Below are 55,469 nucleotides of genomic sequence, written 5' to 3'. Positions count from 1 at the left end.
TTCTATGCTGATGTGCAGAGCATGGGCGGACGGCGCTGGGACACCTCCAGCCTGATCAAGAGGCTGAAGTGATCAGTCCTTGGAGGACTTCGGCGTCATCCGCGCCAGCTCTTCCTCGCTGATCAGCTCGAACATCTTCACCACCTTTTTCACGCCGCCCACACTGCTGGCGATCTCGGCCGCGCGATTGGCTTCGCGTTCGGTGACACGCCCCAGCAGGTAGACATTGCCGCGCTCGACCACGACGTAGAAGGCATTGGCCAGCAGGTCCTTGGACTCGACTAGGCGGGCCTTGACCTTGGTGGCGAGCAGGCTGTCGTTGGCGCGGCTGGTCATCGAGCTGGTGAAGGTGACCTCAAGCTCGTTGATCACGCCCCGCACGTTCTCGATCTTGCTGACCACGGTCTCGGCCTTGGCCTTGTCGGCATCGGTCGCCACCTCGCCGGTCAGGAGCACCATGCGGTTGTAGCTGTTGGCGTTCACATGGGCGCGGTCGGGCAGGTGGTGGCGCATGTTCTGGCCGACCTTGAGCTCGATGCTCTCGTCCTCCAGCTGCATGCCCGAGGTGCGGCGATCAGTGGCCACCAGGGCGCCGCCCACCATGGCACCGCCGACGAACAGCGGCGCGCAGGCCGTGCCGCTCAGCGCGGCGGCAAGAACGGTGGCCAGAAGCGTGACGCGACGTGCTTGGCTTTGGAAGTTCATGTGGGGATTCGTCCCTTGAAAGGTGGGTGGTTCGTTACTCGCCGCTGCCCAGCAGCTGCAGGTCGATGGCATCGCACAGGCAATGGGCGAGCAGGCGCTGGCCCTCGGCCACGCGGGCGACGCGGCTGTGGGGCAGGCGGATCTGCACGTCGGTGTCGAGCAGGGCGCTGCGCCATTCTTCATCCTGGCTGCCGCTGAGGGTGATGACGGTCATGTCCTGCGCATGGGCAGCCTCCAGCAGCGGTGCCAGCTGGGCTCGCGAGGCGCCCTGTGATTCGAACAGCAGCAGCAGGTCGCCGGGATGGCCCAGCACCTGGATCTGGCGGGCCAGCGCGCTGCTGACGTCGGCGGCCGCGCCGGTCTGGACCTGGCCGTCGAGGCACAGGGCCGCGAGCCCGGGGCGCTCCTGCTCGAAGCGGCCGCTCAGCAGCGCGGCCATGTAGCGGGCATCGAGGGCCGACAGACCGAGGCCGCAGCACAGCACGCGATTGCCGGCCGTGATGCCGTCCACCAGCAACTGGGCCGCGTCGGCCACCGGCCGCGAGAGGCTTTCGGCCACCTGGTAGAGCAGGTCGGCGCTCTCGAAAAACTGTTGTTGGATTCGTTGCTCAAGCATTGGCGTGCATCATAACGAGGCATCAAACGCGGCCTGCAACCACTCCAGCTGCTCGCCTTCCAGGGCCAGCACGTCGAAGCGGCAAGGCGGCGGCGAGGCCATGCGCAGCAGGTAGTGGCGCGCCGCCAGGATGATGCGGCGCTGCTTGCTGGCGCCAATGCTGGCTGCCGCGCCACCATGTGAGCCGTCGGCCCGGGCCCGCACCTCGACGAAGACCAGGCAGCCATCGGGTGCCCGCATGATCAGGTCGATCTCGCCGCCGCGCGCTTGCGGCCCGCGCGCGACCCGATAATTGCGCTCCACGAGCCGCAGCCCCTGCTGCTGCAAATAGCGCAAGGCGCGGTCTTCGGCCGCATCGCCCCGCCCCTTCGGAGAGCCCCACTTGAGCATTGCCCCTGCCTCCCTGTTGCTGCAGGCCGCCCAGGCTGCGGCCGGCGGCCAGCAGTATCCCGCCGCCTGCCTCTACCTGGTGGCCACACCCATAGGCAACTTGGCGGATATCAGCCTGCGTGCGATCCAGGTGCTGAGCCTGGTCGATGCGGTGGCCTGCGAGGACACGCGGGTGACGGGCGGCCTCTTGCGCCATCTGGGCCTGCACAAGCCCTTGCTGAGCCTGCATCAGCACAACGAGCATGAGGCCGCCGCCGGCCTGGTGGCGCGGCTGCAAGCCGGGGAGCGGATCGCCTATGTCAGCGATGCTGGCACGCCAGCCGTCTCTGACCCTGGCGCAGCACTCGTGGCGGCCGTGCAGGCCGCCGGCTTGCGTTGCCTGCCGCTGCCAGGCGCCAGCAGCGCCACGACCTTGATGAGCGTGGCTGGTGATGCGCAGGCCAGTGGTTTCCGTTTCGTGGGCTTCCTGCCGCCCAAGGGGCAGGAACGGCGCCGGCGGCTGCAGGCGCTGGTGGGTGCCGACCACAGCCAAGTGCTGTTCGAGGCGCCTCATCGCATTGCTGATCTGCTGGCGCTGCTCGCTGAGCTGGCGCCGCAGCAGCGGGTCACGCTGGGGCGTGAATTGACCAAGCAGTTCGAGACCGTGCACACGGCGTTCGCCGCCGAACTGCCGGCCTGGCTGGCGGCCGATGCCCAGCGTGAGCGGGGTGAATTCGTCTTGGTGCTGCATGCGGCGGAGGCCGCGGAGGCAGGTGAGGATGAGCTGCCGGCGCTGGCACGACGCGCGCTCGAGCTGCTGTCGGCCGAATTGCCCTTGAAGCAGGCCGTGGCCCTGGCCGCCGAGATCAGCGGCGCGCCGCGCAACCAGCTCTACGACCTGGGCCTCGCCATGAAGAAGGCCCGCGAGGCCTGAAGAGGCGTTCGCGGGCCTGCTGGCCTGGATCATTGACCCGTGGCGCTGGCCGGCTTGGCGTTGTGCTTGGCGTGATGGATGTCTTTGCTGGCGCCATCCTGCATCTTGTGCAGGCGGCGGCGCTCATGCTTCGTGACCGTGCCATCGGCCTTGGCCTTGTCTTCGGCCTTGTTGATCGCGGCCTGCTCCTTCTCGAGGCGCTGGGTCTCGCGGGCCGTCAGCGTGCCGGACGCGGCACCCTGGGCGATGCGGGCCTGCTGGTTGGCTTCGCGCTGATCGACGCGCGGCGTGGCAGGTGTGGCGGGAGCGGGAGTCTGGGCTTGGCTCAGGGCGCTCAGGCCAGCGAAAGCGAACAGGGCGATCAGGCGGATTTGGCGGTTCATGAGGGCTCCTTGGTCGGTGGCAGCGACGCTGAATTGCGTGCTTGGCGATACAACGCCGACCTGCCGGCGCCGCCGACGCGAGGGGTGTAAAGAATCGTGAAACTCAGGCGGGCTGCGGCCCGGCTTCACGCCGCCCTGGCGCCATCCCCAGCGCGGCGAGGCTTTCGCTCAAGGCGACAGGCAACGGCGTGTGGGCGGGTTCGCCGATCAGCTTTCGCAAGGCCTCTTCCTCGAGGCGATGCGGCCTCTCCCACAGGTAGCGCATCTCCGCGATGGCCTTCCAGCTGGGCATCAGCGGTGCGGCTAGCCGTATCAGGGGCCAGGGCAGGCTGGCGGCCCGGAGCGGTTTGTCCAGCAGCGCCTGCAGCGCCTTCAGCAAGACCTGACCCTCGACCGCATGGCCGGCGAAGTGCAGTCGATGGTGGCCCCGCAGCCGTTCACGCTGCTCGGCAAGCTTGACAAAGGCCTGAGCCAGGTCGGGCAGATAGGCCCAGGCGTGCATGCGATCCAAGGGGCGGGGATAGACCACGCGGCCCTTGTCCAGGCGGCTGGCCACGACGAGATCGAACCAGCTGCCACGCCCGCTGCCGCCGAAGAAGTCGCCAGCGCGCAGCACCACGGAATCCAGCCCTGGCGCCTCGGCCATGCGCTGCTCAATCTCGATACGGATGCGCGCCTTGCTGGTGTCGCCGACTTCCGGGGTGTCCGGCGTCAAGCGCACCGGCAGTTTCGAGCCGTAGTTGTAGACATTGCCGGGCAGCATCAGGAGCGCGCCGAGCCCATGCGCCAGCACCTGCGCGGCCTGGGCGAGCGGCAGGGCCTGGCGCTCCCATTGGTGATAGGGCGGGTTGAGTGCGTTGATGACTACGCTCGCGCCGCGCGCGCCGGCGTGCAGCGGTGCACGGTCCAGCGCATCGCAGGCCAGTTGTTGCACGCCGCTCAGCCGAGACAGCTCAGCGGGCAAAGGCTTGCGGCTTTGCGCCAACACGCGCCAGCCGGCAGCGGCAAAGGCCGGCACCAGCACCTGCCCCAGCCGACCAGCGGCCCCCAAGATGACGACGGTGGGCATGGCAGCTGCTTTCAGCGAGAAGGGTTTGATTCGAAAGCCACGCGCCAGCCGCCGGCCAGCGCAAAGCGCGGGAAGGCCAGCCATTGCTCGGCGAGCATGCGGGCGACGAAGTTCCACGGGCCGGTGAAGGGCTCGGGGGGCACCGCTTCGTCGCGATGCCCCCGGCCCTGCGCCGCCAGCGCCGCCATGCAGGCCCCGATGCCGGCGGCTGCTGCTACCAGCCCGCCCAACCACGGGCTGAACAGCAAGGCCAGGCTGCCCAGCTGGAACAGCGGCACCGTCAACAGGTGCAGGCGCACATTGCGGGCGCTTCGGTGGAAGCGCGGGTAGTGCTGCTGCTGGTAGCGGATCAGTGCGGGCATCTGCATGGGTGTCTCCTCTTCCCTTGGCCGATGGCGGCAGTTTCAAGTCATGGGCATCAATCCGGAAGTGGATAGACTGTATGGCAGGTATCCAAAAATGAATTGATATGGATGAGCAAGCCGACTGGTCGTCCCTGCAACTGTTCCTGGTGCTGGCTGAGGCGGGCTCCTTGGGCCGGGCGGTGCACCAGCTGGGCCAGAGCCAGCCGACGCTGAGCCGCCAGCTGGCCCTGCTGGAAGAGCGGCTGGGCCAGGTGCTGTTCGAGCGTCATGCCCGCGGCCTGCGCCTGACGGCGGCCGGCGAGCACTTGCTACCGGCGGCCCGCCGCATGCGCGAAGCGGCGCGGGAGTTCGCCATGAGCCTGGCCGCGCGCGAGCAGACGCTGGCCGGCACCGTGCGGCTGACGGCCAGCGAAATCTTCTGCGCCCACTTCCTGCTGCCGGCTTTACGGGCGTTGCGCGAGCGGCATCCGGAGATCCAGGTCGAGCTGGTGGCGAGCAACGAGATCGAGAACCTGCAGGAGCGCAGTGCCGACATCGCGCTGCGCATGGTGAGGCCCGAGCAACCGACCCTGGTGGCGCGGCGCCTGACCGATTTCCCACTGGGGCTCTATGCCCATCGTGACTACCTGGCACAGGCCGGCCTCCCGACGCTGGCGACCATGGCCTCGCACCAATGGCTCGGGTTTGATCGTTCGGACCAGATGCTGCGCGGCTTTGCCCAGGCCGGTTTCAAGGTGGGCCGCGAGTACTTCGGCCTGCGCTGCGACAACCAGCTCGTGGTCTGGGAGGCCGTGCGCGCCGGCCTGGGCATAGGCGTTGGCCCGGAGGCGCTGGCGGCGCGTGATCCGGCCCTGGTGCGGGTGCTGCCCGAGATCGCCATCCCGCCGCTGCCGCTGTGGCTGACCGCCCACCGCGAGCTGCGCGACACACCGCGATTGCGCCTGGTGTTCGACCATCTGGCAGGGGCATTCGCCGCTCCTACAATGCCCCGATGATTGCCCGCGAACCCACCCTGGCCCGTCTCGTCACGGCCCGCAGCAAGCTGCTGGAACCCTTCGGCCTCAGCGACGCTTCGCTGGCCAAGGCCCTGCGCCTGATCACGGAGCACAAGGTCGACGATGCCGACCTGTACTTCCAGACCACGCGCGCCGAGGGCTGGAGCCTGGAAGAGGGCATCGTCAAGAGCGGCAGTTTCTCCATTGATCAGGGCGTGGGCGTGCGTGCCGTGGCTGGCGAGAAGACGGCCTTCGCCTATTCCGACGACATCTCCGAAGCCGCCTTGCTCGACGCGGCGCGCACCGTGCGCAGCATTGCCGCCGCCGGCCAGAGCAAGCGCGTGAAGGTGCCGAGCACGCCGACCATTCCCGGCAGCCGCACGCTTTACGGAGAGGCGGACCCGATCGCCAGCCTGGACAGCACCGAGAAGGTCGCTCTCTTGGAGCGCGCCGAGCGCATGGCCCGCGCCAAGGACCCGCGCGTGGCGCAAGTGATGGCGGGCCTCGCCGCCGAACATGAGGTTGTGCTGATCGCCCGTGCCGATGGCACGCTGGCCGCCGACGTGCGGCCGTTGGTGCGGCTCTCGGTCACCGTGATCGCCGAGCAGGGCGAGCGACGCGAAGTCGGCAGTGGAGGTGGCGGCGGCCGTTTTGGCCTCGCCTATTTCACCGACGAAATGATCGCCAGCTACGTCGATCAGGCCGTCAATGCCGCCCTGACCAACCTCGAATCCCGCCCGGCCCCGGCCGGCGAGATGACCGTCGTCCTCGGCCCCGGCTGGCCCGGCGTGCTGCTGCATGAGGCGGTGGGTCATGGCCTGGAAGGCGACTTCAACCGCAAGGGCTCGTCCACCTTCGCCGGCCGCATCGGCCAGCGCGTGGCCGCCAAGGGCGTGACCGTGCTGGACGACGGCACCATCCCCGACCGCCGCGGCTCGCTCAACATCGACGACGAGGGCTGTGCCTCGCAGCGCAATGTGCTGATCGAGGACGGCATCCTGAAGGGCTACATCCAGGACGCGATGAACGCGCGCCTGATGAAGGTGGCGCCGACCGGCAATGGCCGCCGCGAAAGCTATGCCCATACGCCGATGCCGCGCATGACCAACACCTACATGCTGGGCGGTGACAAAGACCCGCAAGAGATCATCGCCAGCATCAAGAAGGGCCTCTACGCCACCAACTTCGGCGGCGGCCAGGTCGACATCACCAGCGGCAAGTTCGTGTTCTCGGCGAGCGAGGCTTTCTGGGTGGAGAACGGCAAGATCCAGTACCCGGTCAAGGGCGCGACCATCATCGGCAACGGGCCGGACGCGTTGACGCGCGTCAGCATGATCGGCAACGACATGTCGCTCGACACCGGCGTGGGCGTCTGCGGCAAGGAAGGCCAGAGCGTGCCGGTTGGCGTGGGCCAGCCGACGCTGCGCATCGACGCCTTGACCGTTGGCGGCACGGCTTGATGCGGCGCAAGCTGCAAGCCAGGCTTGCCCAGGCGTGAAGGCTGATTCCTCAAACCCGCGTGCTACATTCAGCTCCATGCTTTCGCTGAAGTCCTACTTTTTTGCGTTCTTTTGGTTCTCGCACCGCACCGGCGGCGGAGAGGCAAGCGCGTAAGCAGGCAAAGCGAACAAGCAAACCGAATCTCCCAAAACCGCCGGGCTCAACCCCCGGCGGTTTTTTTTCGCCGTGACAGCCCGACAAGTTCCCAGTCTCACCACGGAAAGAACCGAGTCCATGAACGCCAAGACCTCGACCCAGGCCGATCGCTGGTACTCCCCGCAGGACAAGACCAGCCAGACCGACGACCAGCGCATCCGCGACGTGACGCCGCTGCCGCCGCCGGAGCACCTGATCCGCTTCTTCCCGATCAGCGGCACGCCGATGGAGCAGCTGATCACGGGCACGCGCCAGAAGATCCGCGACATCATGGAACGCAAGGACGACCGCCTGCTCGTGGTCATCGGCCCCTGCTCCATCCATGACCCGGCCGCCGCGCTGGAGTACGCCAAGCGGCTGATGGTCGAGCGCGAGAAGCACAAGGGCACGCTCGAGATCGTGATGCGCGTCTACTTCGAGAAGCCGCGCACCACGGTGGGCTGGAAGGGCCTGATCAACGACCCCTACCTGGACGAGAGCTACCGCATCGACGAAGGCCTGCGCATCGCCCGCCAACTGCTACTGGAGATCAACCGCCTCGGCATGCCGGCCGGCAGCGAGTTCCTCGATGTGATCTCGCCGCAGTACATCGGCGACCTGATCGCCTGGGGCGCCATCGGCGCGCGCACGACCGAGAGCCAGGTGCACCGCGAGCTGGCTTCCGGCCTGTCGGCCCCCATCGGCTTCAAGAACGGCACCGACGGCAACATCAAGATCGCCACCGATGCGATCCAGGCGGCCGCCCGGCCGCACCACTTCCTGTCGGTGCACAAGAACGGCCAGGTCGCCATCGTCGAGACCAAGGGCAACAAGGACTGTCACGTCATTCTGCGCGGCGGCAAGACGCCCAACTACGACGCCGAGAGCGTGGACGCTGCCTGCAAGGACCTGCTCGCCGCCAAGCTCGATTGCGCGCTGATGGTGGACTGCTCGCATGCCAACAGCAGCAAGCAGCACACGCGCCAGATCGACGTGGCACGCGACATCGCCTCGCAGCTGAAGGCCGGCCGCCAGCAGATCTTCGGCGTGATGGTCGAGAGCCATCTGAACGACGGCGCGCAGAAGTTCAGCCCGGGCAAGGACGACCCGGCCCAGCTCGAGTACGGCAAAAGCATCACCGATGCCTGCCTGGGCTGGGACGATTCGCTGCAGGTGCTGGACATCCTGAGCGAGGCCGTGAAGGCGCGCCGCGCGGCCTGACACAATGGCCCTCAGGCCCGGCAGCAGGAGTGAGGCATGCACAAGCAGGTGAAGATCGTGTTCGGCCCCGGCAAGGAGTTCGACCTGGCCGTTGACGCCGAGGAGGTCCTGTCCTTCGAGGCTTCGCGGCAATGGCTGGACGAACAGTTCGTCCGCCTGGGCTGCGAGCCCATGCGCGGCTCCGGCAAGGTGCTGGTGGCCGACAAGATCCTCGGCGTGGCAGCCGCACTTGGCCCTGAGGGTTTCAAGGACGCTGCGGTGGCGCTGGACTATGCCCGCGCCGCCAGCGGTGCGCTGAGCAAGGCACTGCTCAAGGTCGACGTGCCCAAGCAGACGCTGTCGTACTGAGAGAATCCGCCCCTCTTGAAAGGCGCCGCAGCGCCCCCAGTTGCCTGGGCGCTGGCGGCGCTGCTGCCGTTCTCGAACCTACTGCACCATGAACAAGCAAACCCATTCCTTCCAGGCCGAGGTCAAGCAGATCCTGCACCTCGTCACGCACTCGCTCTATTCCAACAAGGAAATCTTCCTGCGCGAGCTGGTGTCGAACGCCTCGGACGCCTGCGACAAGCTGCGCTTTGAAGCGCTGGACAACGCCGGGCTGTTCGAAGATCAGCCGAACCTGGAAGTGCGTGTCAGCTTCGACGCCGAGGCGCGCACCATCACCATCAGCGACAACGGCATCGGCATGAGCGCCGACGAGGCGATCGCCCACCTGGGCACCATCGCCAAGAGCGGCACGCGCGAATTCATGGCCAAGCTGGAAGGCGACCAGAAGAAGGACGCCAACCTGATCGGCCAGTTCGGCGTGGGCTTCTATTCCGGCTTCATCGTGGCCGAGCGCATCACGGTCGAAACGCGCCGCGCCGGCCTCGCGGCCTCAGAAGGCGTGCGCTGGACCTCCGAGGGCACGGGCGACTACGAGGTCGAGACCATTGCCAAGCCTGGCCGCGGCACCGACGTGATCCTGCATCTGCGCGAAGGCGAGGACGAGTTCCTGAAGACCTGGCGCCTCAAGTCCATCATCAGCAAGTACTCCGACCACATCTCCCTGCCCATCCTGATGCGCAAGGAAAAGTGGGATCCGGAGAAGAGCGAACAGGAAATCACCGACGAATGGGAAAGCGTCAACAAGGCCTCGGCCCTGTGGTCGCGCTCCAAGAGCGAGGTGACGCAGGAGCAGTACGAGGAGTTCTACAAGCAGATCAGCTACGACAGCGACGCACCGCTGGCCTACACGCACAACCGCGTGGAAGGTCGCAGCGAGTACACGCAGCTGCTCTACATCCCGGCCAAGGCCCCGATGGACCTGTGGAACCGCGACAAGCGCGGCGGCGTGAAGCTCTACGTGAAGCGCGTCTTCATCATGGACGACGCCGAGGCGCTGATGCCGGTCTACCTGCGCTTCGTCAAGGGCGTGATCGACTCGGCCGACCTGCCGCTGAACGTCTCGCGCGAGCTGCTGCAGGAAAGCCGCGACGTGAAGGCGATCCGCGAAGGCTCGACCAAGCGCGTGCTCGGCATGCTGGAGTCGCTGGCCGACAGCGAAGAGCAGGCCGAGAAGGACAAGTACGCCGCCTTCTGGAAGGACTTCGGCTCGGTGCTGAAAGAAGGCATCGGCGAAGACCATCAGAACCAGGAGCGCCTGGCCAAGCTGTTCCGCTTTGCCTCCACGCATGCCGATGCCGGCGTCTCGTTCGCTGACTACGTTTCTCGCATGAAGGAAGGCCAGGAGACGATCTACTACATCACGGCTGACTCGCTGGCCGCCGCCAAGAACAGCCCGCAGCTGGAGATCTTCCGCAAGAAGGGCATCGAAGTGCTGCTGCTGGTCGACCGCGTGGACGAGTGGATGCTCTCCCACCTCTACGAGTTCGAAGGCAAGACGCTGCAGTCGGTGGCCAAGGGTGCCGTGGACCTGGGCAAGCTGCAGGACGAGGAAGAGAAGAAGAAGGCCGAGGAAGTGGCCGAGAGCTTCAAGCCGGTGCTGGAGCAGCTGAAGGACGCACTGAAGGACCGTGCCAAGGACGTGCGCGTGACCACGCGTCTGGTGGACTCACCAGCCTGCATCGTGGTCGAGGAGGGCGACATGTCCGGTCACCTGGCACGCCTGTTGAAGCAGGCCGGCCAGCAGGCGCCCACCTCGCTGCCGACGCTGGAGATCAATGCCGAACATGCGCTGGTCAAGAAGCTCGAGGGCTCGGCGCATTTCGATGATCTGGCCCATGTGCTGTTCGACCAGGCCGTGCTGGCCGAGGGCGGCAACCTGGAAGATCCAGCCGCCTATGTCCGCCGGGTCAATGCGATGCTGCTCGGCTGATGCCGTCGGGTGACGGCTTCAAGCGAAGCCGTCACCATCGAAGTTCACTTCATCATCCGGCCGCGCCAGCTCTGCAAAGGGCTCGCGCGGCCGCATTGCTTCCAGCTGCTCGCGCAGCTTGGCGATCTGGTCGTTCCAGTAGTTGGGCGTGCCGAACCAGGGGAAGGCCAACGGAAAGGCCGGGTCGCCCCAGCGTCGGGCGAGCCAGCCGCTGTGGTGGATCATGCGGAGCGTGCGCAGCGGCTCGATCAGGGCGAGCTCGCGGCGGTCGAACTCGGCCACCGTCTCGTAGCCTTCCAGCACGCAGGCCAGTTGCTGGCGCATGCTGAGCTCGTCGCCGGAGAGCAGCATCCACAGGTCCTGGATGCCCGGGCCCATCACCGCGTCGTCGAGGTCGACGAAATGCGGGCCTTTGTCGGGTGTCCAAAGGATATTGCCTGGGTGGCAGTCGCCGTGCAGGCGCAGGATCTTCAGATCGGGAATCGTTTCGAAGGCCAGGTCGATGGCGCTCAGGCAGCGCTGCACCACGTCTTCCCAGGCCGGGCGGATTTCGGGTGCCAGCATTCCGCTGTTCAAGAGCCAGTCGCGCGCGACACGGCCGGGTTCGGCGCTGGCCCAGTGAAGGCGGTGCTCGAACGGCCGGCGCTGGCCGACCAGGTGAAAGCGGCCGAGCAGGCGGCCAATCCAGGTGAGCACCTCGGGGTCGTCCAGCTCAGGCGCCCGGCCGCCCTGGCGCGGCGTGACGGCGAAGCGCTGGCCCCGGTAATGGCGCAGGGTCGAGTCGCCGAGCAACCAGGGCGCGGCCACCGGCACTTCGGCCTCGGCCAGCTCGGTGGCAAAGCTGTGTTCCTCGAGGATCTGCGCGTCGCTCCAGCGGCCGGCGCGGTAGAACTTGGCCACTGCGATGCGGCCATCTTCAAGGTGGACCTGCAGGACCCGGTTCTCGTAGGAATTCAGTTGTAGCAGCCGGCCATCGCCGTAGAGGCCGGCCTGCTCCAGCGCATCCAGCATGAATTCCGGCGTCAGGGTTCCGAAGCTGGTGTCGGGGTCTTGGCTCATCGTGCCTCAAATGCAAACGGCGCCCGACTGGGCGCCGTGCGGCGATTATGGTTGCTGGACTCTGCGCTACCTTTAGCGCGGCGTGGAGGCGCCGTAGCGGGGCGAATCGACGACCACGCCGACGATGTCATTCGGCGCTTCATCCGGGAACTGGGCATTCCCTCCCAGCGGTTCGGCGAACGGCGTGGTGTTGCGAAAGCCCGTGGCGGCCTGTGGTTCGGGTCGGGAGAGCGGTGGGCTGCCGGTCAGCGAATCGAAACGGCTGTCGGGCGCGAAGAAGGAATCGCCGAACAGGGCCGAGTCCTGCCAGAGGCTTTGGTCGCGGCCGCTGCGGCGAGCTTCGGCCACGCCAGCCATGCCGGGTCGGGCGGCGGGGCGCAGCGTGGGTGCCGCCTGCGGGCCGCGGGCGTTGTTACTGCTGCTGAACGGCACCAGCAACTGCAGCTCCGCAGCGCTGGGGAGGTTGTCGATCGGGCAGCGCAGATAGCGCACGCGGCAGGCGCTCAAGACGGACTGCTTGATCTGCAGGCTGCGGCCGGAGACGCTGCGCTCGTTGTCGAGGTCGATGGCGGCCAGCACGCGGCCATTCGGGCTGCAGATCGCGAAGGTGACGTGGATGGCGCCCAGCAGGTCGAACCAGTAGCGCACCTCCTTGGCTTCGGTGGGCTGGCAAAAACGCACCAGGGGCAGCTTGGAGAGGATCACGTGGTGAGGCAGGGCCTCCTTGAGCAGGCGGTAGACGCGGCGCTCATCGGTGCTGAAGACCGGGCGGGCCGTGAGCGACCATTCGGTGGGCAGCGGCTTGGCGCCGCGGCTCGGCCGGCGCAATGCCCACAGCAGAGCAAGGGCCAGCAAGCCGCAGCTTGATACCAGCGCAATGATCCACGGAGTGTTTGCCGACATATCCCTCGCACTCGCGACGGGCCATAAAAGGCCGAATTGCACCGGTGTGGCGGTGCTTATCGGGCGAATGTAGCGGATATTTGCAACAAATCACTACGGGCCTACCCGCTCAATACGGGGGTGAGCGCCCCCTCGGGCGCGGGGCGTCGGAGGCGTGCGCAGCGTGTCCACTCGGTGCGCTGGGCGGGGGCGATCCGCTCAGCGAAGGCTCAAGGCTTGGGGCCCTTGCCGCCGTCGCCGAGGTGCTGGGTGACCTCGGCCACGCCGTCGATGATGGCGTGCAAGGTACGGACATGGCGCTTCAGCGTGAAATCGACCTCGGCCAGGTGGCGCTCCAGCGCTTCGCCAACATGCGAGGCCACGGTGTCGGGTGGCAGGCGCAGCCAGGCCTCGGACTCCGAGCCATCGCGCTCGACGGTGGCGCCAGCGCTGCGGGCGATCCGGAGCATGGGCGCGTTCTCACTCAGCGCGTGGATAAAAAGGGTCTCGATGCCCCGGTTGCGGGCATGAAGGGCGGCGTGTTCGAACAGTCGGGCACCAAAGCCGCGGCCGCGTGCCTTGTCAGCGACCGACACACCGAACTCCGCCATCGCCGGCTTGCCCACCCGCTGTGGCAGCGGCTCGTAGGCCAGGTGAGCCATGGCCACCAACTCCAGCTTGCGGTTGAAGATGCCCAGCACCTCGTCACGCTCGAAATCCAGGCTCAGCGCGTACTTGCTGACCTGCTCGTCAGTGGCCGGGTAGCCGAAGCGCAGGTAGCGGTCGCGCTCGCTCAGGGCCAACAGGTGGTTCTTGATGCGCTGCCGGTGCCGCCGGGCCAGTGAGCGTATCGGCACCCAGTCTGACCAGCGGCGAAGCACCGCCTTGTGCCAGGGCGGGCTGTCTTCGCCGTCTTGCGGTGGGAGCGGGGTCATGGGGATGGGTCTCCAGCAGCAGTTGATGCTAACCGCGGCCCGGGTCTTGGGCCGCCTTTCGTTGACTGTTTGGGGATTTCCCGAGGCTCTGATACACTCGCGGGCTTTCCTCGACTTGGTTGCGGGGAAGAAGCTCGTTGCCTCGGCATGAGAGGTCGCGCTGGTGGGAGAAATCTCGCCAAAAAAGCGGCACCGATTCAAGGGCATCGCAGCTGTAGTTCAACCAATTAATCCTCCGCCGGTTCATTCCTGAGCTGGGCGGAACTTGAAAGAATCTCATGAAGACCTTCAGCGCCAAGCCGGCCGAAGTGACGCACGAGTGGTTTGTGATTGACGCCACCGACAAGGTGCTCGGACGTGTTGCCAGCGAAGTGGCACTCCGTTTGCGCGGCAAGCACAAGGCCATCTACACGCCTCACGTCGACACCGGTGACTTCATCGTCATCATCAACGCAGACAAGCTGCGTGTCACTGGCAACAAGGCCAATGACAAGGTGTACTACCGTCACTCGGGCTTCCCTGGCGGCATCTACGCCACAAAGTTCAAGGACATGCAAGCCAAGCATCCGGGCCGCGCCCTGGAAAAGGCCGTCAAGGGCATGCTGCCCAAGGGCCCGCTGGGTTATGCCATGGTGAAGAAGCTGAAGGTGTATGCCGGTGGTTCCCACCCGCACGCCGCCCAGCAGCCCAAGGCTCTGGAAATCTAAGGAACGGCAATGATCGGAAACTGGAACTACGGTACCGGCCGCCGCAAGTCGTCGGTCGCTCGCGTCTTCATCAAGAAGGGCACGGGCCAAATCATCATCAATGGCAAGGCCATCGTTGAGTATTTCGGCCGTCAGACTTCCATCATGATCGCCAAGCAGCCCCTGCTGCTGACGAACAATGGTGAAGCCTTCGACATCAAGATCAACGTCCATGGCGGCGGTGAGTCGGGTCAAGCCGGTGCCGTGCGCCACGGCATCACCCGTGCGCTGATCGACTACGACGCAGCCCTGAAGCCCGAACTGAGCCGCGCCGGCTTCGTGACGCGTGATGCGCGTGAAGTCGAGCGTAAGAAGGTCGGTCTGCACGGTGCACGTCGCCGGAAGCAGTTCAGCAAGCGCTGATCGACTTTCCCAGCTTGGCTCACTTTCTTCGGAAGGGGCCAGTCTTTCAACAAAGGCCGCTGTTCAGTGGCCTTTGTTGTTTCTGGAATCGCCCCCAAATGCCCATGGTCAAGAGCGGGCCGGCATTTCAGACGACAATCCAGCCCATCGATGGTTTTTGCCAGGAACAGCAATCATGAGCGCAGTGCTTGAATCCACCACCTCCAGCGACATGCCGCCCGCACCGCTGGTCTTCACCGACAGTGCCGCAGACAAGGTGCGTGACCTGGTGGCTGAAGAGGGCAACCCGGAGCTGAAGCTGCGCGTCTTCGTGCAGGGCGGCGGCTGCTCGGGCTTCCAGTACGGCTTCACCTTCGACGAGGTGGCCAATGAAGACGACACGCAGATGAACAAGAACGGCGTGACGCTCTTGATCGACGCGATGAGCCTGCAGTACCTGATGGGCGCCGAGATCGACTACAAGGAAGACCTGCAAGGCGCCCAGTTCGTGATCAAGAACCCGAACGCCAGCACCACCTGCGGTTGCGGCTCGAGCTTCTCGGTCTGAGCTTCAAGACTCCGCATGAAAGCCGCCTTTGGGCGGCTTTTGCATTTCTGCCTTGCCAGCGGCGACTTCGCTCATTCAGCGTGGATAGAGTGCGCCCAGGATGCGCGGCCCGGCCGCACCGGTCACGGCCTGCAGATTGCCCGGCTCGCGCTGCACGAAGCGCAGGGCCAGCCAGGCGAAGGCGGCGGCCTCGACCTGCATGGGCGGCAGGCCACGCGCGGCGCTGCTGAGCACCTGGCTGGCTGGCAGTCGTTGCTGCAGGCGCTGCATCAGGCGGCCATTCAAGGCACCGCCGCCGCAAACCAGCAGCTCGCTGGCCGCGCCCACATGCGGCGCGATGGTCTCGACGGTCAATTCAAGCAGTGTGGCCTGCACGTCCTCTGCCTTTGCGTCGGCTGCATGGGCCCGCACATGGCCGAGCAACCAGTCGAGGCTGAACAAATCGCGGCCCGTGCTGCGCGGTGGCGCCAGGGCAAACCAGGGTTCGGCCAGCATGGCTTTCAACAGCGCCGGCAGCACCGAGCCGCTGGCCGACCAGGCGCCATCGGCGTCATAGGCCAGGCCGCGCTGGCCGGCGATCCACAAATCCATCAGGCAATTGCCCGGGCCGCAGTCGAAGCCTGTGGTCGTGCCGTCGTGGGCCAGCAGGCTGAGATTGCTGAAACCACCGATGTTGAGCACGGCCACCTCGGCATCGGTGCGGCCGAACAGTGCGCGATGAAAGGCGGGCACCAGTGGTGCGCCCTGGCCGCCAGCCGCGAGATCGCGGCTGCGGAAATCACAGACCACGTCGATGCAGCTCAGCTCGGCGAGCAGGCTGCCGTTCAGCAGCTGCAGGCTGTAGCCGCAGCCGTCGAAGGCCAGCGGTTGATGACGGATGGTCTGGCCATGGGCGCCGATGGCCTGGATGGGCTCGGCGATGCCCTCGCACGCCAGGGCGGCGACAGCGGCATAGCTGCGCGACACGCCATTGGCGGCCAAGGCCATGCGGTGAGCCTCGTTGTCGCCGGGAGCGTTCAAGGCCAGCAATTCGCTGCGCAGCGCGTCCGGGAAGGGCCGATGGCAATGCGCCAGCACTTCGATTTCAGTGGAGGAAGGGAAGCGGGCCAGTACCGCATCGACACCGTCCAGCGAGGTGCCAGACATCAGGCCCAGGAAGAGCCCTGCGGAACTTGCCATCGGTCAGTCGGCGCTGCTCACGCCGTTGCTGATGCTGGCGGCGACCTGCAGCTGAGTCTGTGCGCTGGCGACCTGCTGATTGAACTGGGCGCGGGCCGTGGCCGGCAGCGGCACGGACTCGGAGGCGCGGGCGATCAGGCGCGGGTCTTGATGGCGGCCGCCGACTCGGAATTCGAAATGCAGGTGCGGGCCGGTGGCCCAGCCGGTGGCGCCGACCGCGCCCACGCGCTGACCCTGCTCGACGCGCTGGCCCTTCTTGACGTCGATCTTGCTCAGGTGGGCGTAGACCGTTGTGCGGTCGCCGGCATGGCGCAGGTGCACGACATTGCCGAAGCCGTTCTGCCAGCCGGCGAACTCCACCGTGCCATCGCCGACGCTGCGCACGGCCGTGCCGGTGGGGGCGCCGTAGTCGGTGCCCAGGTGCTGGCGCCAGGTCTGCAGGATGGGATGGAATCGCATCGCGAAGCCGGAGGTCACGCGCGAGAACTCCATCGGGCTGGCCAGGAAGGCGCGGCGCTTGTTCTGGCCGTCAAAGCCATAGTAGCTGCCCTTGCCGGTGCCGCTGTCGCGGTACCAGACGGCCGAATGGCTGCGGCCGTTGTTGACGAACTCCGCGGCCACCACGCGGCCGGCGGCGCCGTCCCAGTTGATGGGCTCGCCATCAGCGGTCAGGCTTTCATAGACGACCGAGAAGCGGTCGCCCTTGCGCAGTTCGCGATGGAAATCGATGTCGCCCGAGAACATGTCGGCCAGTTGCGAGGCCACGCCATCGGGGATGCGGGCGTCGTCTGTGGCGGCGAACAGCGAGGTCTGGACCGTGCCGCTGCCCAGGCGGACCTGCGACTGCATAGGTACCGTCTCAAGCCGGGAAACGAAGCCCTGGCCCTGGCGTTCGACCGTCAGGCGGCTGAAGTGCGTGGCCTGCTGCTCGGCTTTCTCTGCCGGGAAGCGGGCGATCAGGCGGTCCACCGTGCCGGAGGCGTCGGCCGAGACTTGCACCATCTTGCCAACACGGCCTTGAAGTACGCGGCGGGCCAGCGGATCGCTGCGCAGGAAGGCGGCGGCGGCGACGTCGAAGGCACCCATGCGGCGCAGCAGAGAGTCGGCCGTGTCGCTCGAGCGGGTGAAATCGTTGCGGGTCAGCGAAAGCTTGTTGGCGGCCAGGGCGGCCAGTTGCTCTTCGAGGCTTTCGGTAGTGACCGTCTCGCTGACCTGGCGCTGTGGCAGGTCCTGCGCATCGGGGGCCAGCGGCGCGATACCGAAAGCGGTGATCGCAAAGCAGCTCAGGACGCCGACCACACTGCCGGTGAGTGCGCGCGGATGCTTGGCTGCAAAGGCTTCGGCCTGGCGGCCCGCCTTCTGCAGCTCTTCAATCCAATCGTTCACTCGGCCAGTAAATCCCACGGGGCTCGTCGTTCTTTTCGTGTCTGCGTCAGGAAGGGCGCTGGGGCCGCGTCCACTAGAATTTGCGTGCCCTGGGCAGCCCGCAGGCGCCAAAAGCGAGCCGCGAGTATACCGAGCCCCCACCTCGGTCAATTCCTAGGAAACCCGAGAAATCAAGACCTTAGCGCAGGCTAGGGGAAACTTTACACAGCCCATGTCCGAATCGCGAACAAGCCCCGCAGCTCCCGCCCATCCGGTGACCGATCGTGTGCGCGAGGCCCTGGCGCAGTCGCTGCGTGGTGCCGACGAGTTGCTGCCCGAGGCCGATTGGCTCAAGAAGCTGGCCAAGAGCGAGGCCACCGGCGTGCCGCTGCGCATCAAGCTGGGCCTGGATCCGACGGCGCCCGACATCCACATCGGCCACACCGTCGTGCTGAACAAGATGCGCCAGCTGCAGGACCTCGGGCATCAGGTGATCTTCCTGATCGGCGACTTCACCTCGATGATCGGTGACCCGTCCGGCCGCAACAGCACCCGCCCGCCGCTGACCAAGGAACAGATCCTGGCCAATGCGGAGACCTACTACAAGCAGGCCAGTTTGGTGCTGGATCCGGCGCGTACGGAGATTCGCTACAACTCCGAGTGGAGCGACCCGCTGGGCGCGGCCGGCATGATCCAGCTGGCCAGCAAGTACACGGTCGCCCGCATGATGGAGCGCGACGATTTCACCAAGCGCTTCGCAGCGCAGACCCCGATCTCGGTGCACGAGTTCCTGTACCCGCTGATGCAGGGCTATGACTCGGTCGCCCTGAAGAGCGACCTCGAGCTCGGCGGCACGGACCAGAAGTTCAACCTCCTGATGGGCCGCCACCTGCAGCAGGAATACGGCCAGGAGCCACAGTGCATCCTGACCATGCCGCTGCTCGAGGGCCTGGATGGCGTGGACAAGATGTCCAAGTCCAAGAACAACTACATCGGCATCACTGAAGCGCCCAACACCATGTTCGCCAAGGTGCTGTCGATCAGCGACGTGCTGATGTGGAAGTGGTTCACGCTCCTGAGCTTCAAGAGCCTGGCCGAGATCGCCAGCCTGCGCGCAGAGGTCGAGGCTGGTCGCAACCCGAAGGACGCCAAGGTCATGCTGGCCAAGGAGATCACGGCGCGCTTCCACAGTGCTGAAGCTGCCGAAGCGGCCGAGGCCGACTTCAACAACCGCGCCAAGGGCGGCATTCCGGATGAGATTCCCGAGGTGAGCCTCGCCGGTGCGCCGCTGCTGATCGGCAAGCTGCTGCTCGGCGCCGGCCTAGTGGCCTCCGGTGGCGAGGCCACGCGGATGATCGAGCAGGGCGGCGTCAAGATCGACGGCGTGACCATCAGCGACAAGGGCCTCAAGCTGGAGGCGGGCAGGTTCGTCGCCCAGGTCGGCAAGCGCAAGTTCGCGCGTGTCACGCTCGCTGCCTGAACCCCGCTCGAAGCAACACGCAACAACAAAAAGGGCCCGGCCCCTTGCGGGAGCCGGGCCTTCTCATTGCTGAGTTGGCTCAGGGGTAGCTGACCGTCAGCGTGTAGGCCTTGGTGGCACTCGATCCGCTGTAGGACTGCACCTTGATGTAGACCGTGCGGGCGGCCGTGCCATTGGTGTAGGTCATGGACTCGCTGGAAGTGGCGGTTTCCGAGCGTGCCAGGCCGGCGCCGGTGCTGGTCACCAGGTAGAGGTCGTAGTCGATGCCCGCCGGGCCAACCATGTCGACACGCAGGCGCTGGTTGGGTGCTAGGTTGACGCTGAAGTAGTCCTTGTCCGAGGCGGACGAAACAAAGCCGGTGATGGTGGTGCGGTTGCCAACGGCGTTGGCGGTCGTCACCGTGTTGTTGGTCTCGGTCTCCGTCATGCCGGCGCTGACGTTGCTGACGTCAAAGCTCAGTGGCGCCGAGGCGGTGCTGTTTCCGGCGGCGTCGAAGGCCTTGGCCACCAGGCTGTGCGTGCCGTTGGCCAGCAGCGCGGAGTCGATGTCCAGCTGGTAGGGAGCGCTGGTCAGCGTGGCCTTCAGGCCACCATCCAGCCACAACTCGACCTTGGCAACGCCGACATTGTCGGAGGCCGTGGCGCCGATGCTGATCATGCCGGTGCTGCCGGTGACACTGGCGTTGACCGTCGGCGGCGTGGTGTCAGCACCGCTCACGGTCTGGTTGACCCACAGCGGAGCGGACCACAGCACCTTGCCATCGTCCTGCGTGAGCTTGGCGTAATAGAAGTGCTGACCCAGGCTGGGCGTGATCGACAGGGCCGGGCTGTTGCTCAGCACGGTCACCGTGCCATTGCGGCCTGGCACGCCTTCGTAGATCTCGGTCAGCGCGACCGTGCGGCCATTCGAGTTGGCGAAGCCGACATTCAGGTTCAGCGCGCCGGTGTTGTCGAAGCGCTCGCCCATGATGTGGCCATTGGCGCTCAGCACCACCTGCGAGAACTTGTCCATCGTGGCGAAAACGCGGCGTGCGCGCAGGGCCTCGACCATGCTGGCCTTGCTCAGCGCCGTGCCGTTGGGGATCAAGACGGCCGTGCGGTTGGTGTAGGAGGCTCCCCAGTTGGCGCAGTGGTTGTCCTGATTGGTCGCGGGGGCCACGTGGAAGCCGCGCTCCAGCAACTTCTTGTAGGTGGGTTCGTAGCTGCTGCGCGAGGTCTCGGTTTCGGTCGTGTTGTTCGAGAAGGCCGAGGTGTTCATGATCTCGGCCATCACCATCACTTCGTCACCGTCTGCCGTGTAGCCGAGGTCTTGGCCGTTGGCGAGGAACTGGCCGGTGCTGTCCGGATGGTTGAACTGCCCGACCAGTCCCAGCGAGCGCATCGTCGTGTACAGCGCGGCGTAGTCCGTCTTGGAGGTGTAGCGGTCGCCGAACAGCTCGCCCGCGCTGTTGTACTCCCACGAGAACAGCTCGTTGCTGTTGAAGATGTTCAGGTGCCCACCGTTGTTGATGACGCCCCATTCCATGCCGTACAGCGCCAGGAAACTGGGGTTGGCGGCCGAGTAGTTGCTGGCGATCGTCAGGCCAGCTTGGTAGCGGGCCCGCGCTGCGGTGGCGCTGCCAGCCGTGTTGGTGCTGGAGGAGCCGTCGAAGTAATGGTTGTGATCGGTGTTGGCCAGGAAGTCCAGACCGGCATTCTTGGCATAGGGGAACGCCGCGTCAGGGCCGTACTGACCACTTTGCGCAGCTTGCGAAGAACTGCAGGTGGCGATGGCGCCGCCGCCGTCCGAGTCGTTGGTCTGGCCGTGGAAGGTGCCGTAGTAGATCGTGTAGGGCCAACCGCCACTGGTGGCGGCGGCCGAGGCGCGGCGCTTTTCGGCGTCGGTGGCGCTGCCCAGGGGCAGTGCCTTGAACGTGGGCATGGCCACGCGCGGCGCCTTGCCCAGAGACAGGGGCCAGCTTTGCGTGATGGGCGCGTGTTCGGCGCCGGACGCGTTACGCAAGGCTTCAAACTGGGCGGCCGCGCTGCCTGCCTTGGGTGCTTGGTCCGCGTCCGCGCTCAGCGCCGTCATGCGGACTGTGTAGATGCCGTCGGCCAGCTTGGCCTGCTCGCCGCTGCGACCAGCCCAGGTCAGGCGCACGGCCTGCGACTTGCCGGTGTAGCTCTCCACGCCGTCCCATTGCTGGACCAACTGGCCGTCGGCGCCCAGCAGCTCGACCCGGTAGGCCAGCAATTGGCCCACGGGCGCACCGGGGTAGTCCATCAGCACGGACAGGACGCGAGCGCCCTTGCTGTCGCTGCTGATGAAAGGCACGTCCAGCGCGGCCTCGAATTCGTAGTGGTCGGGGTACTTGGTGCTGGGGTGGGCGGACTGCGCGGTGGCGCGCGTCTCGCCGGCCGTGCTGGCCTGGGCTTGCGACTTGGCGGTTTCACCGCCGCCGCAGGCCGAGAGCGCCAGGGTCAGCGCGGTGACGCTGGCCAGACGCAGCCCATGGGCTGTCATGAAGATGCTGAGGGGAGAAGATGTTGTGCTCACGTTTGCTCGCTTTGCGTGCGCCGAAGGCGCATTGATGCGACGCATCCGCTCGGATGCGACACGGTTCACTCGATGAAAGTTGGGTGGGCGGCGGCTCAGTTCGAGCGGCGGCGGCGCGACACCACGCCGATGCCTCCGAGGCCGGCCATCAGAAGGGCCAGGCTGCCGGGTTCGGGCACGTCGATGATCACTTCAGGGATCTCGGTGCCGGACAGGGTGACCATGTCGTAGCGGATCGTGCCGCCCGAGCCGTAGGTGCCGCTGGTGCCCACATAGTTGCTGGTCCCGGGCGCGAACATGGCCACCAACTGGATGCCGAAGAACGGGTTGTTGTCCGCGCCGTCGATGTCGGCAAAGCTGAAGCCGCGGTTGTTGACGAAGTTCGTGCCGGTCATCTGGAACTGCTGGGCCTTGGTCCAGGTTTCGCCGTCGTCCAAGGTGTAGAGCAGGGCGGTCCATGCCGAGGCCGTGCCGCTGTTGCGCTGATCGAAACTGAAGATCAGGTCTTGGTAGCCGCTGGTGTCGATCATGAACTGCACGCCGCGGGTCATGTTGCCGGTCGTTGCGGTGCCATAGGTCAAGGTGTTCAGCGCGTTGTTGGGCGAGCCCTTGTCGGTCGAACCGGAGCCCGTGACGAAGGCGGTGCTGATGTTCCCCAGCGTGGCGAACGAAGCGCCGTTCATGCTGAACGTGTGCTTGGTGCTGCTGTTGTTGAAGTCCCATTGCGCAATCGGGGTGGCGAAGGCGCTGGAGGCGGCCAGAGCCGAGGCGATGAGGAAAAGGGCAGGCTTGAACTGCATGGTGTTGATCCAAAACTGAGGTCAAACGAACCGCAAACGTTTGCTAACGCAATCGTTAAAACGTCAGCGGGCAAGTCCTCGTCGCGCGGTCCGTGCTCGATCAAGGACGGGTGCAGCGTAGGCCTTGTTTGTGACAACTTTGCACGGGGAAGCCCGAGGATGCGTTGGTGTTTTGCATCGGCCCCCACTGGCTTGAGGGGGTTGACGGATTGACGGCCGCCAACGTTTGCCATTCGGCTGCCATCAATAGCTCATTTCGCCGTCCCGGCGCGGTGCGCGATGCACCTGGAATGGCAACAGGCCCTGCCCCAGGGTGGGGCAGGGCCTGTGCTTCAGAGGCCGAGGGTCAGGGCTTGACCGGGCGCGGGTAGGCGCCCGGCTTGGGCGTCAGCAGTGGCTTGTCGATCATGGCCTTCTTCAGCTGGGCGATGGCGGCTTCGAGCTGGGCGTCGCGCCCCTGGAAGCTGGCGCGCGGCAGGTTGTCCACCTCGATGTCGGGCTTCACGCCCACGCCTTCGATGATGAAGCGGCCTTCCGCTGTCATCTGGCCGGTCTCGGCGGCACGCATGATGCCGTTGTCCACCAGGCGGTTGCCGTCCGACAGCCAGACGCCGGCGCCCGAGGTCTGCTTGCCGATCACCGGGCCGAGGCCCAGGCGCTTGAAACCTTCGGCAAAGGTCTCGCCATCCGAGTAGGTGTCTTCGTTGACCAGCACCGTCACATGGCCTCGGAACACATGCTGCATGTTCGGGTAGACGGCCGCACCCTCGGGTGCGCGCGGCTGCCAGAAGGCCCAGGCACGGCGCAGCAGCTTCTCGAGGATCCAGCTGTCGATGTTGCCGCCGTTGTTGTAGCGGACGTCGATGATCAGCCCCTCGCGGTCGCTGTAGGCATAGAACTCGCGCGCGAAGTCGGCGATGTCGTCGGGCCCCATGGCGCGCAGGTGCAGGTAGCCGATGCGGCCCTGGCTGGCCTGCGCCACGGCGCGGGCATTGCCATAGCGCCAGTCGTTGTAGCGCAGCGCGGCGTCACGGCGCAGGGCCACCGGCGTGACGATGCGCTGCACCGTCTTGCCGTCGGCCGCCGTTTTCACGTCGATCAGCACCTGCTTGCCGGCCTGGCCGCGCAGCAGCTCGGCGATGTGCGGCGCTTCAAGCGACTTGCGGTTGTTGACTGCCGTGATCACGTCACCAGCCTTCAGGCCGAGGCCCGGCGCGCCCAGGGGGCCGGCCTCGCTCGGCAGCTCGGGGTCGCTCAGGTAGATCTGCTCGATCTTCCAGCCCTCGGCCACCTTGGACAGCCGTGCGCCCAGCCCTGCAAGGCCAGGCTCGTCCGGCGTGGCGCGCAGATCGCCGGCATTCACCTGGCTGTGCAGGGCACCGAGCTCGCTGACCATCTGGGCCATCAGCTCAGCCAGTTCGGCACGGTCGGTGACGCGGTCCACCAGCGGCTCGTACTTGGCGCGCACGGCCTTCCAGTCCACGCCGTGCATGGCCTTGTCGTAGAAGTGCTCGCGGTGCATCAGCCAGGCGTCTGCAAACATCTGCTTCCACTCGGCCTTGGGGTTGGTGGCGATCTGCCAGTCGCTCCAGCGCACCTGGAACTTGCCCATCTCGCCGGGCAGCTTGGCGCCGGCGTCGATGATGTGGATGTCGGGCGCCGACATGGGGCCGCTGCCACGCACCAGCATCAGCTTCTTGCCGTCGCCGCTGAGCTCGTAGCCGCGCACTTCGCTGGCCAGGGTCTCGAGGCTGCCGCCCTGGTTGTCGATGGCCAGGCTCTTCAACTGGTTGCGGCGCTCACCGTCGCCGTCCAGCATCCACAGGCGCTTGCCGTCGGTGCGCAGGGCCGCGTAATTGCCGCTGCCCACCGGCAGCTCGTACAGGCGCTCAGCCAGGCCGTCGAACTGGATGGCCGGCTTGCTGTCAGCCTTGGGCTTGGCGTCGGTCTTGCCATCAGCCTTGGCATCTGGCTTGTTCTCAGCCTTCGCCTCGGCCTTGACATCTGGCTTCGCATCTGCCTTCACCTCGGCCGCCTCCAGCTCATCCTTGGCCGCGAAGGGGAAGCGCGTGCCGGCCTGCAGCGCCAGCGCGTAGAGCTTGGCACGGCGGTCGAAATTGGGGCCCGTGTTGCGATCACCCCAGGGGCTGCCGTTGCCGCTGATGGCGATCTGGCGGTTGGAGACGAAATAGAGCCAGCGGCCGTCCGGGCTGAAGGCCGGCGAATCGCTGTCGTAGCGGTCGCTGGTCAGCAGGTGCAGCTTGTCGTCGGCCACGCTGTAGAGCATCAGCTGGCCGCGGTCCACGTTGCGCTGCGCCTGGATGAAGGCGAGGCTGCGGCTGTCGCTGGCCCAGGCCACTTCGCCGATGCTGGACTCGAGCTTGGACTTGACGATGACCCGCGTGGCCGGCTTGGGCTGGGCCTTCAGGTCGGTCAGGAAAAGGCGGCCTTCCTTGTCCACATGCGAGAGGTAGCGGCCGTCCGGCGAGACCTTGAGGTCGCGGCGCAGCGTGCTGCCGTCGTGGGTGATCTGCTCGGGCTTGCCGAGGCCATTGGTGGCAAAGCGCCAGATCTCGTGTTCGCCGCTGAAATCGCAGATCGCGTAGACCTGCTTGCTGTCGGCGCTGAACTCGCCCTTCTTGCAGCGGCCGTCGTTCGGCGTCGGCAACTCGGCACGGCGCAGTGCGCCCACGCCCTGCGTGGCCAGGTGGCCCCGGCTGGCCAGCAGCACGCGCTCGCCATTGGGCGAGAGCGAGGTGTCGGTGAGGAAGTCCTGCGGCTTCTTGATCCAGCGCTCGCGCTGCTGGTCGAAGTCGCCGCCGAGGCTCACCGAGAGCTTGCGTGCTTCCGCACCGCCAGCGAGATCGAGCAGGTAGAGATCGGCGCCGAGCGCGTAAAGCACGCGGCTGCCGTCGATGGACGCATGGCGGATGTCCCAGCCCTTGTGGCGGCTGTGCTGGCGCAGGTCCTGGCCTTGCGCGTTGATCGACCAGACATTGACCGTGCCATCGCGGTCCGACAGGAAGGCGACGCGCTCTTCATTGCCCGCGCGGTAGGGCATGGCGCGGCGGTCGTTGTTGCCCTCGGCCAGCAGGGGCTTGGCTTCGGCCGTGCCGGTGAGATCGAGCGTCCACAGGCGCGAGATCGCGCCACCGCGGTACTGGCGCGCGTTGTCGCTGCGCAGGCCGGCGCGCGTGAAGTAGAGCGTCTTGCCGTCGGCGCTGAGCGCCGCATCGCTGGCCTGGCCCACTGGCAGCTGGCGACGCGTGAGCGTCTTCGGATCGACGGCAAACAGCTGGCTGCCCGGCTTGCCATCAACGCCGGTGTAGAGCACCTCGCCCTGGGCCGTGAAGCCCCAGACCCGCATGCCGCCACCTTCCCAGGTCAGGCGCTTGGGCACGCCGCCCGACACCGGCATCACATAGACCTCGCTGCCCCCTTCGTACTGCGCGGTGAAGGCCAGCCACTGGCCATCGGGCGACACGGCGGGCTGGGTCTCGCTGCCCGGGTGCGTGGTCAGGCGCTGGGCTTCGCCGCCCTGGGCCGACACCCGCCACAGATCGCTTTCGGCGACCAGGTAGACGTTGTCGCCGCGCAGCGCGGGCTGGCGGTAGAAACCGTTCTGGCCGGCTTGGGCCGTCATGGCTACAAGGGCTGCGGCCAGAGCCAGCGGGGCGCGCTTCAGGATCGGATGGGACATGGGTCTCCTCGGCTGATTTTTGCAGCCGGCGATTGTGGCCCAGTCCCGCGCTTCAGCGGTTGGTCACGCCCGCGGCCACATGGCCGGCCGGCACATGGGCGCTGGCGCTCTCTATGTGGCCGGCCTGGTCGTCGAAGAAGAAGTCGGGCTCGAACTCACGCAGAAACTCGCCCTTGGCCAGGCCGCCGAGGAACATGGCCTCGTCCACCTCGACCTGCCAGTCCATCAGCGTGCGCAGGGCGCGCTCGTGGGCCGGCGCGCTGCGCGCGGTGACCAGCGCTGTGCGCACGCGCATCGCGCCAGCCGGCGCCTGCTGCAGCCGCTGCAAGGCCTGCAGCATGGGCTTGAACGGCCCAGCGCCCAGCGGCTGCTGCGCGCGCGAAACCTCGTGCTGCTGGAAGGCGGCGAGGCCCTCACGCTGAAAGACCTGCTCGGCCTCGTCGGAGAACAGCACGGCGTCACCGTCGAAGGCGATGCGAAGCTCGTGCGGATGGGCGGCCGAGGCATGGGCCGATTGCGGGAACACCCGCGCCGCCGGCACGCCGGCCGCCAGGGCCGAGCGCACATCCTCCTCGTTGGCCGAGAGAAAGAGCTGGGCCTGCAGCGGCTTCAGGTAGCGCCATGGGCTCTGGCCTCGCGTGAACACGCCGCGCTGGATGTCGAGCCCGAGGGCCTTGGCCGAGCGGAACACGCGCATGCCCGAGACCGGGTCATTGCGCGACAGCATCACCACCTCGACCCGTTGAGCCTCGCCCGGCTGGTTGAAGGCGAGCAGCTTGCGCGCCAGCGAGAAGGCCACGCCGGGCTTGGCCGGCTCGTCCAGGCGCTGCTGCTGCAGGGCCATGTAGGCATGGTCGTCGCCGGCCTCGAAGACCTGGTTCTCCTCCTCGAAATCGAAGAGGGCGCGGGAGGAGAGGGCAACGACCAGTTGGCCGTCGAGCGTGGCGGGCATGGCTGGATGATAGGTTTCTTCAGCGCCCCGCCATCGAGTTCATCTCGATGATGGGCAGCAGCACGGCCAGCACGATCAGCATCACCACAGCGCCCATGCCGACGATGAGCAGCGGCTCCAGCAGCGTGGCCATGGCCATCGCACGGCGCTGCACCTCAATGCCAAGCTGGCGCGCGGCGCGGTCCAGCATCTGGGGCAGGGCGCCGGTCTGTTCGCCGAGCCGCGCAAACATGGCCAGCAGGCCGGGGAAGCGCTTCTTGCTCGCCATCGCAGCGCCCAGCGGCGCGCCTTCGCGCACCTGCACCAGGGCCTCCATTGCATCGCGGCGCATCGCGGCGTTGGACAGCGTCTCGGCCGCCGCCTGCAAGGCCTTCAGGATGGGCACGCCGGCGCCGGCCAGCATGGCCAGTGTGCCGGCAAAGCGCGCCGCGTTGTAGCCGCGGGCCAGGCGCCCGATCAGGGGCAGGCGCAGAAGCAGCGCATCGAAGCGTTCGCGGAACGCGGCCTGGCGCAGGGCAAGCACCAGGGCCGTTAGGCCCAGTACCAGCAGGATCAGCACCAGCCAGCCCCAGCTGCGCACAAAGGCCGAGATGTTGAGCATCACCGTGGTCAGCAGCGGCAGGCTGCGCTTGCTCTGAACGAACACGCCGGCCACTTGCGGCACCACATAGGTGACCAGGAAGGTGATGATGACCAGGGCGAAGAAGCTGACGATGGCCGGGTAGGCGATGGCACCCATCAGCTTGGAGCGCAGCTCCTGGCGTTGCTCCAGGTCGTCGGCCAGGCGCTCCAGCACCGGGCCCAAGGCGCCGCTCTGCTCGCCGGCGGCGACCACGGCGCGGTAGACGTCGTTGAACTCGCGCGGCGCGGTGGCCAGCGCGCGGGCAAAGCTGGAGCCGGCATTGACCTCGGCCTTCAGCTGCGCGAGCAGCTCGGCCTGGCGCTGGTCTTCGCTTTCATCGGCCAGGGCCGTGAGCGCGCGCTCGATGGGCAGGCCGGAGGAAACCAGGCCGGCCAGTTGGCGCGTCCAGACCGCCAGGCTGGTGGCATTGAAAACACGACGCTGCCAGCGGCTGCCGCCGTTTTCGCCGCTGCTTTGTTGCACGGCCAGCACTTGCAGGGGTACCAGGCCCTGGGCGCGCAACTGGGCACGCGCGGCACGCGGCGTGTCGGCCTCGATCAGGCCGCTCGCGTTGCGGCCTTTGTCGTCCAGGGCTTCGTACTTGAATGCGGGCATGGGCTAGTCGCGCGTCACGCGCAGCACTTCTTCCAGCGAGGTCGTGCCGTCTGTCACCAGGCGCTCACCGTCCTCGCGCATCGAACGCAGGCCGGCGCTGCGGGCGGCGGCGGTCAGCTCGCTCTCGGCCGCGCGGTTGTGGATTAGCGACTGCACCTGCGCATCCGCCACCATCAGCTCGTAGACGCCGGTGCGGCCCTTGTAGCCGGTCATGCTGCAGGCGGTGCAGCCGACCGGATGCCAGCGGCCCTCGCCATCCTGGCGGCGGCAGGCCGGGCACAGCTTGCGCACCAGGCGCTGGGCCAGCACACCCAGCAGGCTGGAGCTGAGCAGGAAGGGCTCGACGCCCATGTCGGTCAAGCGCGTGACGGCGCTGGGTGCGTCATTCGTGTGCAAGGTGGCCAGCACCAGGTGGCCGGTCAGCGAGGCCTGGATGGCAATCTGCGCGGTCTCGAAATCGCGGATTTCGCCAATCATGATCACGTCCGGGTCCTGGCGCAGGATGGCGCGCAGCGCCTTCGCAAACGTCAGGTCGATCTTGCTGTTGACTTGCGTCTGGCCGATGCCGGGCAGCTCGTACTCGATCGGGTCTTCGACCGTCAGCACATTGGTCGTGCCCGTGTCCACGGTCTGCAGCGCAGCGTAGAGCGTGGTGGTCTTGCCGCTGCCAGTCGGGCCGGTGACGAGCACGATGCCATGCGGCTGCTGGCACAGGCGCTTGAACTCGGACAGCACATGGCCGTCCATGCCGAGGCCTTCCAGCGAGAACTTGGATTCGCTCTTGTCCAGCAAGCGCAGCACGGCGCGCTCGCCATGGGCCGAGGGCAGGGTCGAAACACGCACATCAATGGCGCGGCCGCCGATGCGCAGCGAGATGCGGCCGTCCTGCGGCAGGCGTTTCTCGGCGATGTCCAGCTCGGCCATGATCTTCAGGCGCGAGATCAGCGCCGCATGCAGGCCGCGGTTCGGTTGCACCACTTCGCGCAGGCTGCCGTCCACGCGGAAGCGCACGGCCGACGCGCGCTCATAGGGCTCGATGTGGATGTCGCTGGCGCCGTCTTTGGCGGCCTGCGTCAAGAGCGCATTGAGCATGCGGATGATGGGCGCGTCGTTGGCGGCCTCCAGCAGGTCTTCCACCGCCGGCAGGTCTTGCATCATGCGAGAGAGGTCGACAGCACTTTCAACCTCGCCGACGACGGTCGCCGCGCTGGACTCGCTGCCCGCATAGGCGCTGCTGATGCGCTCGGCGAGCTCGGCGGCGGGCTGCTGCTCGAAGCGGTCCACGGCATAGAGGCGCTGCACTTCTGACAGCGTGGACAGCGCCACCTCGGGCGGCGTCCACAGCACCAGCTCGCCGTCTATGTCCTCCAGCAGCACGGTCTTGGCCCGTGCGTAGGCATAGGGCAGGGGATGTCGGCCGGCCATGGCGTCAGTTGCCCTTGGCCGGCGGTGCCGAGGCGGCCGATGCCGCAGCGGCGGGCGCGGCCGGCGGCGTGCCCGGCAGCAGCGGCGCACCGGTGTCGGGCAGCAGCGCCTTGCTCTCGGGCTGGGCCTTTTGCTGCAGCGCGCGGATGGCGTCGTAGCGGTCCAGCGTCAGCTGGTCGGCAGCCTGCTGGTTGCGCATCACCACCGGGCGCAGGAAGACCATCAGATTGGTCTTCACCCTCTTGCGGCTCTCGCTCTTGAACAGGTTGCCGATCAGCGGAATCTTGGCCAGGCCGGGCACCTCGTCGGCCCCGTCGGTGTACTCGTCCTTCAAGAGGCCGCCGAGCACGATGATCTGGCCATCGTCCACGACCACGGTGGTTTCGATCGCGCTCTTGTCGGTGGTCGGGCCGGCACTGGTGGTGGCGCCCGGCACCACGGACGAGTTCTCCTGGAACACGGTCATGCGCACCGTGCCGCCTTCGCCGATCTGGCTGCGTATCTTGAGCGTCAGGCCCACGTCCTTGCGCTCGATGGTCTGGAAGGGGTTGACCGTGCCGGTGCCCGTGCCCGTGTTGGTGAAGCTGCCGGTGGTGAAGGGCACGTTCTGGCCGATCACGATCTTGGCCTCCTCGTTGTCCAGCGCCACGAGGTTGGGCGTGGAGAGGATGTTGGCGCCGGTCTGCGACTCCAGGAAATTGGCGATGGCGCCCAGCGTGTAGAAGTTGCCGACCTGCTTGAGCAGGCCGATGTTGAAGCCCTGCGGCACGGTGCCGGCCGTGAGCGCTGCGGCGGCGCCGGTCCGGCCCGAAGCCGTGGCGCCGGACAGGTTGAGGATGTTGCTGTAGCCGCCGCCGAAATTCGTGCCGGCACCCGAGAGGGTCGAGTCGCCCTTGCTGCCGAACAGGTTCTGCCACTGCACGCCGAACTGCGCGGCCTTGCTGGCATCGACCTTGACGACCATGGATTCCACATAGACCTGGGCGCGGCGCGTGTCGAGCTGGTCGATGACGGCGCGGATCTGGCGGTACATCGGCTCGGCGGCCGTGATGATCAGCGAATTGGTCGAGGGGTCGGCCTGCACGAAGCCGCCGGTCGAGGGCTGCGGCGAGGCGGCCAGCGGCGTGTTGGCCGCGCCGGAGGTAGCGCCCGTGGCACTGGTCGTTTGCCCGGCGAGGCTGGTCGTCGAGGTGCCGCTGAAGGGCTGGGTGTTCTGGCTGCTGCCGCTGTTGCTGCCCGTGTTGCTGCTGCCCTGGCCCGAGAAGGCGGCGCGCAGCACCGTGGCCAGCTTGGTGGCGTCGGCGTTCTTCAGGTAGACCACATGGATGTTGCCGGTGGCGCTGGCGTCGCCCGGCTGGTCCAGCTTCTCGATCATGGCCCGGGCGGCCATCAGGCGTGCCGCGCTGCTGGCGCGCAGTATCAGCGAGTTGCTGCGTGGGTCGGCCAGCACGCTGAGCGATGAACCGCCTGCCGCGTTCGGCACGGCCGCGCCGCCCGCAGCGCCGCCTTCACCCAGCTTCTGCACGAGGCCCGCCACGTCGGAGGCGATCGCATGCTTGAGCGGCACGACCTCGATGTCGGTGCTGTTGCTGGTGTCCATGGCCGCGATGATCTTGGCCAGTCGCTGCAGGTTCTCGGCGTAATCGGTGATCACCAGGCTGTTGTTGCCCGGGCTCACATTGATCATGTTGTTCGGGCTGATCAGGGGGCGCAGTGCGGCCAGCAGGTTGTTGGCGTTCTCGTGCTGCAGCTTGAAGATCTGCGTGATGATCTGGTCGCCTCGCACGCGAGTCTCGCCCACGGTGACCGTGCCCGTCTGCAGCTTGGCGTCCTGCTCGGGCACCAGCTTGTAGAGGCCACCGCTCTCCACCACCGTGAAGCCGAGGCCGCGCAGGGCGGCCAGGTAGTTCAGGTAGGCGTCGCCCACCGGCAGCGGCTGTTCGCTATAGACGGTGATCGTGCCCTTGACGCGCGGATCGATGATGAACTGGCGGCCCATCATCACGCCGATGGCACGGGTCACCGCCTCGATGTCGGCATTGACGAAGTTCAGCGTCACCGGCGTCGCGGCCTTGACGGCGGCACCCTTCTTGGGCGCGGCCGCTGGTTTGGCCGGCACCGGTGCTGGCCCATTGAGGTTCTGGACCAGCGGCTGGGCCAGGGTCGGTGCGGCGATGGCGGCGGCCAACAGCGTGGGCAGCAGCTTCTGAGTGCTGGTGAGTTTCATGCTCATCCGATCGAAATGACGGAACGCGCGCCTTGGCGACGGCCGATGATGTTCAAGAGATTGTTCAGTGCCGCCTCGCGGCCCGGCGCGGCCGTGGCCTCGCCGAGGAAGCGGGCCTTGCCGCCGCCACCCAGCGTGCCCTGGCCGTTCAGCAGCAGGGCACCGTCCAGCGTGCCCAGCTGCAGGCGCGAGCTGCCTGATTGCTCGCCGCTCAAGCTGAGCCGGTAGCTGCCCAGCGGCGCCAGTGTGGAGATGCGCGAGGAGAGGTTGACCAGGTCGAGGTCCAGCCGGCCCGATTGCAGCCAGCGGCCCTGCACCCTTTCGAGTTTGAAGTCCTGGGCGCTGAGCCGCACATTGCCGTTCAACTGCATGGTGTTCCAGGGCGTGCCAAGACCGCCCAGCCAGGCGGCCGGGAACCGGGCCATCCACTCGCCCGGCGCCTGGCTGGGCAGGCTGATGCTCAGGCGGCTGAAGCCGGGTTGCACCAGCATCTGCAACTCGCCATTGATGCAGCAGCCCTGGCGCGCGCGCAGCGCCAAGCCGAGGCCCTTGAGGCCCAGTGTCCAGTCGATGCGGCCGGGCAGGGCCGTGGCATCGCGGCTGCCGGGGCCGCCGCTCAGCACCAGCACGCCGGAGCCCGACCAGATGCTGCCGCGTGCATCGGTCAGCAGCAGATGGCCTTCGCTGGCATCGGCCACCAGGCCGGCCATCCAGCTGGCCGGTGCGAAGAGCACCAGGGCCAGCAGGCTGCCGACGAGACCGCCGGTCAGGGCCCAGCGGCGCGGCTGGCGCTGGCTCGGCAAGGCGCTTGCCTTGGCCGTCTTCATGGATTCACCCCGCCCAGGGTCAGCACGATGCTGCCGTTGAATCCTTTGGGACCGCGCTGCAGTTGCGCCTCGACGGGACGGGCGCGTGCGGCACTGCGCACCTCGACCAGCCAGGCCTGCAAGGCCTCGGGCGAGATGCCGTTGAGGCTCAAGGTGGCGCGCTCGCCGGTGACGACCAGGCGGGCATTGCTTCCGAGGTGATCGCTCGCCGCTTGCAGTGCGGCACGCGCCTGGGGCGCCGGCACGGGCGCCAGAGCGCGCAGCTCGCGCGCTTCCAGCGCCATGGCCTGCATCTCTTGCAGCTGGGCTTCCAGCTGGGCGCGCTTGGCCGGAGCCTGCTGCAGCGTGCGCAGGGCCGGCGCCAGCAAGAGCAGCCAGACCAGCAGCAGCACCAGCGCGCCCAGGCCAAGCTGGGCGGCCACCCGCTCGCGCGGTGCCATCTGCTGCCACTGCAGGCGGGCCGGCGCGCTGAGGCTTTGCCAGCGCTGGCCGAGGGCCGAGGCGGATTCGTCGTGCAGAGGGCTGCTCATGGGCTCTTGCGCTCGCTTTGCTTGGCACGGCGCAGCGTCATGCGGCCATCACCCTGTTCTAGTTGCCAGCCCTCGCCCTGCAGCTGGCGGCGGAAATTGGCCAGCTGCTCCTCGCTCCAGCCCTGCGAGGAGAGGCTCAGCTTGCCGGTCTCGAAATTCACGGCATCGACGGGCGAGCGATCCGCCGGCCAGGCGGTGGCGGCGGCCGACAGCAGCGACTCCAGATCCTGCGCGCCCGCACGGCCGGCCTGCACGCGCAGGAGTTCCGTTTCGCGCTGCATCTGCAGCGGTGCATCGAGCACCGCGCGCACTTGCGGATGGGTGCTCTTGAGTACGCCTTCGACGGCGGCTCGCAATTGCGCCAGCTCGCGGTTCTGCTGCCAGGACCACAGGTTCAGGCCCAGCAGCTGCACCAGCAGCAGGCCCACCAGGCCATAGCGCACCGGCGCCCATTGCCGGTGCATCAGCTGGCGATAGGCCTGGCGCAGCGCATGCAGGCCGCGTGTGCGCGGCGCCAGCTCGAACTGGCGCAGGTTCCAGCTGCTGTCCAGGGCACGCAAGGCGCGTTCTGCCCGGCTCTGCACCGGCACGGCGGCTTCCAGCCATTGCTCGGCCGCTTGCACTGCATGGGCCTCGGCGCTCCAGCTGGCGTCTGCCTGCTGACCCATGGCGAAGCGCTGGCGACCGAAGCTGCCCGCCAGGCGGACGCTGCTGACGCCCTCGGCATCGGCCCAGTGCAGCAGCAACTGATCGGTCTGGGGCTGAATCTCGAAGAATCCGCGCGCCGGCAGGCCGGGCCAGCTGACGGGGGCGATGCGGTCCACGAACAGCTGGGCCGCATCCAGCGCATTCAAATGCTCGCTGAGCCAGGCGCGCGGGCAGACGGCCACCCAGGCCTCTTCGCCGCCTTGAGCCTCGGCATCAATGGCGAAATGCAGGCTTTCGGGATCGTCCAGCAGCTCTTCTTCCATCAGCCCGGGCAGGGCCATGGGCCAGCGGGCCCGGCCGACCTTGGGCAGCTTGACGCGGTGCCAGGCCAGGTCGTGGTCGGCCGGCAGCAGCACGATCTGGTCGGCGCGCGGCAGCGCCGACGGCGCGGCGCGGCCTTCGGCGCTGACCTGCCGGCCATTGCTGCTCAAGACATAGTCGTACTCGCTGACCGCTTGCTTGCGCGTCCGCGTTTCTGCCGCTGCATCGGGCGTGGCCTGGCCTTGGGCACGCAGACGTTCGCGGGGAGGAAGGAACAGGATCAGGGTCGACATGGGGCGCCCATTCTAGGAGGGGAGATCATGGCCGCGACTCAGGCGATGCCCCGAGCTCATCGGCCTGCCGCCTCGAGCATCAGATTGACCCGCTCGCGGCTTTGCACCAGCATGTCCAGCCCTTGCCGGCGGACCAGGGAGCGCTCTTCCAGCACCCGGTCCTCCAGGCGCAGGCGGCCGGTGACGACGAAGAATTCCGAGTTGACCGAGGCGCGGTCGGCCGACACGGTCACGGCCTCGGGCAATTGGGCCTTGGCGTCTTCCAGCTTGCGCAGCGGCTGCGACTGGCGCACCTGCACGAGGCGCTCGGCGCTGGCCAGGTCCATGCCGTCGAACAGCGCGGCGATCACCTCGCGCGGCGCCGTGTTCAGGTTGACCTTGGTCGGCCGCGGCAGCAGGTCCACGAAGGGGCGCAGCCGCTTGATGGTGTCGGGCGTGAGGCCGAGCCAGCCGAGCTGGTCCAGCGTGCGGGGCTGCAGCGGCGCGGTGGCGCCGTCGGCCTTGGTGGAAAAGGCAATGCGCAACTGCTTGCTCAGCAGCTCGGCTGTGTCTGGCGGGCTGCCGCTCATCTCGCACAGCCGGGCGAGCGTGCGCTGCTCGACCGGCAAGGTCTGCTCGGTGGCGGCGACGATGTTGCGCAGGTTGTAGCGGGCCTGGGCATCGCTCAGCGCGCCTGACAGAAAGGCCTCGGGGCCGTCGTCCGCGTTGCCGCCCTGATCGGCGGCCAGGAAGGTCGACAGGCGCGCCTCGGCCAGCGGAACGGCCCAGACCTCGCCCAGGTGGTCGACCGCCTCGCCCTGCTGGTTGGCGCGGGCGTCTTCCCGCAGGATCAGGCGGGCCCAGTCGAGCGCGCCGTTCAGTATCCAGAGCGCCTGGGCACGGGCGCGCTCGGCCGCCTCGATGTGCAGCGCGCGGTACTGGCGCCAGGCCATCGCGGCTGCCATCGTGGCGATCAGGCTGACGATGATCATCGCGGTCAGCAGGGCCGCGCCGGATTGTTGGCGGTGCTGCTTCATTGGGGTTGCGGTCCGAGCAGCAACTGGCGGGTGACCGGGCCGCCGTAACCGTTGTCCGGTGCGAAGCGCAGCACGATGCGGATGCCGGTAGGCAGCTTCTTGCGCGGCGGTTGCTGACCCTGCTGACCCTGCTGGGGCTGCTGGGGCTGCAGTTGGGCCTTCTCCTCGTCGTCCGACGACTGGGCATTGCTCCAGCCATTTTCACGATAGAAGTACACCAGCCATTCCTGCAGCCCATCCAACGTGCGCAGCGCGCCGGCGCGCTGGCCCAGCGTGCTCAGGCTGCGCTGGTAGGCGTCATAGAGGGCTGTTTGCGTGGTGGTCGGTGCCGAGGCCCAGCGCTGCCACTGGCCATCGGTCAGGCTCCAGACCACCACCTGCAGGCCCTGCTCGGTGCTGCGGGTGAAGCGCAGGCTGGCGCCATCGAAGCCGAGCGCCGGCACCACCTGGCTGTCCTGCAGCTGGGCCAGGTCCTGCTCCCATTGCGCCAGCACGGTCTGCAGCTTGGCCACCTGGTCCAGCTTGGTCTGGCTGATCTCGCGGCTGCGCAGCACGGCGTCGATGCCGCGCCAGGCCATGCCCGCCATCACGGCCATGATGGCCAGGGCCACCAGGACCTCGATCAGCGTGAAACCGGTCACCCGGTTCGCCAAGCCGCTTTGCTTGACCATCATCAGTAGCGTCCCAGGATGGTCGAGAGGCTCAGCAGCGGCGTGTTCTCGGCATTGCGCACCTGGGCCTCGACGCGGCGGAAATTCGGATTCGGCGTGGGCCTCACCACGAGGCGCCCCAGGTAATTGCGGCCGAGTTGCTGGCACTCGAAATCGATGTCGCCCACGCCGGGAAACTGCTTGGACAGGCGCAGCTCGCCCAGCTGGTTCTCGGCGCACCACTGGGCCGAGCTGACCTCGAGCAGGCGCTCGGCATTGCCGGTCAGTGCGGCGGCGGCCTTGGTGCCGGCGGCCAAGGCGATGGCGACGATGGCGAGCGCCACCATCACCTCGATCAGCGTGAAACCGGCCACCCGGTTCGCTAAGCCGCGGTATGCAAAGGCCTTCATCATCAGTTGGCGTCCTCACGCTGCAAGGCGAAGGGCGCGAGGCCATCGGTGATCAAGAGCAGCTGCTGCTGGCCGAGGCGCAAGCGCAGGCGTTGCGGGCCTATGTAAGGCTCGGGGCCGAGCAGCAGCGCGCGCGCCCCAACCACGTCGGCATTCACGGGCTCGCTGAGCCAGCGCGTGGGCAACTGCACCTTGGGCGGCAGGCCCTGGAAGCGGAAAGCGTCGCCCGAGTCGTCGCGCACCGGTACCCAGCTGACCTTGAGCCCGCTTGCACGCGCCTCGGCCCGGCCAGCCTCGAGCAGCGCGGCCAGGCGTTCGGCCTCGCGCTCCAACTGGGCAGCCTGAGGGTCGGGCAGGGCGAGCGTGATGGCTGTGGCCGCAATGGCGATCATGGCTACCACGATCACCAACTCGAGCAGGCTGAAGCCGGAGCACCGGTTCACCAAGCCGCTGCTGCGGCCGCTGCGCTGGCGCTTATTGCCAGGAGCCGATGTCAGCATCGGCACCTTCGCCACCGGCCTGCTTGTCGGCACCGAAACTGAAGACATCGATGTCGCCCTTGATGCCAGGGTTGGCGTACTGGTACGGCGAGCCCCAGGGGTCGTTCGGCAGCTTGTTGATGTAGGGCTTCCAGTTCCCCGGCAGCGGCCCGCTGGCGGGCCTGTTGACCAAGGCGTCAAGGCCCTGCTCGGCTGTCGGGTAGCGGTTGTTGTCCAGCTTGTAGCGGTTCAGGGCTTCCATCAGCGTGCTGATGTCGCCGCGCGCCGCATGGACCTTGGCCTCGGCCAGGCTGTCCAGCACCTTGGGCGTGATCAGGGCGGCCATGACACCGATGATCACCAGCACCACCATGATCTCGATCAGCGTGAAGCCCTGGCTGCGGCGGGTACGGCGGTGGCTGCGGGTACTGCTGCGTAGGGACGGGGAGCTGTGCATGGCGGAATGGGCCGGAGACTGTGGAGCGCTGGATCATAATCCGCGCCCATGACTGCTCGCCTGTCCGCTTTCCTTGTCTGGGGCCTCCTGGCCTGCTGCAGTGGCTACTGGCTGCTGCAGCTGTTTGCGCGCCCGCTGGCCACGCCCGCCCAGGCGCGCACGGTGAGCGACCAGGGGCCACTGCGCTCGGACCTCAGTCGCTTGCTTGGCGTCACGCCGGCCGAGGCCGCGCCGGAAGCCGCGCCGGTGCAGAGCCGCTTCGAGCTGCTGGGCGTGGTCGCGCCCAAGAGTGAAGCCGCGCGGCGTGCCGGCGAGGGCGTGGCACTGATTGCCGTGGATGGCCAGCCGCGCACCGTGCGTGTGGGCGCGCCGGTGGAGGGCGGGCTGCATCTGCTGTCGGTCGAGGCCAGCAGTGCGACGCTGGGCGGCGAAGGTCAGGCCCGGCTGACGCTGCAGATCGCGCCGCGCCCCGCGCCGGCCACCGGTCAGTTGGCTCCGGCCCTGCCCTCGGTCACGGTGCTCGGCGGTACGCCGCTGCAGCAGCAGCCTCCGGTGGTGGCCGATCCGCAGGGCCAACCGCAGCAGCCGCCTCGCCCTTCGGTGCAGTCGCCCACCCAGGTGATGCCGCCGAATGATCGCTGAGGCCGTCCGGCCCCGGCGGTCCTCTTCTTCTTCTTCTTCTTCTTCAGCCGGCAGCTGCAGGCGCGGCAGCTTGCGCGGCGCCGGGCTCGATGTCGTGGATGTCCGTCAGCAAGGCCGCCGCACTGCGTATCAGCGGCCAGGCGAGGGCCGCGCCGGTGCCATCAGCGCATTCCATGCCCAGCTCCAGCAAGGCCGAGGCGTGGAACAGGGCCAGCGCTTCATCGAGTCCACGGTGTGAATTGCTGCGGCAGAACACGGCGTAGTCGGTGACCGGCGGCGCGATGGCCGAGGCGATCTTCAGGGCCGCACAGGCGGCCAGGCCGTCCACGATGATCAGGTGGCGCTTGCTCGCCGCGACAAGCATCGCGCCCACCATCACGGCGGTCTCGAAGCCGCCGTAAGCGGCCAGCACTTCCATCGGGTCGTTGACGTCGCGGTGACGGGCTTGCGCTGTCTGCAGGATGGTCTGCAGGCGGGTCAGCACGTCCTGGCGCATGTCGGGGCCGGAGATGATGAAGTCGCGCACCGGGCTGTCCGACAGATTGGCCAGCACCAGGGCCGCGCTTTCTTCCGAGCCCTGGCCCATGCCGGCGCAGGCCAGCACATTGCCGCTCATGGTGTCGGAGATTTCCATGCCCACGCGCACGCCGGCCTGCGCATGCTCGAGCGACATGGCCTGGCCCACGCGGCTGTTGCGCGTGCCATGGGCGATCTTGCGGGCCAGTAGGCGCGGATGCGGCTGCAGCTCCTCGGCCACGCCGCAATCGACGATGCTGAAGGCCAGGCCGTGCAGGCGTGCGAACACCGAGACCGGCAGGCGGTTCTGCAGGCCCAGCAAAACGCTGTCGCGCGTGCTGCGGCCGCCGGGCTCACCGATGCCATCAACGACGATGCCATGGTCGGCCGCGAACAGCGCCAGCACCGGATCGCGGAAGCGCGGGGTCAGGCTGTTCTGCACCAGGCCCAGGCGCACGGCCAGCGGCTCCAGCTCACCGAGGGCGCCGGCAATGGCGCTGCGGCGCTCGATACGCTCACGCAGCGAGCGTTCCAGCTCGGCATTGGCGGTGGGCGTGATCAGGGATTGCTGGTCGGACATGGTGGGCAGAGTGTCGCTTGTGGCGAGCCGGCGGTGGGCGATTGTTGTGCAGCAGGCAAGACCTGGAACATCGGCACTTGCCCTTTCGGCCCGCCACCGGGCCTGCGCTGGTCAGCGCAGGAACAGCTGGTAGACCGGGTTCTGGGTCTCGTCCACGCAGGGGTAGGCCAGCGTGGCCAGGAATTCCTTGAAGGCCGCATTGTCACCGCGCGGCACCTGGATGCCGACCAGGATGCGGCCGTAGTCGGCCCCCTGGTTGCGGTAGTGGAAGAGGCTGATGTTCCAGCCCGGGTGCATGCTGGAGAGGAAACGCATCAGCGCGCCGGGCCGCTCGGGAAAGATGAAGCGGTAGAGCCGCTCGTTGGCCGCCAGCTCGCTGCGGCCGCCGACCATGTGGCGCACATGCTGCTTGGCCAGTTCGTTGTCTGTCAGGTCCACGGTGGCGAAGCCGTTCTTCTCGAAGGCCTTGGCCAGCTTGGCGGATTCCTCGCGCTTGCTGGTGGCCACGCCGACGAAGACATGGGCTTCCTGCTTGTCCGAGATGCGGTAGTTGAACTCGGTGACGCTGCGCGGGCCGAGCAGCTCGCAGAAGCGCTTGAAGCTGCCGCGCTCCTCGGGAATGGTGACGGCGAACAGCGCTTCACGCTGCTCACCCACCTCGGCCCGCTCGGCGACAAAGCGCAGGCGGTCGAAGTTCATGTTGGCGCCGCAGGTGATCGCGACGAAGGTCTTGCCCTTGCAGCCCTTGGCGGCGACGTACTGCTTGATCGCCGCCACGCCCAGTGCACCGGCCGGCTCAAGGATGCTGCGTGTGTCTTCGAACACGTCCTTGATGGCGGCGCAGACGGCGTCGGTGTCGACCACGACGAAATCGTCGACCAGCTCGCGCGTGATGCGGAAGGTTTCCTCGCCGACCAGCTTGACGGCCGTGCCGTCGGAGAACAGGCCTACGTCGGCCAGGGTCACGCGCTTGCCGGCCTTGACCGAGCGGACCATGGCGTCGGAGTCGGTGGTCTGCACGCCGATGACCTGGATCTCCGGGCGCAGCGCCTTGATATAGGCGGCCACACCGGAGATCAGTCCGCCGCCGCCGATGGCGACGAAGACCGCGTCGATGGGGCCTGCATGCTGGCGCAGCAGCTCCATGGCGATCGTGCCCTGGCCGGCGATCACGTCCGGATCGTCGAAGGGGTGGACGAAGGTCAGGCCTTGCTCGCGCTCGAGTTCCAGCGCTCGGCCATAGGCATCGGTGAAACTGTCGCCGTGCAGCACGACCTCGCCCCCGAGGGCCTGGACCGCGTCGATCTTGACCTTGGGCGTGGTGATGGGCATCACGATGACGGCCCGGCAACCCAGCTTCTTGGCCGACAGGGCCACGCCCTGTGCATGGTTACCGGCCGAAGCGCAGATGACGCCCTTGGCCAACTGTTCGGCCGAGAGATGCGCCATCTTGTTGTAGGCGCCGCGCAGCTTGAAGCTGAACACCGGCTGCTCATCCTCGCGCTTCAGGAAGACCTTGTTCGAGAGGCGCTTGGAGAGATTGCGGGCCGGCGTCAGCGAGGTCTCGACGGCCACGTCATAGACCCGCGCGTTCAGAATTCGCTGCAGGTAACCATCCTCGGCCGGCGCCAGCGCCGGCTGCAGGGCCGATGCGGGCGGGGATGATTTCTGGCGGCGAACGGGGCCTGGCATGGGGCGTCTCCTGCTGATCTGTTGCGGCGCAGCATCATAAGCCGCGCACCCGCAGCGCCCTTGGGCATGCGGCAAGCGACGCTTGCCCGGCGCAGCGAGTCAGCTTGGGATAAAAAAAGCCCGAAGCCTTGCGGCTTCGGGCTGAATCCACCATGAGGCGGTGGAGGAGACAATCGGTGCAAGACACTCGATGACGCGGGCTTTGCCGCTGCGTCAGAGAATTCATACGCTTGGATGGAATTTTAGGTGGTGCTTTGCTGCGCTGCAATATCCCAAGCTATGAAGAATATGGAATTGCTTCACTAAAAAGGACATGACATGGAATGCACGATCAACTGGATGGGGGCGGGCGGCATGGCCTTCGTGGCCGAGACCGGGAGCGGACATCTGCTGACGATGGACGGTGCGCCGGCCGGCGGCGGCCGCGACCTGGCGCCGCGACCGATGGAAACCGTGCTGGCCGGCACCGGTGGCTGCACCGCCTATGACGTGGTGCTGATCCTGCAGCGTGGCCGCCATGACGTGCGCGGCGTCCAGGTCAAGCTGACGGCCGAGCGCGCCGAGACGGAGCCCAAGGTCTTCACCAAGATCAACATGCATTTCGTCGTCACCGGCAAGGGCCTGTCCCAGGCCGTGGTGGAGCGCGCCGTGGCCCTGTCGCACGAGAAATACTGCTCGGCCAGCATCATGCTGGCCAAGACGGCCGAGATCACGACGTCGGTGGAGATCGTCGAGCCGGCTTGAGCAGCTGCTAGATGTGGTGAGCGACCCGGGTCATCACTCGGGCTGCCATGCGCATCAGCTGCGGCACCGGGGGCGGCAGATTGATGGCACCGGAGGCCTGGGCATGCTCGGCATGCGCGGCTTCCTCGATCTTCATCTGCGCGACGACCTCGCGCGAGGGCAGGTCTTCTGCGGGCAGGCGATCCAGGTGCGAGGCCAGGTGCTGCTCGACCTGGCGTTCGGTTTCGACCAGAAAGCCGAGGCTGATCCGGTCTCCGGCCAGACCGGCCAAGGTGCCCAGCGCAAAGGCGCCGCCGTACCAGAGCGGATTGAGCAGGCTGGGCCGGTCACCGAGTTCATCCAGACGCTGACGGGTCCAGGCCAGGTGGTCGATCTCTTCCTTGGCGGCCTGCTCGAAGGCCTCGCGCAGGGCGGGGTCGCGGCAGACCAGGGCTTGGGACTGGTACAGCGCCTGGGCGCAGACCTCGCCCACATGATTCACCCGCATCAGCGAGCCCGATTCGCGGCGCTCGGCCTCGGCCAGCGTGGCGCTGCTGCGAGCCGGCGTCGGCCGCGAGCCTCCTGGTTTGGCGAAAACGGTGCGCAGTCCGTGATCCAGCGCACTGAGCAGGCGATCCGGGGCGGGCAGGGGCGGGCGTGGCATGGGGCTGGGTTGGCAAAAGTAGCCCGGCCAGTGTAGTCGGCACCCACCGGCGATGGCGGCGGCTCCTCGCCTCGCCTACATGGAAACCTGAATTTGCATATGACAAATTTGTGATAGGGCCATGTCGTTGTCGGTCGGCAACGAAAGACCCTTGTCACAAATCCTTGATGGCGGACCTAGGGTTTGCTCTGGTGCAATGGCGACAACTTCCCAGCGACTCGGTAATAAACCGGGATCAAGACGCAGGAGTCCGGGCCGCTTGTGCCGTTTTCGTACATCAAGGAGCTTTGAATGAAGAAGTCGATTCTGCTGGGCGCGATCCTGGCTTCGCTGGCTGGCGCTGCTGCCGCCCAATCGTCGGTGACCGCCTTTGGCGTGCTGGATCTGGCCATGCGCCAGGCCAAGTCCAGTGGCAAGACCATCAGCCTGCTGGCCGCCGACGGCAATGCCAGCAGCCGACTGGGTTTTCGTGGCACTGAAGACCTGGGTGATGGTCTGAAGGCCAATTTCTGGATCGAGGCTGCGCTGGCCCCCGACACGGGCACCTCTGACGCGACCCGCTTCTGGGGTCGCCGCGCCACCGTGGCCCTGTCGAGCAACGAGTTTGGTGAAATCCGCCTGGGTCGCCACAAGACCGCAGCCCGTCTGGTGATCGACGGCTTCACGCCTTTCGAAACCGCCGGCATCGCCGACATCTCCAAGGTCTACTCGCTGCTGGGCAGTGCTGCCGACACGCTGAACCGTGCCGACAACCAAGTGGCCTACAGCCTGCCTGACAACCTGGGTGGCGTTTACGGCGGCGCCGAAGTCGGTGCCGGCGAAGGCACGGACGGCAAGAAGTACAAGTCGGCCCGTCTCGGCTACAAAAATGGCGGCCTGAATATCGCCGGCGGCCTGGCCGACACTGATGCCAAGGGCTCCAACTACAAGCTGAACGTGATCGGTGCGTCCTACAACTTCGGTCCTGCCACGGCGCAAGCCACCATCGGCAACACCAAGTTCAATGCTGCCAAGCAGTCGATCTACACCGTGGGCCTGATCGTGCCAGTGGTGGGTGACTCCTCGTTCCGCGCTCACTACGCCAGCTCCAACGCCAATGCGGCGGCTGAAGCTATCAGCGGCGTCGGCGACATCAAGCTGCTGACCCTCGGTTATGTGCACGCCGTGTCCAAGCGCACCGCGCTGTACATGACCGTCTCTGAAATCAAGAACAGCGGCAAGGCTGCCGTGGCCGTCGCCGGTTCGCCGGCCGTGACTGCCGGCCAGAAGTCCAGCGCCTGGGACGTGGGTCTGCGCCACAGCTTCTGAACCTGTTCTGCAATCGGGGTTAAAGTGGCGGCCAATTGGCGCCACGATTCAAAGGGCCGCTCATTGCGGCCCTTTTCTTTTGGGGCGCCTGGCGCCCTACCGGCGACTGTTGGCGGTGTGCAACAGGCGGGTTGGCGGCGAATGCGTGTGGCGTAGAGAATGCGCCTCGGACCTCTTTTCAGCAGGAGACACTTTGATGAAGAAATTTTGCCTGGCCGTGAGCATCCTGGCCGCCAGCACCAGCGCAGCCTGGGCCCAATCCAGCGTGACCATTTACGGCATCCTGGACGGCGCCGTTCGTTACACCACCAACGCGGGTGGCACCGCCGCCAGCAAGAGTGCCTCGCTGTCGCAGATGGTTGGCGGCGGTATGTCGCAAAGCCGCCTGGGCGTGAACGTCACCGAAGACATGGGTGACGGCCTGAAGGCTATCGCCAACCTGGAACATCGTCTGCAACTGGATACCGGTACCGCTTCGTCCGGCACCGACTTCTGGCGTCAAGCCTGGGTCGGTGTGCAGTCGAACAGCTTCGGCCGCATCACCCTGGGCCGTCAGTACAACCTGCTGTTCGACGCTGCTACCTCGACCTACGCTTCGTTCAAGTACTCGCCGTACATCGAAGTGTTCAAGCCCGAAATCGGCATGGCTCTGACCGCGCGTCAGAACAACATGATCAAGTACCTGGTTGAGTCGGGCGGCCTGCGCTTCGAAGCTCAGGTCAGCGCTGGTGAAAACTCGGCCGACGTGGGCCAGGGTCGTTCGATGGGTGGCCTGGCGCGTTACGCCGTGGGCAACTTCGCTGGTGCCTACGTGTGGCTGCGCAGCGAAGACAGCGCCGGCAAGAAGGTGACCGCTCAGACCCTGGGTGGCAGCTGGACCGACGGCCCTCTGTACGTCAACGTTGCTTGGGCACAAAACAAGTTCGAAGCTGGCTACAACGCCACCGCGAACGCCACGCTGCTTGCTTCGGTCATCACCCCGATTGCCTCGCGTTTCGCGATCGCTTCGCCTGCCGCTTCGGTGCGTGACCTGTACTCGGCTGGCGTTACCTATCAGCTGACGCCTCAGTTCAACCTCGGTGCTCAGTACTGGAAGGGCAAGCAGAAGGGTCTGGTCATCGGTGGCAATGGCGTTCTCGATGCCATGGCTGTCGTCGCTGACTACGCGCTGTCCAAGCGCACTGATGCCTACGTCGAGTTCGACAACCTGAAGACCAAGGGCAACCTGATGCTGGCGAACGGCGCCTACAGCCGTACCGGCTACATGGCTGGCATTCGCCATCGCTTCTGATCCTTTAGTCGCACAAGCATCCAAGCCTGGCTCGGATGCCCAGACGGGCCGCGCAAGCGGCCCGTTTTGTTTTGTCTTTCGCTTTGTTGTCCGCACAGGTGCTGATTGCTGGCCCTTACTCTGACCCGCGTGCTCGCGATGGTGGCCCTGCTGACGTTGTCGGCCTGTGCGAGCCATAGCCTAGTGATCCCAATCACAGGTGGCGAGCCGCTGGCGCCTGAATTGCAGGCCTGGTCCGAGCGTTCCCTGCCTGGCAAGCTCAATACGCGCTACAGCCTGGCCCAGCGTGCCGGCCAGTCGTGCGTACTGGCGCATGCGCGGCGCTCGGCCAGCATGCTGCGCCGTCCGCTGCAGGTGGTGCCCGCGCAGCTGGGCCAGGTCGAATTCGATTGGTGGATTGCCTCCGGCGTGACCTTGGCGCAGCTCGGCCATGACGAACCGCCCGACGATGCGCCGGTGCGCTTGCTGCTGGCCTTTGAGGGTGACGACGCCAAGCTGTCGCTGCGCAATCGCATGCTGTTCGAATTGGCCCGCACGCTGACGGGCGAGGCGCCACCCTATGCAACGCTGATGTACATCTGGCATGCCACGGCCGCACCGGAGACGGTGATCGTCAGCTCGCATACCGACCGCATACGCAAGATCGTGGTTGGTTCGGGCGAAGCCGGCAAGCGCAGCTGGCAGCGCTTTCGCCGCGACATAGCGGCGGATTTCCGACGTGCCTTTGGCGAAGAGCCGGGGTCGCTGGTGCAGGCCGCGCTGATGACCGATGCCGACAACGGTCAGGGCCAGGCTGAGGCTTGCTATGGCAGGCTGGTTTTTCTCGGTCCCGACAGCCAACCCCTGCCCGGCAGTCTGCTGTTCTGAATGCGGCTTGTGTACCCCGCATGGGCATCCGGGCTTACCCTTTTGTTCTCGCCCGGCCGCTACGCGATGATTCGCGCCTGCGGTGAGGTCCACGGGTTGCCGCCGTCGATACAAAGGCTTTGCGCGACCAGATGCTCGTCTTCATTCTCCGCCGTTTGGCCCAGGCGCTGCTCGTCATGCTGACGGTGGCCTTCCTGGCTTTCATGCTGTTCCAGTATGTGGGTGACCCCGTCACCAACCTGTTAGGCCAGGACGCTACGCCTGAGCAGCGCGAGCAGCTGCGCCATGACCTGGGCCTGGATGCGCCTTTCCCCGTCCAGTTTGCGCACTTCGTTGGCAATGCGGTGCAAGGCGAGTTCGGACTCAGCCTGCGCCAGGGCCGCAAGGTCTCCAGCCTGATCGCCGAGCGCCTGCCGGCCACGCTGGAGCTGGCGCTCACGGCGGCGGTGCTGGCCCTGGGGCTGGGCATTCCGCTCGGCGTGTATGCGGCGCTGAGGCGCGGGCGCTTCGGCTCGCAGGTTCTGATGACCTTGTCGCTGCTGGGCGTTTCCCTGCCGACCTTCTTCATTGGCAATCTGCTGATCCTCGTTTTCGCGGTGCAACTGCAGTGGCTGCCGAGCTTTGGTCGTGGCGAGGTGGTGTCGCTGGGTTTCTGGAGCACCGGCTTGCTGACGGTGGATGGCCTCAAGCACCTGCTGCTGCCGGCCTTTGCGCTCTCGGTTTTCCAGCTGACGTTGATCATGCGTCTGGTGCGCGCCGAGATGCTGGAGGTGCTGCGCACCGACTACATCCGCTTCGCGCGCGCCCGTGGGCTGAGCAATCGCGTGGTCTACTTTGGCCACGCGCTGAAGAACACCCTGGTGCCGGTGATCACCATCACCGGCCTGCAACTGGGCTCGCTGATTGCCTTTGCGATCATCACGGAGACGGTGTTCCAGTGGCCGGGCATGGGCTTCCTCTTCATCCAGGCCGTGCAGTTCGCCGACATCCCGGTGATGGCGGCCTACCTGTGCCTGATCTCCTTCATCTTCGTGACGATCAATCTCGTGGTTGATTTGCTGTACTTCACCGTCGATCCGCGACTGCGGGTCGAGGGCAAGGCCCATTGAATCCCAGGCAGCCACGCACGATGACCAAGCCAGCTTCGACCAACCCGGGCCGCCTGCAGCGATTCTTCGCCGGCGACGTCTGGTATTCGTTCCGGCGTTCGCCCCTGGCCGTCATTGCGGCGCTGATTGCCTTGATCTGCGTGTTCTGCGCCGTGTTCGCCGGCTTCGTGGCGCCGCACAACCCCTTCGACCTGGCCACGCTGGAGCTGATGGACGCGCGCCTGCCGCCGGCGTGGATGGAGGGCGGCCAGGCCAAGTACCTGTTGGGCACCGACGACCAGGGGCGCGATATCCTCTCGGCCCTGATGTACGGCGCCCGCATTTCCCTCTTCGTCGGCCTGGCCTCGGTGTTGCTGTCCCTGCTGGTTGGCGTTTCGCTCGGCTTGCTGGCGGGTTTTGTGGGTGGCCGGGTCGACGCGCTGATCATGCGTGTCTGCGACGTGATGCTGTCCTTCCCCTCCATCCTGGTCGCCCTCCTGATCAGCGGTGTTGGTCATGCCATGTTCCCCAACTCGCAAGATACGCTGGCATTCGGTGTGCTGACGCTGGCCATCGCGCTGACCGGCTGGGTGCAATACGCCCGCACCGTGCGTGGATCGACGATGGTGGAACGTCACAAGGAATACGTGCAGGCTGCGCGCGTCATCGGTGTGCCCTCGTGGCGCATCATGCGCCGCCATGTGCTGCCCAATGTGATGGGTCCAGTACTGGTGCTGGCCACCATCCAGGTGGCGGCGGCCATCATCACCGAAGCCACCTTGTCCTTCCTCGGCGTGGGCGTGCCACCGACCAGCCCCTCGCTCGGAACGCTGATACGCGTGGGCAACGACTTCATGTACTCGGGTGAGTGGTGGATCATGATCTGGCCGGGCGTGATGCTGGTGCTGATTGCGCTGTCGGTGAACCTGCTGGGCGATTGGCTGCGCGACGCCCTCAACCCGCGTCTGCGCTGAAGGGGCGAGCGAATGACGGCGCCCCTGCTTGAAGTCCAAGGCCTGCGCGTTGAATTCCCGACGCGCCATGGCACGCTGCTGGCCCTGGACAATGTGTCCTTCGATATCGCGCCGGGAGAGGTGCTGGGCGTGGTGGGCGAGTCCGGTGCCGGCAAGTCGGTGACTGGCGCCGCCATCATCGGCCTGCTTGACCCGCCGGGGCGCATTGCCGGCGGCGAGATCCGCCTGGCCGGACGGCGCATCGACAATTTGCCACCCGAGCAAATGCGCCAGGTGCGTGGCCGCGAGGTCGGCGCAATCTTCCAGGACCCGCTCACCTCGCTGAACCCGCTCTACACCGTGGGCCGGCAGTTGATCGAGACCATCGAGGCCCACCTGCCGCTGAGCCGCAGCGAGGCCCGTGAGCGAGCCATAGACCTGCTGCGCCAGACCGGTATTCCGGCGCCCGAAGCTCGCATAGACCAGTACCCGCATCAGTTCTCCGGCGGCATGCGCCAGCGCGTGGTGATCGCGTTGGCCCTGGCTGCCAACCCCAAGCTGATCGTGGCGGACGAGCCGACCACGGCGCTCGATGTCTCCATCCAGGCGCAGATCATTGGCCTCTTGAAAACGCTGTGCAAGGAGCAGGGTGCGGCCGTCATGCTGGTCACCCACGACATGGGTGTGATCGCCGAGACCTGCGACCGCGTGGCCGTGATGTACGCCGGCCGGGTGGCCGAGATCGGCCCGGTGCAGTCAGTGATCCATCAGCCCGCACATCCCTACACAGCCGGCCTGATGGGCGCGATTCCTGCGATGGATGAAGACCGCGAGCGCCTGCTGCAGATCGATGGCGCCATGCCTCGGCTCAATGCGATACCGAGTGGCTGTGCCTTTCATCCGCGCTGCGAGCGCGCGATGCCGCAATGCCACGAGCAGCGGCCCGAATTGATGCTCTCGGGGAACAGCCGGGCGGCTTGCTGGCTGCACGCCGAGGCGGGAGTCCAGCGATGAGCCGGCCGCTGATCGAGGTCACAGACCTGGCCAAGACCTTCGACGTCTCGCCGCCCTGGCTCAACCGCGTGCTGGAACGCAAGCCTCATCTGTACGTCCATGCGGTGGACGGGCTCAGTTTTTCCATCGAGCGAGGGCGCACGCTGGCCCTGGTTGGCGAGTCGGGTTGTGGCAAGAGCACGGTGGCGCGGCTGCTTGTCGGTCTTTACGGCCCCAGCCGGGGGCGGGTGGAGTTCGACGGCCAGGACCTTGGAAAGACCCTGGCCTCCAGCGCTGCAGCGGCCTTGCGGCGGCGCATGCAGATGATCTTCCAGGACCCCTATGCCTCGCTGAATCCGCGCTGGCAGGTGCAGCAGATCGTTGCCGAGCCGCTGCTGGAGCAGGGGGTGATGAAGCGCGGGCCTGCTTTGCAGGACCGGGTGGATGAGTTGCTGCAGACGGTGGGCCTGTCGGCGGCCGACAAGCAGAAGTTCCCGCACCAGTTCTCGGGCGGTCAGCGCCAGCGCATCTCGATTGCACGGGCGCTGGCCACCGAGCCGGAGTTCCTGGTCTGCGATGAACCCACTTCGGCGCTCGATGTGTCGGTGCAGGCCCAGGTGCTCAACATCATGAAAGAGCTGCAGCGCAGCCGGGGCCTGACCTACCTGTTCATCTCGCACAACCTCGCCGTGGTGCGCCATGTGTCTGATCAGGTGGGCGTGATGTACCTGGGGCGCCTGGTGGAGCTGGCTGACAAGGCCGAGCTGTTTGCAAGGCCGCGCCATCCGTACACGCGCATGCTGCTCGACGCGATCCCTGACATCGCGATGAGCGGACGCAGCCGCACGCCGGTGCAGGGCGAGGTGCCCAATCCGCTGAACCCGCCGGGCGGTTGCAGCTTCCATCCGCGCTGCCCGCATGCCAATGTGCGCTGCCAGTTCGAACGGCCGCAGATGCAGGAGCTCAAAGGGGTGCGCGTAGCCTGCCACGCGGTGCAGGAAGGGCGGATCTAGCGCTGCGGCGCCGAGGCAGGTGCTGCCGGCGAGCTCGCGGTCAGCTTGGCCGGCTTGTCGCTCGGCAGGACCAGCGGGCCCTTTTGTCCGCAGCCCGCCAGCGCTAGCAGCAGGGTCAAGCCCGCTGCGTCGGCAGCCCGACCTACACTTCCGGCCATACGCCCCGCCATCTTCAATTGCTTGTTGTTCATCCCCGGAAGTTTATCGGCCATGACCGCCTCCCTTGCCGCCACTCCTCTCAGCGACGCCGACTACCAGGCCAAGACACGCGCCCTGCTGGACCGGGTCGAAGCCACCATCGATGCCTGGCTCGACGAGGACGTGGTCGATATCGACACTCACCGCACCGGCGGCCTGCTGGAACTGAGCCTGCCGGGCGGCAGCAAGATCGTGCTGAACACGCAGCCACCGCTGCAGGAGGTCTGGCTGGCGGCGCGCGGCGGTGGTTTCCATTTCCGCTACGTGGACGGCCGCTGGATCGAGCGCGAGGGCCGCGAGTTCCATGCGCTGCTGTCGGAGCATGTCAGCGCACAGGCCGGGCAGGCCCTGCAGTTTCTCAGCGCTTGAACAGATCGAGGATGCTCTTCTTCTCGGCTTCGGTGGCCGGCTGAGGCACCTTGGCGTCCTCGTTGGACAGCGCCTTCACGCCGGTGTGGCCTGTGAACTCGTCGTAGTACCACTCGCCGTTGATGTTCACCACGCCCTCGGGCGCGACCGGTTCGGACACCGGCGCGTTGCGCAGCGCAAAGCCCATGTACTCGATCCAGACCGGCAGCGAGAGGCCGCCGCCGGTTTCTCGGTCGCCGAGCTTGCGCGGCTGGTCGTAGCCGATCCAGACCACGGCGACCACCTCTTCCTGGTAGCCGGCAAACCAGGCGTCCATCGAGTCGTTGGTCGTGCCGGTCTTGCCGTAGATGTCGGGGCGCTTCAGGGCCGCTTGCGCCTTGGCCGCCGTGCCGCTGCGTGTCACTTCCTGCAGCAGGCTGGTCATCATGAAGGCATTGCGAGCATCGATGACGCGGCGACTCTCGTCAATCACCGGTTCCGGTGCCTCGTAGAGCACTTTGCCCTTGTTGTCGGTCAGCTTGCTGATCAGCTGTGGCGTGACCATGTGGCCGCCGTTGGCGAACACGGCGTAGCCCTGTGTCATCTGCATCGGCGTGACCGAGCCGGCACCCAGGGCCATCGTCAGATAGGCCGGATGCTTGTCGGCCTCGAAACCGAAGCGGGTGATCCATTGCTGTGCGTAACCGACGCCGATGGACTGCAGCACCCGGATCGACACCATGTTCTTGGACTTGGCCAGCGCGCGGCGCAAGGGCAGGGGGCCGTCGAAGGTGCCGTCGTAGTTCTTGGGCTCCCAGGGCTGGCTGCCGGTGGTGGTTGCATCGAAGAACAGCGGCGCGTCATTCACCACGGTGCTGGGCGTGAAGCCCTTTTCCAGCGCGGCCGAGTAGATGAAGGGCTTGAAGCTGGAACCCGGCTGCCGCCAGGCCTGGGTCACGTGGTTGAACTTGTTCTTGTTGAAGTCGAAGCCGCCCACCATGGCGCGCAGCTTGCCGTTGCGCGGGTCCATGGCCACGAAGGCGCCTTCGACCTCGGGCAGTTGGGTGATGGTCCACTCGTCCTTGCCCTTGACCACGGCCTTGATCACGCGGATCACGGCGCCGCGCCGGATGCGTGTCTTGGGGTTGCCCTTCTCGGACAAGCCGGACGTCGCCGGCTTCAGCCCTTCGCTGACGATGGTGACCGTCTCGCCATTGAGCAAGGCTGCCGTGACCTTCTTCGGATCGGCCTCCAGCACGACAGCGGCCTGCAGATCGTCGTTGTCCGGATGGTCAGACAGCGCTTCGGCGATGCGGGCATCCAGCTCCTTCTGCTCTGCCGGCAGGTCCACATAGGCCTCGGGGCCGCGATAGACCTGGCGGCGCTCAAAATCCATGATGCCGCGACGCAGCGCCTTGTAGGCCACGGTCTGCTCGTCGGCGCGCAGGGTCAGGTAGACATTGAGGCCGCGCGAATAGGTTTCGTCGCCGTACTGGCCGTGGATCAGCTGGCGCGCCGCCTCGGCCACGTACTGGGCGTTGGAGGGCGACTCGCTCATCTGCCGGTAGCGCAGCACCTGCGCCTTGGCGGCGGCATGCTGCTCGGCCGTGATGTAACCGTTGTCCAGCATGCGGTCGATGATGTACTGCTGGCGCACCTTCGCGCGGCGCGGGTTGTTGATCGGGTTGTAGGCCGAGGGCGCCTTGGGCAGGCCGGCCAGCATGGCGGCCTCGGCCACCGTCACCTGTTTCAGCGGCTTGCCAAAATAAACCTCGCTGGCCGCCGCAAAGCCATAAGCCCGATGCCCCAGGAAAATCTGGTTCATGTAAATCTCGAGAATCTGCTCCTTGGACAGGGCGCTCTCGATCTTCAGGGCCAACAGTATTTCGTAGACCTTGCGTGTCAGGGTTTTCTCGGTGGAGAGATAAAAATTGCGCGCGACCTGCATGGTGATCGTCGAGGCGCCCTGGCTGCGCGCCTCGCCCACATTGGCCAGGCCGGCACGGATCACGCCCAGGTAGTCCACGCCGCCATGCTGGTAGAAGCGGGCGTCCTCAATGGCCAGCACCGCGTCCTGCATCACCTTGGGAATCTCGCGGATCGGCAGGTAATTGCGGCGCTCCTCGCCAAACTCGGCCAGCAACACGCCCTCGGCCGAAAGTACGCGCAGCGGCAACTTTGGGCGGTAATCGGTCAGGCCCGAAATGTCGGGCAGATTCGGATAGGCCAAAGCCAGCACCATGCCGAGCACCAGCGAGCCCGCCAGAAACGCGGCCACTCCCAGGCCCAGCAGCCACAGGGCGGCACGCACCACCCAAGGCTTGCGGGTGGCGCCATTGGCGCTTGAAGGGTCGCGGGACTTGGCTTCGCTCATGGGGCTCCGATTTGAGTGGCGCGATTATAGGAAGGGCCCCGAACTTCGATCGGCGGTCGTGGAATGCTTCACGGCGAGGCTTGACAAGTCCCATATGACGGTGTTTTTCAGCTGCTTATCGACCGAGCGGACGTGTATGTTTAGCAACGGGGCGTTACTTGCTGTGACCGGATTTCTTTGATGTGTCATAGGCTTTGCTGCTAGCATTCAAGTAACTTATTAATAAGTCCGGCGCACATTTGCGCGTTTGGGGATACGCGTCATGGGAATATTGGATGTACTGCTGGGGCGCAAGCACCCGCCCATGATCGGCCTGGATATCAGTTCGTCCAGTGTCAAGCTGGTGGAACTGAGCCAAAACGCCAGCGGCGAAATGGTGCTGGAGCGTTTTGCATCCGAGCCGTTCGAGAAGGGCTGGATCACTGACGGCCAGATCGAGAAATTCGACGAGGTGGCCGATGCCGTGCGCCGTGTGGTGGCCCGCAGTGGCAGCCGCACCCGCGACGCGGTGCTCGCCATGCCGCAGTCGGCCGTGATCACCAAGAAAATCATGCTGCCCGCCGGTCTGCGCGACGAGGAGATGGAACTCCAGGTCGAGGCCGAGGCCAATCAGTACATCCCTTTCTCGCTGGACGAGGTCAGCCTCGACTTTTGCGTGATCGGCCCAAGCCCGACCTCAGTCGGCGATGTCGAGGTGCTGATCGCAGCTTCCCGCAAGGACCGCGTGCAGGATCGTCAGGGTCTGGCCGAAGCTGCCGGCCTCAAGCCCGTAGTGCTGGACATCGAGTCGCATGCCTCCCGCATGGCCATGGGTCGCCTGATTGCCACGCTGCCCAACGAGGGGCGCGATGCGCTGGTGGCCTTGTTCGAGATCGGTGCCGACACCACCAGCCTCAAGGTGCTGCGCGACGACGAGATGCTCTACGACCGCGACCAGGCCTTCGGCGGTTCGCAACTGACGCAACTGATCTCCCGCCAGTACGGCTTCTCGTTCGAGGAGGCCGAGGCCAAGAAGCTGGCCAATGACTTGCCTGAGGACTACGAGGTTGCGGTGCTCAACCCCTTCGTCGACAGTCTGTCCCAGGAAATCGGCCGGGCCCTGCAGTATTTCTTCACCAGCACGCCGCATCACAAGGTGCACTACGTGATGCTGGCCGGTGGCACAGCCACCGTACCAGGGCTCAAGGAGAGAGTCACCGAACTCACGGGCTTTGCGTGCATGATCGTGAATCCGTTCGAGAACATGGGTCTGGGCTCGGCGGTGCGTGAACCCAAGCTGCGCCGCGAGGCGCCGTCCTACCTGACGGCCTGCGGCCTGGCGATGCGGAGGTTCTACTCGTGATCCTGATCAACCTGCTGCCGTACCGCGAAGAGAAGCGCAAGCGTCGCAAGACGGCCTTCTTTGTCGGCATCGGCACCTCTGCCGTGCTGGGCCTGCTGATCGTGGGGTTTGTTTATTTGCTGCTGCAGCACCTGACCAGCGAGCAGCAGCGCCGCAATGACTACCTGCGCGCCGAGATTGGGCGACTGGACCTGCAGATCAAGGACATTGCCAACCTGAAGTCGGAGATCGAGGCTCTGCAGGCACGCCAGAAGGCTGTGGAAGGCCTGCAGACGGACCGCAACACGCCGGTCTACCTGCTCAACGAACTGGCACGGTTCACGCCCGAGGGCATCTACCTCACCAGCATTCGCCAGTCCGACAAGGTGGTGACCGTCAACGGCATTGCCCAGACGCAGGAGCGCGTGTCCGAGTTCCTGCGCAACGCTGGCGGCGGCTCCCTGTGGCTGGAGAAGGCCGATCTCGTCGAGATCAAGCAGGCGAACCTGACCACGGCTTCGCGTGACCAGCGCCGCTTGTTCGAGTTCTCGATGAAGGTGTCGATCAAGGCGCCGCAAGTCGAGAATGCAGACGGTGCCAAGAAGCCCGCGCCGAAGAAGGTTTGAGCCCATGGCAACAAACAAGTCTCCCAAGCTCAACGTCGATCTGAATGCCTGGTTCGAGGGCGTCGCCGACCAATTCCGTGGGCTCAACCCGAACGAACCGGGCCAATGGCCGGTGCTGCCCAAGCTGGCGACGTTCACCTTCGTGGTCGCCTTGGTCTGCCTTGGCGGTTGGCTGCTTGCGCTGGCCGATGCGCAGACCGCGCTCGACGACGTGCGTGCTGGCGAGCCGAAGCTGCGCGAGCAGTACCAGGCCAAGCTGAAGCAGGCGATCAACCTGCCAGAGCTGCGCAAGCAGAAGAGCCAGGTCGAGGAATACGTGCTGCAACTCGAGAAGCAGTTGCCCAACAAGGCCGAGATGGATGCCCTGCTGTCCGACATCAACCAGGCCGGTCTCGGCCGCGGCCTGCAGTTCGAGCTGTTCCGCCCGGGCCAGGAAGTGATGAAGGACTACTACGCCGAGAAGCCCATCAGCCTGCGCGTCTCGGGTCGCTATCACGACGTCGGTTCGTTCGCTGCCGATGTGGCCAACCTCTCGCGGATCGTGACTCTGCACAACCTGGCCGTGGTGGCGCCAGTCAAGGATCAGAGCGGTACGCTGA

The 55,469-nt window shown here is 66.5% G+C and carries 55 protein-coding genes (2 of these 55 only partly in view); 24 read left to right on the top strand and 31 right to left on the bottom strand.

The window, feature by feature from the left end:
• On the top strand, nt 1-72 hold the 3' portion of the coding sequence (locus J7U46_RS06865; RefSeq protein ID WP_282824091.1) for an NAD(P)-dependent oxidoreductase. Its footprint begins 822 nt before the window's first position; the window shows 72 of its 894 coding nt (coding positions 823-894); its start codon lies beyond the left edge, outside the window; the stop codon is at nt 70-72.
• Here J7U46_RS06865 and J7U46_RS06860 read toward each other — a convergent pair whose 3' ends face one another.
• Genes J7U46_RS06860 through J7U46_RS06850 form a run of 3 tightly spaced genes read right to left on the bottom strand, consistent with a single transcriptional unit; the run spans nt 73 to nt 1,711 of the window.
• A complete protein-coding gene (locus J7U46_RS06860; protein ID WP_282824090.1) occupies nt 73-705 on the bottom strand; it encodes a BON domain-containing protein in 633 nt (210 codons plus the stop codon).
• Between the two features lie 34 nt (nt 706-739).
• Nucleotides 740-1,321: an SIS domain-containing protein gene (locus J7U46_RS06855; protein ID WP_282824088.1), complete on the bottom strand. Its 582-nt coding sequence runs from the start codon at nt 1,319-1,321 to the stop codon at nt 740-742.
• Between the two features lie 9 nt (nt 1,322-1,330).
• Nucleotides 1,331-1,711 carry a YraN family protein gene (locus J7U46_RS06850; RefSeq protein WP_282824086.1) on the bottom strand — a complete coding sequence of 127 codons (381 nt, stop codon included), beginning with the start codon at nt 1,709-1,711 and terminating at the stop codon, nt 1,331-1,333.
• Between J7U46_RS06850 and rsmI the strand changes: the two genes are divergently transcribed.
• The gene (rsmI, locus tag J7U46_RS06845; RefSeq protein WP_282824084.1) at nt 1,704-2,624 is read left to right on the top strand and encodes a 16S rRNA (cytidine(1402)-2'-O)-methyltransferase; all 921 of its coding nucleotides are present in this window, start codon (nt 1,704-1,706) and stop codon (nt 2,622-2,624) included. The genes J7U46_RS06850 and rsmI overlap by 8 nt on opposite strands.
• Nucleotides 2,625-2,653: 29 nt before the next feature.
• Here the strand turns inward: rsmI and J7U46_RS06840 are convergent, their stop codons facing one another.
• The 3 genes from J7U46_RS06840 to J7U46_RS06830 form a co-directional block, all read right to left on the bottom strand.
• The gene (locus tag J7U46_RS06840; protein ID WP_282824082.1) at nt 2,654-3,007 is read right to left on the bottom strand and encodes a hypothetical protein; all 354 of its coding nucleotides are present in this window, start codon (nt 3,005-3,007) and stop codon (nt 2,654-2,656) included.
• A gap of 103 nt (nt 3,008-3,110) precedes the next feature.
• Entirely contained in the window at nt 3,111-4,076 is a 966-nt protein-coding gene (locus J7U46_RS06835) for an NmrA family NAD(P)-binding protein (RefSeq protein WP_282824080.1), read from the bottom strand.
• An 11-nt stretch (nt 4,077-4,087) separates the two neighbouring features.
• Nucleotides 4,088-4,444: a terminase gene (locus tag J7U46_RS06830; protein WP_282824078.1), complete on the bottom strand. Its 357-nt coding sequence runs from the start codon at nt 4,442-4,444 to the stop codon at nt 4,088-4,090.
• Nucleotides 4,445-4,545: 101 nt separating this feature from the next.
• Between J7U46_RS06830 and J7U46_RS06825 the strand changes: the two genes are divergently transcribed.
• The 5 genes from J7U46_RS06825 to htpG all read left to right on the top strand — a co-directional run bounded on the left by J7U46_RS06825 (nt 4,546) and on the right by htpG (nt 10,609).
• Nucleotides 4,546-5,436 carry a LysR family transcriptional regulator gene (locus J7U46_RS06825; RefSeq protein WP_282824077.1) on the top strand — a complete coding sequence of 297 codons (891 nt, stop codon included), beginning with the start codon at nt 4,546-4,548 and terminating at the stop codon, nt 5,434-5,436.
• Nucleotides 5,433-6,896 carry a metalloprotease TldD gene (gene tldD, locus J7U46_RS06820; protein WP_282824076.1) on the top strand — a complete coding sequence of 488 codons (1,464 nt, stop codon included), beginning with the start codon at nt 5,433-5,435 and terminating at the stop codon, nt 6,894-6,896. The genes J7U46_RS06825 and tldD overlap by 4 nt, the downstream gene beginning before the upstream one ends.
• Before the next feature lie 274 nt (nt 6,897-7,170).
• Nucleotides 7,171-8,292, top strand: coding sequence for a 3-deoxy-7-phosphoheptulonate synthase (locus tag J7U46_RS06815; protein WP_282824075.1), 1,122 nt, complete (start codon nt 7,171-7,173; stop codon nt 8,290-8,292).
• Nucleotides 8,293-8,328: 36 nt separating this feature from the next.
• Nucleotides 8,329-8,640, top strand: coding sequence for a hypothetical protein (locus J7U46_RS06810; RefSeq protein WP_282824074.1), 312 nt, complete (start codon nt 8,329-8,331; stop codon nt 8,638-8,640).
• An 88-nt stretch (nt 8,641-8,728) separates the two neighbouring features.
• Entirely contained in the window at nt 8,729-10,609 is a 1,881-nt protein-coding gene (htpG, locus tag J7U46_RS06805; RefSeq protein ID WP_282824072.1) for a molecular chaperone HtpG, read from the top strand.
• A gap of 18 nt (nt 10,610-10,627) precedes the next feature.
• Here htpG and J7U46_RS06800 read toward each other — a convergent pair whose 3' ends face one another.
• The 3 genes from J7U46_RS06800 to J7U46_RS06790 all read right to left on the bottom strand — a co-directional run bounded on the left by J7U46_RS06800 (nt 10,628) and on the right by J7U46_RS06790 (nt 13,485).
• Nucleotides 10,628-11,668: a serine/threonine protein kinase gene (locus J7U46_RS06800; RefSeq protein ID WP_282824070.1), complete on the bottom strand. Its 1,041-nt coding sequence runs from the start codon at nt 11,666-11,668 to the stop codon at nt 10,628-10,630.
• Between the two features lie 72 nt (nt 11,669-11,740).
• Entirely contained in the window at nt 11,741-12,523 is a 783-nt protein-coding gene (locus J7U46_RS06795) for a DUF2726 domain-containing protein (protein WP_282824069.1), read from the bottom strand.
• A gap of 257 nt (nt 12,524-12,780) precedes the next feature.
• Entirely contained in the window at nt 12,781-13,485 is a 705-nt protein-coding gene (locus J7U46_RS06790; protein ID WP_282824067.1) for a GNAT family N-acetyltransferase, read from the bottom strand.
• Nucleotides 13,486-13,763: 278 nt separating this feature from the next.
• On the opposite strand from J7U46_RS06790, the gene rplM reads away from it, so the two are divergent.
• The 3 genes from rplM (at nt 13,764) to erpA (ending at nt 15,141) form a co-directional block, all read left to right on the top strand.
• Entirely contained in the window at nt 13,764-14,192 is a 429-nt protein-coding gene (gene rplM, locus J7U46_RS06785; RefSeq protein ID WP_137941462.1) for a 50S ribosomal protein L13, read from the top strand.
• 9 nt (nt 14,193-14,201) lie between these two features.
• The gene (gene rpsI / locus J7U46_RS06780; protein ID WP_282824065.1) at nt 14,202-14,594 is read left to right on the top strand and encodes a 30S ribosomal protein S9; all 393 of its coding nucleotides are present in this window, start codon (nt 14,202-14,204) and stop codon (nt 14,592-14,594) included.
• 175 nt (nt 14,595-14,769) lie between these two features.
• Nucleotides 14,770-15,141 (top strand): iron-sulfur cluster insertion protein ErpA, encoded by a 372-nt coding sequence (gene erpA / locus J7U46_RS06775; protein ID WP_282824063.1) that lies wholly within the window; start codon nt 14,770-14,772, stop codon nt 15,139-15,141.
• A 75-nt stretch (nt 15,142-15,216) separates the two neighbouring features.
• Here erpA and J7U46_RS06770 read toward each other — a convergent pair whose 3' ends face one another.
• The gene (locus J7U46_RS06770; RefSeq protein ID WP_282824060.1) at nt 15,217-16,320 is read right to left on the bottom strand and encodes an anhydro-N-acetylmuramic acid kinase; all 1,104 of its coding nucleotides are present in this window, start codon (nt 16,318-16,320) and stop codon (nt 15,217-15,219) included.
• A 3-nt stretch (nt 16,321-16,323) separates the two neighbouring features.
• The gene (locus J7U46_RS06765; protein ID WP_282824058.1) at nt 16,324-17,706 is read right to left on the bottom strand and encodes a M23 family metallopeptidase; all 1,383 of its coding nucleotides are present in this window, start codon (nt 17,704-17,706) and stop codon (nt 16,324-16,326) included.
• Nucleotides 17,707-17,917: 211 nt separating this feature from the next.
• On the opposite strand from J7U46_RS06765, the gene tyrS reads away from it, so the two are divergent.
• Complete coding sequence (gene tyrS / locus J7U46_RS06760) at nt 17,918-19,165, top strand: tyrosine--tRNA ligase (RefSeq protein ID WP_282824056.1); 1,248 nt, start codon at nt 17,918-17,920, stop codon at nt 19,163-19,165.
• A 79-nt stretch (nt 19,166-19,244) separates the two neighbouring features.
• Here tyrS and J7U46_RS06755 read toward each other — a convergent pair whose 3' ends face one another.
• From J7U46_RS06755 to gspG, 15 genes are all read right to left on the bottom strand, one after another.
• On the bottom strand, nt 19,245-21,701 hold the full coding sequence (locus J7U46_RS06755) for a CehA/McbA family metallohydrolase (protein WP_282824055.1): 2,457 nt from the start codon (nt 21,699-21,701) through the stop codon (nt 19,245-19,247).
• A gap of 95 nt (nt 21,702-21,796) precedes the next feature.
• Complete coding sequence (locus J7U46_RS06750; RefSeq protein ID WP_282824054.1) at nt 21,797-22,501, bottom strand: PEP-CTERM sorting domain-containing protein; 705 nt, start codon at nt 22,499-22,501, stop codon at nt 21,797-21,799.
• A 346-nt stretch (nt 22,502-22,847) separates the two neighbouring features.
• Complete coding sequence (locus J7U46_RS06745) at nt 22,848-26,201, bottom strand: S41 family peptidase (protein ID WP_282824053.1); 3,354 nt, start codon at nt 26,199-26,201, stop codon at nt 22,848-22,850.
• Between the two features lie 52 nt (nt 26,202-26,253).
• Nucleotides 26,254-27,153, bottom strand: coding sequence for a 5'-nucleotidase (locus tag J7U46_RS06740; protein ID WP_282824052.1), 900 nt, complete (start codon nt 27,151-27,153; stop codon nt 26,254-26,256).
• A gap of 19 nt (nt 27,154-27,172) precedes the next feature.
• On the bottom strand, nt 27,173-28,390 hold the full coding sequence (gene gspF, locus J7U46_RS06735) for a type II secretion system inner membrane protein GspF (protein ID WP_282824051.1): 1,218 nt from the start codon (nt 28,388-28,390) through the stop codon (nt 27,173-27,175).
• Nucleotides 28,391-28,393: 3 nt separating this feature from the next.
• Nucleotides 28,394-29,815, bottom strand: a complete 1,422-nt coding sequence (gene gspE / locus J7U46_RS06730; RefSeq protein ID WP_282824050.1) for a type II secretion system ATPase GspE — start codon at nt 29,813-29,815, stop codon at nt 28,394-28,396.
• Nucleotides 29,816-29,819: 4 nt separating this feature from the next.
• Nucleotides 29,820-32,042, bottom strand: coding sequence for a type II secretion system secretin GspD (gene gspD / locus J7U46_RS06725; RefSeq protein ID WP_282824048.1), 2,223 nt, complete (start codon nt 32,040-32,042; stop codon nt 29,820-29,822).
• A 2-nt stretch (nt 32,043-32,044) separates the two neighbouring features.
• Complete coding sequence (gspN, locus tag J7U46_RS06720) at nt 32,045-32,869, bottom strand: type II secretion system protein N (RefSeq protein ID WP_282824046.1); 825 nt, start codon at nt 32,867-32,869, stop codon at nt 32,045-32,047.
• Nucleotides 32,866-33,399: a type II secretion system protein GspM gene (gspM, locus tag J7U46_RS06715; protein WP_282824044.1), complete on the bottom strand. Its 534-nt coding sequence runs from the start codon at nt 33,397-33,399 to the stop codon at nt 32,866-32,868. Before gspM ends, gspN begins: the two co-directional genes overlap by 4 nt.
• The gene (gene gspL, locus J7U46_RS06710; RefSeq protein WP_282824042.1) at nt 33,396-34,661 is read right to left on the bottom strand and encodes a type II secretion system protein GspL; all 1,266 of its coding nucleotides are present in this window, start codon (nt 34,659-34,661) and stop codon (nt 33,396-33,398) included. The genes gspM and gspL overlap by 4 nt, the downstream gene beginning before the upstream one ends.
• Nucleotides 34,662-34,717: 56 nt before the next feature.
• Nucleotides 34,718-35,677: a type II secretion system minor pseudopilin GspK gene (gene gspK, locus J7U46_RS06705; protein WP_282824041.1), complete on the bottom strand. Its 960-nt coding sequence runs from the start codon at nt 35,675-35,677 to the stop codon at nt 34,718-34,720.
• A complete protein-coding gene (locus tag J7U46_RS06700) occupies nt 35,674-36,351 on the bottom strand; it encodes a prepilin-type N-terminal cleavage/methylation domain-containing protein (protein ID WP_282824039.1) in 678 nt (225 codons plus the stop codon). Before J7U46_RS06700 ends, gspK begins: the two co-directional genes overlap by 4 nt.
• Entirely contained in the window at nt 36,351-36,740 is a 390-nt protein-coding gene (gspI, locus tag J7U46_RS06695) for a type II secretion system minor pseudopilin GspI (protein ID WP_282824037.1), read from the bottom strand. The genes J7U46_RS06700 and gspI overlap by 1 nt, the downstream gene beginning before the upstream one ends.
• Nucleotides 36,740-37,180 (bottom strand): prepilin-type N-terminal cleavage/methylation domain-containing protein, encoded by a 441-nt coding sequence (locus J7U46_RS06690; protein ID WP_282824036.1) that lies wholly within the window; start codon nt 37,178-37,180, stop codon nt 36,740-36,742. The genes gspI and J7U46_RS06690 overlap by 1 nt, the downstream gene beginning before the upstream one ends.
• Before the next feature lie 31 nt (nt 37,181-37,211).
• Nucleotides 37,212-37,673, bottom strand: a complete 462-nt coding sequence (gspG, locus tag J7U46_RS06685; protein ID WP_282824035.1) for a type II secretion system major pseudopilin GspG — start codon at nt 37,671-37,673, stop codon at nt 37,212-37,214.
• A 48-nt stretch (nt 37,674-37,721) separates the two neighbouring features.
• Between gspG and J7U46_RS06680 the strand changes: the two genes are divergently transcribed.
• Nucleotides 37,722-38,315 carry a hypothetical protein gene (locus tag J7U46_RS06680; protein ID WP_282824034.1) on the top strand — a complete coding sequence of 198 codons (594 nt, stop codon included), beginning with the start codon at nt 37,722-37,724 and terminating at the stop codon, nt 38,313-38,315.
• Between the two features lie 43 nt (nt 38,316-38,358).
• Here J7U46_RS06680 and J7U46_RS06675 read toward each other — a convergent pair whose 3' ends face one another.
• The gene (locus J7U46_RS06675) at nt 38,359-39,411 is read right to left on the bottom strand and encodes a nicotinate-nucleotide--dimethylbenzimidazole phosphoribosyltransferase (protein ID WP_282824033.1); all 1,053 of its coding nucleotides are present in this window, start codon (nt 39,409-39,411) and stop codon (nt 38,359-38,361) included.
• 111 nt (nt 39,412-39,522) lie between these two features.
• Nucleotides 39,523-41,103: a threonine ammonia-lyase, biosynthetic gene (gene ilvA, locus J7U46_RS06670; RefSeq protein ID WP_282824032.1), complete on the bottom strand. Its 1,581-nt coding sequence runs from the start codon at nt 41,101-41,103 to the stop codon at nt 39,523-39,525.
• Between the two features lie 318 nt (nt 41,104-41,421).
• Between ilvA and J7U46_RS06665 the strand changes: the two genes are divergently transcribed.
• Nucleotides 41,422-41,847, top strand: a complete 426-nt coding sequence (locus J7U46_RS06665) for an OsmC family protein (protein ID WP_282824030.1) — start codon at nt 41,422-41,424, stop codon at nt 41,845-41,847.
• Nucleotides 41,848-41,854: 7 nt separating this feature from the next.
• Here J7U46_RS06665 and coq7 read toward each other — a convergent pair whose 3' ends face one another.
• Nucleotides 41,855-42,490: a 2-polyprenyl-3-methyl-6-methoxy-1,4-benzoquinone monooxygenase gene (coq7, locus tag J7U46_RS06660; RefSeq protein WP_282824029.1), complete on the bottom strand. Its 636-nt coding sequence runs from the start codon at nt 42,488-42,490 to the stop codon at nt 41,855-41,857.
• A 291-nt stretch (nt 42,491-42,781) separates the two neighbouring features.
• On the opposite strand from coq7, the gene J7U46_RS06655 reads away from it, so the two are divergent.
• From J7U46_RS06655 to J7U46_RS06625, 7 genes are all read left to right on the top strand, one after another.
• Complete coding sequence (locus J7U46_RS06655) at nt 42,782-43,798, top strand: porin (protein WP_282824028.1); 1,017 nt, start codon at nt 42,782-42,784, stop codon at nt 43,796-43,798.
• A 196-nt stretch (nt 43,799-43,994) separates the two neighbouring features.
• Entirely contained in the window at nt 43,995-45,089 is a 1,095-nt protein-coding gene (locus tag J7U46_RS06650) for a porin (RefSeq protein ID WP_282824026.1), read from the top strand.
• Between the two features lie 183 nt (nt 45,090-45,272).
• A complete protein-coding gene (locus J7U46_RS06645) occupies nt 45,273-45,956 on the top strand; it encodes a DUF3047 domain-containing protein (RefSeq protein WP_282824025.1) in 684 nt (227 codons plus the stop codon).
• 131 nt (nt 45,957-46,087) lie between these two features.
• The gene (locus tag J7U46_RS06640) at nt 46,088-47,065 is read left to right on the top strand and encodes an ABC transporter permease (RefSeq protein WP_282824024.1); all 978 of its coding nucleotides are present in this window, start codon (nt 46,088-46,090) and stop codon (nt 47,063-47,065) included.
• Between the two features lie 20 nt (nt 47,066-47,085).
• Entirely contained in the window at nt 47,086-48,018 is a 933-nt protein-coding gene (locus J7U46_RS06635) for an ABC transporter permease (protein WP_282824023.1), read from the top strand.
• Nucleotides 48,019-48,030: 12 nt separating this feature from the next.
• A complete protein-coding gene (locus J7U46_RS06630) occupies nt 48,031-49,011 on the top strand; it encodes an ABC transporter ATP-binding protein (RefSeq protein ID WP_282824022.1) in 981 nt (326 codons plus the stop codon).
• Nucleotides 49,008-50,003, top strand: coding sequence for an oligopeptide/dipeptide ABC transporter ATP-binding protein (locus J7U46_RS06625; RefSeq protein ID WP_282824021.1), 996 nt, complete (start codon nt 49,008-49,010; stop codon nt 50,001-50,003). Before J7U46_RS06630 ends, J7U46_RS06625 begins: the two co-directional genes overlap by 4 nt.
• Here J7U46_RS06625 and J7U46_RS06620 read toward each other — a convergent pair.
• Nucleotides 50,000-50,161, bottom strand: coding sequence for a lipoprotein (locus J7U46_RS06620; protein ID WP_282824020.1), 162 nt, complete (start codon nt 50,159-50,161; stop codon nt 50,000-50,002). The genes J7U46_RS06625 and J7U46_RS06620 overlap by 4 nt on opposite strands.
• 52 nt (nt 50,162-50,213) lie before the next feature.
• On the opposite strand from J7U46_RS06620, the gene cyaY reads away from it, so the two are divergent.
• Nucleotides 50,214-50,570, top strand: coding sequence for an iron donor protein CyaY (cyaY, locus tag J7U46_RS06615; protein WP_282824019.1), 357 nt, complete (start codon nt 50,214-50,216; stop codon nt 50,568-50,570).
• On the opposite strand, the gene J7U46_RS06610 is transcribed toward cyaY, so the two are convergent.
• Nucleotides 50,560-52,923 carry a penicillin-binding protein 1A gene (locus J7U46_RS06610; protein ID WP_282824018.1) on the bottom strand — a complete coding sequence of 788 codons (2,364 nt, stop codon included), beginning with the start codon at nt 52,921-52,923 and terminating at the stop codon, nt 50,560-50,562. The genes cyaY and J7U46_RS06610 overlap by 11 nt on opposite strands.
• A 262-nt stretch (nt 52,924-53,185) precedes the next feature.
• Here J7U46_RS06610 and J7U46_RS06605 point away from each other — a divergent pair, with 262 nt between their 5' ends.
• The 3 genes in view from J7U46_RS06605 to J7U46_RS06595 are tightly spaced (at most 4 nt apart) and all read left to right on the top strand, a layout consistent with a single transcriptional unit that may run on beyond the window.
• Nucleotides 53,186-54,265 (top strand): pilus assembly protein PilM, encoded by a 1,080-nt coding sequence (locus J7U46_RS06605; RefSeq protein WP_282824017.1) that lies wholly within the window; start codon nt 53,186-53,188, stop codon nt 54,263-54,265.
• The gene (locus tag J7U46_RS06600) at nt 54,262-54,870 is read left to right on the top strand and encodes a PilN domain-containing protein (RefSeq protein ID WP_282824016.1); all 609 of its coding nucleotides are present in this window, start codon (nt 54,262-54,264) and stop codon (nt 54,868-54,870) included. The genes J7U46_RS06605 and J7U46_RS06600 overlap by 4 nt, the downstream gene beginning before the upstream one ends.
• A gap of 4 nt (nt 54,871-54,874) precedes the next feature.
• Nucleotides 54,875-55,469 carry the 5' portion of a type 4a pilus biogenesis protein PilO gene (locus tag J7U46_RS06595; RefSeq protein WP_282824015.1) on the top strand. The gene runs 92 nt beyond the window's last position, so the window shows 595 of its 687 coding nt (coding positions 1-595); the start codon lies at nt 54,875-54,877; its stop codon lies off the right edge, out of view.

The sequence above is a fragment of the Pelomonas sp. V22 genome (genome assembly GCF_030014915.1).
Taxonomy (GTDB): domain Bacteria; phylum Pseudomonadota; class Gammaproteobacteria; order Burkholderiales; family Burkholderiaceae_C; genus JAUASW01.
This window is presented reverse-complemented; position numbering and strand designations above follow the sequence as displayed.

Coding starts and splice junctions, on each gene's coding strand:
- J7U46_RS06860 (WP_282824090.1), bottom strand. CDS start 705: ATGAACTTCCAAAGCCAAGCACGTCGCGTCACGCTTCTGGCCACCGTT.
- J7U46_RS06855 (WP_282824088.1), bottom strand. CDS start 1,321: ATGCTTGAGCAACGAATCCAACAACAGTTTTTCGAGAGCGCCGACCTG.
- J7U46_RS06850 (WP_282824086.1), bottom strand. CDS start 1,711: ATGCTCAAGTGGGGCTCTCCGAAGGGGCGGGGCGATGCGGCCGAAGAC.
- J7U46_RS06840 (WP_282824082.1), bottom strand. CDS start 3,007: ATGAACCGCCAAATCCGCCTGATCGCCCTGTTCGCTTTCGCTGGCCTG.
- J7U46_RS06835 (WP_282824080.1), bottom strand. CDS start 4,076: ATGCCCACCGTCGTCATCTTGGGGGCCGCTGGTCGGCTGGGGCAGGTG.
- J7U46_RS06830 (WP_282824078.1), bottom strand. CDS start 4,444: ATGCAGATGCCCGCACTGATCCGCTACCAGCAGCAGCACTACCCGCGC.
- J7U46_RS06825 (WP_282824077.1), top strand. CDS start 4,546: ATGGATGAGCAAGCCGACTGGTCGTCCCTGCAACTGTTCCTGGTGCTG.
- tldD (WP_282824076.1), top strand. CDS start 5,433: ATGATTGCCCGCGAACCCACCCTGGCCCGTCTCGTCACGGCCCGCAGC.
- J7U46_RS06815 (WP_282824075.1), top strand. CDS start 7,171: ATGAACGCCAAGACCTCGACCCAGGCCGATCGCTGGTACTCCCCGCAG.
- J7U46_RS06810 (WP_282824074.1), top strand. CDS start 8,329: ATGCACAAGCAGGTGAAGATCGTGTTCGGCCCCGGCAAGGAGTTCGAC.
- htpG (WP_282824072.1), top strand. CDS start 8,729: ATGAACAAGCAAACCCATTCCTTCCAGGCCGAGGTCAAGCAGATCCTG.
- J7U46_RS06800 (WP_282824070.1), bottom strand. CDS start 11,668: ATGAGCCAAGACCCCGACACCAGCTTCGGAACCCTGACGCCGGAATTC.
- J7U46_RS06790 (WP_282824067.1), bottom strand. CDS start 13,485: ATGACCCCGCTCCCACCGCAAGACGGCGAAGACAGCCCGCCCTGGCAC.
- rplM (WP_137941462.1), top strand. CDS start 13,764: ATGAAGACCTTCAGCGCCAAGCCGGCCGAAGTGACGCACGAGTGGTTT.
- rpsI (WP_282824065.1), top strand. CDS start 14,202: ATGATCGGAAACTGGAACTACGGTACCGGCCGCCGCAAGTCGTCGGTC.
- erpA (WP_282824063.1), top strand. CDS start 14,770: ATGAGCGCAGTGCTTGAATCCACCACCTCCAGCGACATGCCGCCCGCA.
- J7U46_RS06770 (WP_282824060.1), bottom strand. CDS start 16,320: ATGGCAAGTTCCGCAGGGCTCTTCCTGGGCCTGATGTCTGGCACCTCG.
- tyrS (WP_282824056.1), top strand. CDS start 17,918: ATGTCCGAATCGCGAACAAGCCCCGCAGCTCCCGCCCATCCGGTGACC.
- J7U46_RS06750 (WP_282824054.1), bottom strand. CDS start 22,501: ATGCAGTTCAAGCCTGCCCTTTTCCTCATCGCCTCGGCTCTGGCCGCC.
- J7U46_RS06745 (WP_282824053.1), bottom strand. CDS start 26,201: ATGTCCCATCCGATCCTGAAGCGCGCCCCGCTGGCTCTGGCCGCAGCC.
- J7U46_RS06740 (WP_282824052.1), bottom strand. CDS start 27,153: ATGCCCGCCACGCTCGACGGCCAACTGGTCGTTGCCCTCTCCTCCCGC.
- gspF (WP_282824051.1), bottom strand. CDS start 28,390: ATGCCCGCATTCAAGTACGAAGCCCTGGACGACAAAGGCCGCAACGCG.
- gspE (WP_282824050.1), bottom strand. CDS start 29,815: ATGGCCGGCCGACATCCCCTGCCCTATGCCTACGCACGGGCCAAGACC.
- gspD (WP_282824048.1), bottom strand. CDS start 32,042: ATGAAACTCACCAGCACTCAGAAGCTGCTGCCCACGCTGTTGGCCGCC.
- gspN (WP_282824046.1), bottom strand. CDS start 32,869: ATGAAGACGGCCAAGGCAAGCGCCTTGCCGAGCCAGCGCCAGCCGCGC.
- gspM (WP_282824044.1), bottom strand. CDS start 33,399: ATGAGCAGCCCTCTGCACGACGAATCCGCCTCGGCCCTCGGCCAGCGC.
- gspL (WP_282824042.1), bottom strand. CDS start 34,661: ATGTCGACCCTGATCCTGTTCCTTCCTCCCCGCGAACGTCTGCGTGCC.
- gspK (WP_282824041.1), bottom strand. CDS start 35,677: ATGAAGCAGCACCGCCAACAATCCGGCGCGGCCCTGCTGACCGCGATG.
- J7U46_RS06700 (WP_282824039.1), bottom strand. CDS start 36,351: ATGATGGTCAAGCAAAGCGGCTTGGCGAACCGGGTGACCGGTTTCACG.
- gspI (WP_282824037.1), bottom strand. CDS start 36,740: ATGATGAAGGCCTTTGCATACCGCGGCTTAGCGAACCGGGTGGCCGGT.
- gspG (WP_282824035.1), bottom strand. CDS start 37,673: ATGCACAGCTCCCCGTCCCTACGCAGCAGTACCCGCAGCCACCGCCGT.
- J7U46_RS06680 (WP_282824034.1), top strand. CDS start 37,722: ATGACTGCTCGCCTGTCCGCTTTCCTTGTCTGGGGCCTCCTGGCCTGC.
- J7U46_RS06675 (WP_282824033.1), bottom strand. CDS start 39,411: ATGTCCGACCAGCAATCCCTGATCACGCCCACCGCCAATGCCGAGCTG.
- ilvA (WP_282824032.1), bottom strand. CDS start 41,103: ATGCCAGGCCCCGTTCGCCGCCAGAAATCATCCCCGCCCGCATCGGCC.
- J7U46_RS06665 (WP_282824030.1), top strand. CDS start 41,422: ATGGAATGCACGATCAACTGGATGGGGGCGGGCGGCATGGCCTTCGTG.
- coq7 (WP_282824029.1), bottom strand. CDS start 42,490: ATGCCACGCCCGCCCCTGCCCGCCCCGGATCGCCTGCTCAGTGCGCTG.
- J7U46_RS06655 (WP_282824028.1), top strand. CDS start 42,782: ATGAAGAAGTCGATTCTGCTGGGCGCGATCCTGGCTTCGCTGGCTGGC.
- J7U46_RS06650 (WP_282824026.1), top strand. CDS start 43,995: ATGAAGAAATTTTGCCTGGCCGTGAGCATCCTGGCCGCCAGCACCAGC.
- J7U46_RS06640 (WP_282824024.1), top strand. CDS start 46,088: ATGCTCGTCTTCATTCTCCGCCGTTTGGCCCAGGCGCTGCTCGTCATG.
- J7U46_RS06635 (WP_282824023.1), top strand. CDS start 47,086: ATGACCAAGCCAGCTTCGACCAACCCGGGCCGCCTGCAGCGATTCTTC.
- J7U46_RS06630 (WP_282824022.1), top strand. CDS start 48,031: ATGACGGCGCCCCTGCTTGAAGTCCAAGGCCTGCGCGTTGAATTCCCG.
- J7U46_RS06625 (WP_282824021.1), top strand. CDS start 49,008: ATGAGCCGGCCGCTGATCGAGGTCACAGACCTGGCCAAGACCTTCGAC.
- J7U46_RS06620 (WP_282824020.1), bottom strand. CDS start 50,161: ATGGCCGGAAGTGTAGGTCGGGCTGCCGACGCAGCGGGCTTGACCCTG.
- cyaY (WP_282824019.1), top strand. CDS start 50,214: ATGACCGCCTCCCTTGCCGCCACTCCTCTCAGCGACGCCGACTACCAG.
- J7U46_RS06610 (WP_282824018.1), bottom strand. CDS start 52,923: ATGAGCGAAGCCAAGTCCCGCGACCCTTCAAGCGCCAATGGCGCCACC.
- J7U46_RS06605 (WP_282824017.1), top strand. CDS start 53,186: ATGGGAATATTGGATGTACTGCTGGGGCGCAAGCACCCGCCCATGATC.